Origin of the sequence: Facklamia sp. P9177 (genome assembly GCF_050409585.1) — a bacterium.
Lineage (GTDB): Bacteria > Bacillota > Bacilli > Lactobacillales > Aerococcaceae > Facklamia.
On the sequence record NZ_JBNUPE010000004.1, the window covers coordinates 57672 to 114034 of the forward strand.

64 protein-coding genes and 3 pseudogenes (1 of these 67 only partly in view) are annotated in these 56363 nt (G+C 35.2%); 48 read left to right on the forward strand and 19 right to left on the reverse strand.

The features are described 5' to 3' along the window. The 4 genes from ACQV18_RS03055 to ACQV18_RS03070 all read left to right on the forward strand — a co-directional run. Positions 1 to 151 carry the end of a tRNA threonylcarbamoyladenosine dehydratase gene (locus tag ACQV18_RS03055; protein WP_428892549.1) on the forward strand. 590 nt of this gene lie to the left of the window's left edge, so the window shows 151 of its 741 coding nt (coding positions 591-741); the start codon falls outside the window, past its left edge; its stop codon occupies positions 149 to 151. 27 nt (positions 152 to 178) lie between these two features. Continuing rightward, positions 179 to 979 carry a TatD family hydrolase gene (locus tag ACQV18_RS03060; protein ID WP_428892550.1) on the forward strand — a complete coding sequence of 267 codons (801 nt, stop codon included), beginning with the start codon at positions 179 to 181 and terminating at the stop codon, positions 977 to 979. Between the two features lie 27 nt (positions 980 to 1006). Then, positions 1007 to 1543 (forward strand): GNAT family N-acetyltransferase, encoded by a 537-nt coding sequence (locus ACQV18_RS03065; protein WP_428874914.1) that lies wholly within the window; start codon positions 1007 to 1009, stop codon positions 1541 to 1543. 168 nt (positions 1544 to 1711) lie between these two features. Then, a complete protein-coding gene (locus ACQV18_RS03070) occupies positions 1712 to 2155 on the forward strand; it encodes a hypothetical protein (protein ID WP_428892551.1) in 444 nt (147 codons plus the stop codon). 61 nt (positions 2156 to 2216) lie between these two features. On the opposite strand, the gene ACQV18_RS03075 is transcribed toward ACQV18_RS03070, so the two are convergent. From ACQV18_RS03075 to ACQV18_RS03085, 3 genes are all read right to left on the reverse strand, one after another. Further along, positions 2217 to 3293 carry a YeiH family protein gene (locus ACQV18_RS03075; RefSeq protein WP_428892552.1) on the reverse strand — a complete coding sequence of 359 codons (1077 nt, stop codon included), beginning with the start codon at positions 3291 to 3293 and terminating at the stop codon, positions 2217 to 2219. A gap of 105 nt (positions 3294 to 3398) precedes the next feature. Continuing rightward, positions 3399 to 3740: a hypothetical protein gene (locus ACQV18_RS03080; RefSeq protein WP_428881657.1), complete on the reverse strand. Its 342-nt coding sequence runs from the start codon at positions 3738 to 3740 to the stop codon at positions 3399 to 3401. Between the two features lie 11 nt (positions 3741 to 3751). Next, positions 3752 to 4159 carry a helix-turn-helix domain-containing protein gene (locus tag ACQV18_RS03085; protein ID WP_428892553.1) on the reverse strand — a complete coding sequence of 136 codons (408 nt, stop codon included), beginning with the start codon at positions 4157 to 4159 and terminating at the stop codon, positions 3752 to 3754. A gap of 242 nt (positions 4160 to 4401) precedes the next feature. Between ACQV18_RS03085 and ACQV18_RS03090 the strand changes: the two genes are divergently transcribed. Then, a complete protein-coding gene (locus tag ACQV18_RS03090; protein ID WP_428892554.1) occupies positions 4402 to 5295 on the forward strand; it encodes a class I SAM-dependent methyltransferase in 894 nt (297 codons plus the stop codon). 105 nt (positions 5296 to 5400) lie between these two features. After that, entirely contained in the window at positions 5401 to 6753 is a 1353-nt protein-coding gene (locus ACQV18_RS03095; protein ID WP_428872711.1) for an MATE family efflux transporter, read from the forward strand. A 26-nt stretch (positions 6754 to 6779) separates the two neighbouring features. Here the strand turns inward: ACQV18_RS03095 and ACQV18_RS03100 are convergent, their stop codons facing one another. From ACQV18_RS03100 to ACQV18_RS03115, 4 genes are read right to left on the reverse strand one after another with little or no spacing between them, the layout of a single operon-like run. Next, entirely contained in the window at positions 6780 to 7388 is a 609-nt protein-coding gene (locus ACQV18_RS03100; protein WP_428872712.1) for an alpha/beta hydrolase, read from the reverse strand. Between the two features lie 9 nt (positions 7389 to 7397). Next, entirely contained in the window at positions 7398 to 8009 is a 612-nt protein-coding gene (locus ACQV18_RS03105; RefSeq protein WP_428872713.1) for a flavin reductase family protein, read from the reverse strand. Between the two features lie 13 nt (positions 8010 to 8022). Further along, on the reverse strand, positions 8023 to 8922 hold the full coding sequence (locus ACQV18_RS03110) for a VOC family protein (RefSeq protein ID WP_428872714.1): 900 nt from the start codon (positions 8920 to 8922) through the stop codon (positions 8023 to 8025). 3 nt (positions 8923 to 8925) lie between these two features. Beyond that, complete coding sequence (locus tag ACQV18_RS03115; protein ID WP_428892555.1) at positions 8926 to 9885, reverse strand: VOC family protein; 960 nt, start codon at positions 9883 to 9885, stop codon at positions 8926 to 8928. A 355-nt stretch (positions 9886 to 10240) separates the two neighbouring features. Here ACQV18_RS03115 and ACQV18_RS03120 point away from each other — a divergent pair. The 6 genes and pseudogenes from ACQV18_RS03120 to ACQV18_RS03145 form a co-directional block, all read left to right on the forward strand. Next, a pseudogene (locus ACQV18_RS03120) lies at positions 10241 to 10360 on the forward strand (FeoA family protein); the annotation flags it as partial. 28 nt (positions 10361 to 10388) lie between these two features. Further along, the gene (locus tag ACQV18_RS03125; RefSeq protein ID WP_428881659.1) at positions 10389 to 10577 is read left to right on the forward strand and encodes a FeoB small GTPase domain-containing protein; all 189 of its coding nucleotides are present in this window, start codon (positions 10389 to 10391) and stop codon (positions 10575 to 10577) included. Positions 10578 to 10638: 61 nt separating this feature from the next. After that, a pseudogene (locus ACQV18_RS03130) lies at positions 10639 to 10731 on the forward strand (hypothetical protein); the annotation flags it as partial. A gap of 468 nt (positions 10732 to 11199) precedes the next feature. Continuing rightward, a complete protein-coding gene (locus tag ACQV18_RS03135) occupies positions 11200 to 12066 on the forward strand; it encodes a D-alanyl-D-alanine carboxypeptidase family protein (RefSeq protein WP_428892556.1) in 867 nt (288 codons plus the stop codon). A 95-nt stretch (positions 12067 to 12161) separates the two neighbouring features. Next, entirely contained in the window at positions 12162 to 12308 is a 147-nt protein-coding gene (locus ACQV18_RS03140; RefSeq protein WP_428875785.1) for a hypothetical protein, read from the forward strand. A gap of 60 nt (positions 12309 to 12368) precedes the next feature. Continuing rightward, a pseudogene (locus tag ACQV18_RS03145) lies at positions 12369 to 12599 on the forward strand (hypothetical protein); the annotation flags it as partial. 1225 nt (positions 12600 to 13824) lie between these two features. On the opposite strand, the gene ACQV18_RS03150 reads toward ACQV18_RS03145, so the two are convergent. Then, positions 13825 to 14013, reverse strand: coding sequence for a hypothetical protein (locus tag ACQV18_RS03150; protein ID WP_428872720.1), 189 nt, complete (start codon positions 14011 to 14013; stop codon positions 13825 to 13827). A gap of 447 nt (positions 14014 to 14460) precedes the next feature. Between ACQV18_RS03150 and ACQV18_RS03155 the strand changes: the two genes are divergently transcribed. Then, the gene (locus ACQV18_RS03155) at positions 14461 to 15399 is read left to right on the forward strand and encodes a linear amide C-N hydrolase (RefSeq protein WP_428892557.1); all 939 of its coding nucleotides are present in this window, start codon (positions 14461 to 14463) and stop codon (positions 15397 to 15399) included. A 102-nt stretch (positions 15400 to 15501) separates the two neighbouring features. Here ACQV18_RS03155 and ACQV18_RS03160 read toward each other — a convergent pair whose 3' ends face one another. Next, complete coding sequence (locus ACQV18_RS03160) at positions 15502 to 16155, reverse strand: metal-dependent transcriptional regulator (protein ID WP_428885247.1); 654 nt, start codon at positions 16153 to 16155, stop codon at positions 15502 to 15504. Between the two features lie 229 nt (positions 16156 to 16384). On the opposite strand from ACQV18_RS03160, the gene ACQV18_RS03165 reads away from it, so the two are divergent. The 11 genes from ACQV18_RS03165 to ACQV18_RS03215 all read left to right on the forward strand — a co-directional run bounded on the left by ACQV18_RS03165 (position 16385) and on the right by ACQV18_RS03215 (position 24351). Further along, positions 16385 to 17116, forward strand: a complete 732-nt coding sequence (locus ACQV18_RS03165) for a metal ABC transporter ATP-binding protein (protein ID WP_428874908.1) — start codon at positions 16385 to 16387, stop codon at positions 17114 to 17116. A gap of 1 nt (position 17117) precedes the next feature. Then, positions 17118 to 17957, forward strand: coding sequence for an iron chelate uptake ABC transporter family permease subunit (locus ACQV18_RS03170; RefSeq protein ID WP_428892558.1), 840 nt, complete (start codon positions 17118 to 17120; stop codon positions 17955 to 17957). Continuing rightward, positions 17954 to 18886 (forward strand): metal ABC transporter solute-binding protein, Zn/Mn family, encoded by a 933-nt coding sequence (locus ACQV18_RS03175; protein ID WP_428892559.1) that lies wholly within the window; start codon positions 17954 to 17956, stop codon positions 18884 to 18886. Before ACQV18_RS03170 ends, ACQV18_RS03175 begins: the two co-directional genes overlap by 4 nt. Positions 18887 to 19248: 362 nt before the next feature. Further along, complete coding sequence (locus ACQV18_RS03180; RefSeq protein WP_428872726.1) at positions 19249 to 19791, forward strand: ribonuclease domain-containing protein; 543 nt, start codon at positions 19249 to 19251, stop codon at positions 19789 to 19791. 13 nt (positions 19792 to 19804) lie between these two features. Continuing rightward, complete coding sequence (locus ACQV18_RS03185; RefSeq protein ID WP_428872727.1) at positions 19805 to 20068, forward strand: barstar family protein; 264 nt, start codon at positions 19805 to 19807, stop codon at positions 20066 to 20068. A 104-nt stretch (positions 20069 to 20172) separates the two neighbouring features. After that, positions 20173 to 21300 carry a radical SAM family heme chaperone HemW gene (hemW, locus tag ACQV18_RS03190; RefSeq protein WP_428892560.1) on the forward strand — a complete coding sequence of 376 codons (1128 nt, stop codon included), beginning with the start codon at positions 20173 to 20175 and terminating at the stop codon, positions 21298 to 21300. A 321-nt stretch (positions 21301 to 21621) separates the two neighbouring features. Next, positions 21622 to 21918, forward strand: coding sequence for a hypothetical protein (locus ACQV18_RS03195; protein WP_428892561.1), 297 nt, complete (start codon positions 21622 to 21624; stop codon positions 21916 to 21918). 39 nt (positions 21919 to 21957) lie between these two features. Beyond that, positions 21958 to 22368, forward strand: coding sequence for a GNAT family N-acetyltransferase (locus ACQV18_RS03200; protein WP_428892562.1), 411 nt, complete (start codon positions 21958 to 21960; stop codon positions 22366 to 22368). 117 nt (positions 22369 to 22485) lie between these two features. Beyond that, positions 22486 to 22860, forward strand: a complete 375-nt coding sequence (locus ACQV18_RS03205) for a GntR family transcriptional regulator (protein WP_428892563.1) — start codon at positions 22486 to 22488, stop codon at positions 22858 to 22860. A 2-nt stretch (positions 22861 to 22862) separates the two neighbouring features. Next, entirely contained in the window at positions 22863 to 23726 is an 864-nt protein-coding gene (locus ACQV18_RS03210; protein WP_428892564.1) for an ABC transporter ATP-binding protein, read from the forward strand. 1 nt (position 23727) lies between these two features. After that, positions 23728 to 24351: an ABC-2 transporter permease gene (locus ACQV18_RS03215; RefSeq protein WP_428892565.1), complete on the forward strand. Its 624-nt coding sequence runs from the start codon at positions 23728 to 23730 to the stop codon at positions 24349 to 24351. 138 nt (positions 24352 to 24489) lie between these two features. Here ACQV18_RS03215 and ACQV18_RS03220 read toward each other — a convergent pair whose 3' ends face one another. Next, positions 24490 to 24813: a helix-turn-helix domain-containing protein gene (locus ACQV18_RS03220; protein ID WP_428892566.1), complete on the reverse strand. Its 324-nt coding sequence runs from the start codon at positions 24811 to 24813 to the stop codon at positions 24490 to 24492. Positions 24814 to 25006: 193 nt separating this feature from the next. Here ACQV18_RS03220 and ACQV18_RS03225 point away from each other — a divergent pair, with 193 nt between their 5' ends. Then, a complete protein-coding gene (locus ACQV18_RS03225) occupies positions 25007 to 25333 on the forward strand; it encodes a hypothetical protein (protein ID WP_428872741.1) in 327 nt (108 codons plus the stop codon). Positions 25334 to 25422: 89 nt separating this feature from the next. On the opposite strand, the gene ACQV18_RS03230 is transcribed toward ACQV18_RS03225, so the two are convergent. Next, positions 25423 to 26730: a ClC family H(+)/Cl(-) exchange transporter gene (locus ACQV18_RS03230; protein WP_428874901.1), complete on the reverse strand. Its 1308-nt coding sequence runs from the start codon at positions 26728 to 26730 to the stop codon at positions 25423 to 25425. 223 nt (positions 26731 to 26953) lie between these two features. On the opposite strand from ACQV18_RS03230, the gene ACQV18_RS03235 reads away from it, so the two are divergent. Continuing rightward, the gene (locus ACQV18_RS03235) at positions 26954 to 27853 is read left to right on the forward strand and encodes a magnesium transporter CorA family protein (RefSeq protein ID WP_428892567.1); all 900 of its coding nucleotides are present in this window, start codon (positions 26954 to 26956) and stop codon (positions 27851 to 27853) included. 42 nt (positions 27854 to 27895) lie between these two features. Here ACQV18_RS03235 and ACQV18_RS03240 read toward each other — a convergent pair whose 3' ends face one another. Beyond that, positions 27896 to 28378, reverse strand: coding sequence for a hypothetical protein (locus ACQV18_RS03240; protein ID WP_428872744.1), 483 nt, complete (start codon positions 28376 to 28378; stop codon positions 27896 to 27898). A 92-nt stretch (positions 28379 to 28470) separates the two neighbouring features. Here ACQV18_RS03240 and ACQV18_RS03245 point away from each other — a divergent pair, with 92 nt between their 5' ends. The 7 genes from ACQV18_RS03245 to ACQV18_RS03275 all read left to right on the forward strand — a co-directional run bounded on the left by ACQV18_RS03245 (position 28471) and on the right by ACQV18_RS03275 (position 34754). After that, a complete protein-coding gene (locus tag ACQV18_RS03245) occupies positions 28471 to 28989 on the forward strand; it encodes a GNAT family N-acetyltransferase (RefSeq protein WP_428872745.1) in 519 nt (172 codons plus the stop codon). 109 nt (positions 28990 to 29098) lie between these two features. Next, entirely contained in the window at positions 29099 to 29596 is a 498-nt protein-coding gene (locus tag ACQV18_RS03250; RefSeq protein ID WP_428892568.1) for a methylated-DNA--[protein]-cysteine S-methyltransferase, read from the forward strand. Between the two features lie 14 nt (positions 29597 to 29610). Then, entirely contained in the window at positions 29611 to 30315 is a 705-nt protein-coding gene (gloB, locus tag ACQV18_RS03255; protein WP_428892569.1) for a hydroxyacylglutathione hydrolase, read from the forward strand. A 14-nt stretch (positions 30316 to 30329) separates the two neighbouring features. Then, positions 30330 to 31031 (forward strand): response regulator transcription factor, encoded by a 702-nt coding sequence (locus ACQV18_RS03260; protein ID WP_428892570.1) that lies wholly within the window; start codon positions 30330 to 30332, stop codon positions 31029 to 31031. Then, complete coding sequence (locus ACQV18_RS03265) at positions 31015 to 31911, forward strand: sensor histidine kinase (protein WP_428872749.1); 897 nt, start codon at positions 31015 to 31017, stop codon at positions 31909 to 31911. The genes ACQV18_RS03260 and ACQV18_RS03265 overlap by 17 nt, the downstream gene beginning before the upstream one ends. A 105-nt stretch (positions 31912 to 32016) precedes the next feature. Beyond that, complete coding sequence (locus ACQV18_RS03270) at positions 32017 to 32775, forward strand: ABC transporter ATP-binding protein (RefSeq protein WP_428872750.1); 759 nt, start codon at positions 32017 to 32019, stop codon at positions 32773 to 32775. Further along, complete coding sequence (locus tag ACQV18_RS03275; protein ID WP_428892571.1) at positions 32769 to 34754, forward strand: FtsX-like permease family protein; 1986 nt, start codon at positions 32769 to 32771, stop codon at positions 34752 to 34754. The genes ACQV18_RS03270 and ACQV18_RS03275 overlap by 7 nt, the downstream gene beginning before the upstream one ends. A 52-nt stretch (positions 34755 to 34806) precedes the next feature. Here the strand turns inward: ACQV18_RS03275 and ACQV18_RS03280 are convergent, their stop codons facing one another. Continuing rightward, the gene (locus tag ACQV18_RS03280; RefSeq protein ID WP_428872752.1) at positions 34807 to 36273 is read right to left on the reverse strand and encodes an NCS2 family permease; all 1467 of its coding nucleotides are present in this window, start codon (positions 36271 to 36273) and stop codon (positions 34807 to 34809) included. 191 nt (positions 36274 to 36464) lie between these two features. On the opposite strand from ACQV18_RS03280, the gene ACQV18_RS03285 reads away from it, so the two are divergent. The 8 genes from ACQV18_RS03285 to ACQV18_RS03320 all read left to right on the forward strand — a co-directional run bounded on the left by ACQV18_RS03285 (position 36465) and on the right by ACQV18_RS03320 (position 41852). Beyond that, positions 36465 to 36794, forward strand: a complete 330-nt coding sequence (locus ACQV18_RS03285; RefSeq protein ID WP_428892572.1) for a hypothetical protein — start codon at positions 36465 to 36467, stop codon at positions 36792 to 36794. Between the two features lie 65 nt (positions 36795 to 36859). Further along, positions 36860 to 37687: an exodeoxyribonuclease III gene (locus ACQV18_RS03290; protein WP_428872754.1), complete on the forward strand. Its 828-nt coding sequence runs from the start codon at positions 36860 to 36862 to the stop codon at positions 37685 to 37687. 21 nt (positions 37688 to 37708) lie between these two features. Then, on the forward strand, positions 37709 to 38440 hold the full coding sequence (locus ACQV18_RS03295) for a YebC/PmpR family DNA-binding transcriptional regulator (RefSeq protein ID WP_428872755.1): 732 nt from the start codon (positions 37709 to 37711) through the stop codon (positions 38438 to 38440). A gap of 106 nt (positions 38441 to 38546) precedes the next feature. Next, positions 38547 to 39080 (forward strand): DUF1836 domain-containing protein, encoded by a 534-nt coding sequence (locus ACQV18_RS03300; protein ID WP_428872756.1) that lies wholly within the window; start codon positions 38547 to 38549, stop codon positions 39078 to 39080. After that, positions 39073 to 39924 carry a DegV family protein gene (locus ACQV18_RS03305; protein WP_428872757.1) on the forward strand — a complete coding sequence of 284 codons (852 nt, stop codon included), beginning with the start codon at positions 39073 to 39075 and terminating at the stop codon, positions 39922 to 39924. Before ACQV18_RS03300 ends, ACQV18_RS03305 begins: the two co-directional genes overlap by 8 nt. A gap of 125 nt (positions 39925 to 40049) precedes the next feature. Beyond that, complete coding sequence (locus ACQV18_RS03310; protein WP_428872758.1) at positions 40050 to 40895, forward strand: NAD(P)H-hydrate dehydratase; 846 nt, start codon at positions 40050 to 40052, stop codon at positions 40893 to 40895. After that, the gene (locus tag ACQV18_RS03315) at positions 40879 to 41400 is read left to right on the forward strand and encodes a hypothetical protein (RefSeq protein ID WP_428872760.1); all 522 of its coding nucleotides are present in this window, start codon (positions 40879 to 40881) and stop codon (positions 41398 to 41400) included. Before ACQV18_RS03310 ends, ACQV18_RS03315 begins: the two co-directional genes overlap by 17 nt. Positions 41401 to 41435: 35 nt before the next feature. Further along, entirely contained in the window at positions 41436 to 41852 is a 417-nt protein-coding gene (locus tag ACQV18_RS03320; RefSeq protein WP_428872761.1) for a hypothetical protein, read from the forward strand. Positions 41853 to 41900: 48 nt separating this feature from the next. On the opposite strand, the gene sdaAA is transcribed toward ACQV18_RS03320, so the two are convergent. The 4 genes from sdaAA to ACQV18_RS03340 form a co-directional block, all read right to left on the reverse strand. After that, the gene (sdaAA, locus tag ACQV18_RS03325) at positions 41901 to 43517 is read right to left on the reverse strand and encodes an L-serine ammonia-lyase, iron-sulfur-dependent, subunit alpha (RefSeq protein ID WP_428885234.1); all 1617 of its coding nucleotides are present in this window, start codon (positions 43515 to 43517) and stop codon (positions 41901 to 41903) included. A 113-nt stretch (positions 43518 to 43630) separates the two neighbouring features. Continuing rightward, positions 43631 to 44587, reverse strand: a complete 957-nt coding sequence (locus tag ACQV18_RS03330; RefSeq protein ID WP_428872762.1) for a DUF697 domain-containing protein — start codon at positions 44585 to 44587, stop codon at positions 43631 to 43633. Positions 44588 to 44670: 83 nt separating this feature from the next. Then, positions 44671 to 45126 carry a threonine/serine exporter family protein gene (locus tag ACQV18_RS03335; RefSeq protein WP_428872763.1) on the reverse strand — a complete coding sequence of 152 codons (456 nt, stop codon included), beginning with the start codon at positions 45124 to 45126 and terminating at the stop codon, positions 44671 to 44673. Continuing rightward, entirely contained in the window at positions 45117 to 45908 is a 792-nt protein-coding gene (locus ACQV18_RS03340; RefSeq protein ID WP_428872764.1) for a threonine/serine ThrE exporter family protein, read from the reverse strand. Before ACQV18_RS03340 ends, ACQV18_RS03335 begins: the two co-directional genes overlap by 10 nt. A 113-nt stretch (positions 45909 to 46021) precedes the next feature. Between ACQV18_RS03340 and ACQV18_RS03345 the strand changes: the two genes are divergently transcribed. Then, positions 46022 to 46972 (forward strand): RecX family transcriptional regulator, encoded by a 951-nt coding sequence (locus ACQV18_RS03345; protein ID WP_428874895.1) that lies wholly within the window; start codon positions 46022 to 46024, stop codon positions 46970 to 46972. A 4-nt stretch (positions 46973 to 46976) separates the two neighbouring features. Next, entirely contained in the window at positions 46977 to 48176 is a 1200-nt protein-coding gene (mutY, locus tag ACQV18_RS03350) for an A/G-specific adenine glycosylase (RefSeq protein ID WP_428872766.1), read from the forward strand. Between the two features lie 91 nt (positions 48177 to 48267). On the opposite strand, the gene ACQV18_RS03355 is transcribed toward mutY, so the two are convergent. Both ACQV18_RS03355 and ACQV18_RS03360 read right to left on the reverse strand, forming a co-directional pair. After that, complete coding sequence (locus tag ACQV18_RS03355; RefSeq protein WP_428892573.1) at positions 48268 to 48834, reverse strand: NADPH-dependent FMN reductase; 567 nt, start codon at positions 48832 to 48834, stop codon at positions 48268 to 48270. Continuing rightward, complete coding sequence (locus tag ACQV18_RS03360; protein ID WP_428874894.1) at positions 48834 to 49973, reverse strand: LLM class flavin-dependent oxidoreductase; 1140 nt, start codon at positions 49971 to 49973, stop codon at positions 48834 to 48836. Before ACQV18_RS03360 ends, ACQV18_RS03355 begins: the two co-directional genes overlap by 1 nt. A 204-nt stretch (positions 49974 to 50177) precedes the next feature. On the opposite strand from ACQV18_RS03360, the gene ntdP reads away from it, so the two are divergent. From ntdP to ACQV18_RS03385, 5 genes are all read left to right on the forward strand, one after another. Beyond that, positions 50178 to 50723, forward strand: coding sequence for a nucleoside tri-diphosphate phosphatase (ntdP, locus tag ACQV18_RS03365; RefSeq protein ID WP_090289229.1), 546 nt, complete (start codon positions 50178 to 50180; stop codon positions 50721 to 50723). 108 nt (positions 50724 to 50831) lie between these two features. Continuing rightward, positions 50832 to 52718: a type I pullulanase gene (pulA, locus tag ACQV18_RS03370; RefSeq protein ID WP_428872769.1), complete on the forward strand. Its 1887-nt coding sequence runs from the start codon at positions 50832 to 50834 to the stop codon at positions 52716 to 52718. A gap of 301 nt (positions 52719 to 53019) precedes the next feature. Next, positions 53020 to 54810 carry a glutamine--fructose-6-phosphate transaminase (isomerizing) gene (gene glmS, locus ACQV18_RS03375; RefSeq protein WP_428892574.1) on the forward strand — a complete coding sequence of 597 codons (1791 nt, stop codon included), beginning with the start codon at positions 53020 to 53022 and terminating at the stop codon, positions 54808 to 54810. 132 nt (positions 54811 to 54942) lie between these two features. Further along, complete coding sequence (locus ACQV18_RS03380; protein ID WP_428872773.1) at positions 54943 to 55848, forward strand: YitT family protein; 906 nt, start codon at positions 54943 to 54945, stop codon at positions 55846 to 55848. A 123-nt stretch (positions 55849 to 55971) separates the two neighbouring features. Then, positions 55972 to 56340: a Spx/MgsR family RNA polymerase-binding regulatory protein gene (locus ACQV18_RS03385; protein ID WP_428874892.1), complete on the forward strand. Its 369-nt coding sequence runs from the start codon at positions 55972 to 55974 to the stop codon at positions 56338 to 56340. Positions 56341 to 56363 lie beyond the last annotated feature (23 nt).

Genomic DNA, 56363 nt, shown 5'->3' on the forward strand with positions numbered 1-56363 from the left:
TGAACAACCCTTCAAAGTTGAAAATCCTACTGGCAATACAAAATCACAAACCTTAGGTTCGATGAGTTATATGCCACCAATTATGGGAATGATGCTAGCAGGAAAAGTGATCCGACGTTTGGCAGGGAAGGAAGAATATAAAGTTTGGTAAATTGAAGTAAGAAGGAGAGGAGAGACTATGAATTTATTAGATAGTCACTATCACTTTGATTTTATAAAAGACCAACAGGCTCGTCAGTTATTTTTAGAAACAATTGCTAAAGAAAAGCTTAAAATTGTGGCTCAAACTGTCACACCCTCAGGTTTTATTGAGTTAAAGGATAGCCTCAAAAAAATGGATTGTGATCAAAAGTTTCTGCCTTATTTATCTTTAGGTTTTCATCCTTGGTGGATTAAGTCTAAGGAACAAGCGAATAAGGAGTTAGCTATCTTTCAAGGGGAATTAGACCAATCTCTTTTAATAGGAGAAGTCGGTTTAGATTTTTCGACCAATGGATTGGAAAAAGCGGATGAGGACTTACAGATTTATGTTTTCTCAAACATTCTATCACTATTAGCTGAGCGTTTAGATAATCATTATGTGTTATCAATCCACGCAGTACAATCAGCTTCAAAAGTATTGGACTTAATAGAAAGTCATTCTGCTAAGAATATTACGGCAATTTTACACCGCTTTAATGGAACCAGTGATCAATTAACCAGACATCGAGATCAAGGAGGTTATCTATCTGTTCATCCGACGATGTTAAATACAAAAAAAGGACGCGCCTATGTTCAACAAATAGCTGGAGATCACATTTTACTTGAGAGTGATTGGCCAACGGAGGATAAGATTATTTGTGATAGAAAAGAAGTTCAGCATATGGCTACATCTTTAAAAGAACTTCTTAGGCAAACCGTCATAGATTTATCAGCCATCCGACAAGAAGAGATGGGACCAGTTATCGCTAGGACGCAAGCCAAAATTTATAAAGTATAAAATCACTCTGAAAGGGATAAGCCTAATATGAATATCGAACTTGTTAAGTTAGAGAAAAAACATCAGCTACTATTAATTGAGATGATCGAAGAATGGAAAGAAGATATAGAAAAAAATCAAACAGATGGTTCGCCATCGGCCATCTTTCGTCATGATCCACATGATTTTGGAGGATATATTAAGAGTATAGAAGATAAAGAAGCTGTACACTCAGACCGTGTACCGGATTCGACCTTTTTTTGTCTCGACCGCAATCGGAATGTTTTGGTAGGGGCAGTGAATATTCGCCATTATTTAAATGATGGCCTTTTACTAAAGGGTGGACATATAGGAGACGGTATTCGACCGAGTGAGCGACGCAAAGGTTATGCCACAGCAATGATAGGATTAGCACTAAAAGAGTGTAAACGAATCGGTATAAAAAGGGTTTTAATGATTTGTAATAAAGAAAATATTGGGTCCGCGAAATCCATTCAAAAAAATGGTGGCGTTTTAGAAAATGAAGTAGTTTATCCTGATGGCACTGTCGATCAAAGGTATTGGATAGAGCTAAGGGATGAATAATGAAGTATTATCTTTTCAAAAATTGTTCTATTTTTTGAGGATACTTAACTAGAAAATGATGTGTTAAAGACAAAGTATGTGGTGAATCGTTAAAAACAACTTGCAAAGGGCTTAAGGTATTTGTTAGAGTAAAAAAGTTAAAAACACAATTAGAAAGGTGACATTATTTTGCATTCGATAAACTTTGAAACATTTAAACGCTTTGCTTTTCCCGTTCATCTTGGAATTATCATGCCCTTAATTATGACTGCCATGCAGGGGCAAGTCGTATTCCCTGAAATGTTAGTTAAATTATCTGTTCTTTTACCCGTTTCAGTAATTCTTGGGGCGTATCTTCTTGATATACCAAAAATGTCTGAGCAATTCAATGAATTACTAGGTATCCAGCATCCAGAATGGTTAAAATTCGTAGTGGGACAATTCCCACCCGCCTTGATCTTTTCTTTTGTCATGGGCTTTCTTGGAGTATGGATGGAAGCGGGCATAAACGGCCAAGCTTTTTTGGATGTTTTAAAGGGGCTTCCCTTAACAGTTTTTATCTCTATGATTATTCAAATGCTCGTGAGCCTATTGATTGATAAGGGCTATCAAAAATGGTTCTTTTCAAATTAAGCAGTTAATTAAATAGAAAAGAACGGTTAACTAGATAATTCTACTAGTTAACCGTTTTTGATTAAGGAAGATTACTATAAAAAGTAGCGGTTAGAGCTTGAACGGTTAGTGAAACGAGACTGATAGCTATCCAACAAGAGAGGCCAAGTAAAATGGGTTTCTTTCCTTCTCTAATTAGTTCACTTAATTGAGAGTTTAACCCGATAGCCGCCATAGCCATACTGATAAAAAATTTAGCGAGAGTTTTTATCAGGGGAACAAACTTTTCGACGTAACTATAGGTAAATGCATTTGTTGGAAGAAGGTCCACTATGGAAGTGACTAAGGCAGCTAAAATAAAATAGAGAATAAATGTAGGAAGTAAGTGAAAAATAGTGGCTTTTGCGTGTTCATTTTCCTTACGAGCTTGCATCAAAGATAGACCTATCGTAATGGGAATAATGGCTAGTGTTCGTGTTAATTTGACCGTTACTGCAGCAGATAGGATGCCTTCCACTTGATAGAAGCTTTCTGCTGTCGCTGCTGCGGCAGTCACTGAAGAAGTGTCATTAACTGCAGAACCTGCGAAGATAGCAAAACCTTCTGTTCCTAATCCTAAGTTATAACCTAAAGTAGGGAAAATCAAAGCAGCCAGTACATTAAAAATAAAAATAATTGAAATAGCCTGAGCAACTTGCTTATCATCTGCTTCAATAACTGGAGCAGTGGCTGCAATTGCAGAACCTCCACAAATAGCTGATCCGACCCCAATTAAAGTCGCTAATTTCGTTTCCATCTTAAATTGCTTATGAAAGAACCAAGCAACCAGTAGCGCAATCGAGATAGTAGCAACTATTACAGGTAAGCTTTTGCTGCCAACTTTAATAATCATTGAGAGGTTCAAGGAGAAACCTAATAAAACAACTGCCCATTGTAGGATATTTTTCGCTGAAAAGCGAATACCGAGATGAAAAATGGCATGATTAGCTAATTGGGGCTGAATGAGACTGATGATCATGCCTATTAAGATAGCAAAGACGGGTGCTCCAATAATCGCCAGTGAAAAGTTTCCAATCGATACACTAGCTAAAAGGCTAGCAAAAACAGCAATCAAGAAACATAAAAGAAGTCCTGGAAGTTTATTTTTTACTGAGTTCATGTAAAGAGATCTCCTTTAATTTTATATCACATCTATCCTACCAAACTTTATTAATTAATAAAATAACAAAAACCCTACTTTTTCTAATAAAGATAGGCGAACTAGTTAGGCATAGAAATAAACAATGCAGATAAGTAGGATAATCGTCCCACAAAGGTGGCAAATAAGAGATATACTAGCTTCTCTTTTATATTGCTTCATTAAGAGTTGATCATAGGAAGTGAGTTTATCTTTAGGAAATTTCCTTCTGCCGATAAGATAGAGTAAGATATTTGAAGAGTTGTTTCCAGCGATATTAAAAATACCCCAAAATTTGGGATGTTTTAACCCTCGCGCCTTAGCATCAATAATAGTCATTTTATAGATGAAGTAAGCTAATAAGCTGCCAGAAGCCAGCGCAATGGTAGCGACAATTACAATTATAAATATTTTGATAGTTTCATTCATTTTTACGCCTCCTATATTGTTTGAATGATTTCATGAATAATGATTCCTGCCGTTATGGCCATTATAATAAAAATAGCAAGTAGCCATTCGACATGGTTAGGCATCAGGTGATGGAGTATGAATAGTGCTAAGATGATAGTTAAACTAATTAAAATAATCTTAAATAAATGTTTGTTACTACGAACTACATTTGAACTTTCTTGATAATGATTAATCAATTTTTCGTCTCCTTTCATCAATTGATCCAGACTGATTTGATAAAGATTGCTAAGGTCTATGACACTCCGAATATCAGGGTAATTTTTCTCGTTTTCCCAATTTGAAACGGATTGACGAGTAACCCCAATTTTTTCTGCAACTTCTTCTTGAGTTAAATTTGCATGCAAGCGTGCTGTTTTGAGTTGTTGGCCAAGACTCATAATGTCGCCTCCTTCTGTTTTAAATTTAGCATTTTCACATGATATGTCTAGCGAAAGTCTTTTACATTCGTAAAATAATAGTGGAAAAGATGTTTTACATGACCCTATCATCCATTTTAAGACCTTGATGGGCAAATTTAATCAAAAATTACTAATAAATGATATAATAAGCTCTGTTAAAAAATCTGAAAACACAAAATATCATGTTTGAAGTTAGGTTGGAACGAAAAGAGGGGGATACAATGAACAGGTTAAATTTTTGGTCTAACCAAGTACAGGGAATTCAAACGCTCTATTCTAGTCGTAAACTACGTTTTAGTAAGGAAAATGCCAATGCTTATCAAACCATTTTTAATATCGATCAAAAACTTCCTCTTAGAATTTTAGAAATAGGTTGTGGGCCGGGTGCTTTATGTCAGGTATTAAAAGATTGGTACCCGAATGCCAATGTAATTGGATTAGACCGCGATCACAACTTCATAGAATTTGCTAAAGAAAATATTCCTGAAGTTGAATTTTTAGAGGGTGATATTTATAAGCTTCCTTTTGAGGAAAATAGTTTTGATGTTATTCTTTCGAATACAGTGGTTGAGCACATTGAAACAAACACTTTCTTTAAAACACAGTATCATTTATTAAAATCCGGAGGAGTCTGTCTTTGTCTCAGTCAAGCTCAAGGGGTCATTCACCAAGCACCGGCTTTGCTTTCTTTTAATGAAGATGAAAATACCTTTTGGCAGCAGATTGAAGTCTTAACAAACGGCCAAGATGATAGTATCCAAACTTTTCAACTAGGTAAGTATAAATTAAACGAGCAAGAATTGCCTCAAACAATGGAAAAGTTTGGTTTCCAAGACGTCTCAATGTCCTATGTTACGACTCATTTGACCCCGGATAATCCACAAGTAAGTGATCGCTTGGCTCATGCGATGATTGAGAGCGACCGTCTCGGTGATCTTGAAATATTGAACAGATTATTCAAGAATCCCCTTTTAAAAGAATTACAAAAAGACATTGAACAAATGATTGCAAAGACCAATCAAAAGTATGATAAAAGATGGGTGCTTTATCAAAAGGGCCAAAAACAGTGGGATACGAAGATTTCTACTACCAACGTCCTTAGAGGAATAAAATGAAGCCATTAAAACTTATTGAAAGATCTTTTTTCTTTCACTAAGTTTTTGGTGATTGTAATTAGTGCTTCAACTTGTTACTATTTATTGAGATATGGAGGAGTAGCAATGAGAAATTTAGATTTATTAAACGGTAAGATATTTAAAACAATGTTGAAATTATCGACGCCTTTAATGTTAACTGCTTTTATTCAAATGACTTACACTTTAACCGATATTGCCTGGATTGGAAGACTCTCTACTGAGGCTGTAGCTGCAGCAGGACAAGTTGGCTTTGCTTTGTGGATTGCTTCGAGTTTGATGTTGATCCCTCGAATTGGAATGAGTGTCCTGACGGCACAAGCCTATGGGGCACGAGATGAAAAGACAGCACGCTCTTATATTAACAATGGTTTTTGGTTAGCCCTTATAATGGGCCTTGCTTTTGGAGGCCTCTTAATTTTATTTAAAGATCCCTTTATTAATTTCTTCCAATTAGAAGATGACGTCAATCAACTGACTGAAGAATATTTGATTGTGATTGCTTCGGGTGTTTTTTTATTTTTTATTAACCCTGTTATATCTGGAGCCTATAATAGTTTAGGTAATAGTAAAACACCTTTTGCCGTCAATACTCTCGGACTGGTTATTAATATTATCTTAGATCCCATCTTAATTTTTGGCTTAGGGCCTCTTCCAGCCCTAGGGATTAAAGGGGCTGCTATGGCAACTATTTTTGCTCAGTTTATGGTATTTATTTTGTATCTTTATGCTATTTATCGCCAAGGAGATTTACTTTACCGCAGTCGCATCCACTTGTGGTCATTTAACAGTAAGAATCTAGGGCAAATCATTAAAGTAGGACTACCACCTTCTATTCAGTCGAATGCACACGCTTTAGTCAGTGTGTTACTAAATCGTTATGTTGCTTCCTATGGCGCTATGCCTTTAGCTGTTACCAGTGTGGGGTCAAACATTGAATCCATTTCATGGATGACCACTGAAGGTTTTGCAGTAGCGATTACGGCTATGGTAGGGCAGAATTATGGAGCTAAACTTTATGAACGAGTAGAAGGGATTTATCAAACGACCATTCGCTCCTTATTAGCCATTGGTTCATTTGCGACCTTAGTTCTTATCGTATTTAGAATGCAGTTCTTCAAGCTATTTATACCAGATGACCAGCAAGCTATCGCTTTAGGAGCTGTTTATTTACTTGTCTTTGGTTTAAGCCAATTATTTATGAGTTTTGAAATTGGTGGAAGTGGCTTCCTTAACGGTTTAGGAAATACTCAAGCCCCTGCAACTGTGAATACTGTTTGTAATTTGTTGAGAATCCCATTTGCTTGGCTGTTTATGCCTAATTATGGTGTGGTTGGAGTTTGGATTGCTATGTCTCTTTCCACTGCTTTAAAAGGAATAATTATTTACTTATTAGCCCGTAAGAATTGGAAAAAGCTCTACCTGTCTCATGCTAATTAGACATAAGAAAGTAGAGCTTAAATTAATTAATTATTCTCTTTTAAATTTGACACCCAATCTTTAGCATCTTGCACAATTTGAGGCGTAATTTGATGGGTATGTACCCATTCAATGGATAGGTCTGCTTGAACGTTTGTTAATTTTTTAATTAAGTCATTGTTTGCTTGCATACTACAGATTGGATCTGCCTCACCCATGGATAAGAAGAGTTGATGATTTGATAAATCTTTCTGCTGATCAATGGCCATAGGGTAGAGTGGGGCAAATAAAATTCCTTTATTAAAGCTTTCTGGATAGTGAATTAAGATATTTAAAGCAATATTAGATCCGTTTGAGAAGCCAATAAATATTACTTTACTTAAATCAAATCCTTTTTCACTACTCATCTTTTTGATGAATTCAACAAGCTCATCACTTCTTTCCGCTAGATCTTCTAAATCATAGAGACCTTCGGCCTTCCGTTTAAAATAACGGAGGGCTCCATTTTCGTTAACAGTTCCTCTTATAGAGAGAATATTAGCTGAAGATGAGATTTCTTTGGCTAAAGGAATAAGGTTAGTTTCGTCTCCTCCTGTACCGTGTAACAGGACAAAAGTGTATTCAGCATTATCAGCTGCGTGATAGATATATTCCATAATTACCTCCTACTTTGGTCTTTCAAGTTGAATGGTCTGTCCTAAAGTTGCATAATCATTACCCGCTAAACGACTGATCGGTTTTAACTGATCAGCAAGCACATAAGAATTCTGGTAAACTTCCTCAGAAAGATGGAAATGTACTACTCGCATCAAGAATAAGTCAGCTGAAACTTCTTTACCATTTGATGATGGGATCTCGATGTGTTGGTGTAATACTGTTTCATACCTTACTTTCATCTCAGCTATACCAGGCGTTTGAATTGTTTGACTGCTAGCAAGAGTGAATTGGGTTAAATCCAATTCACTCTTATTTTTTGGCAAATTGCTAGCTGTCAAATTGACTTCTTGTAAATTTTCTTGGTCTACGATGTGGAAAACGGCTTCTTTATTAGCTAGGATGTTTCGAGCGGTATCCTTCATCTTACCTTTTCTTTGAATGGACACCATGAGGATGGGTGGATTGTAAGCTACCATATTAAAGTAGGAAAAGGGTGCTAAATTTAAGCTTTGATCGTCATTTTGTGTGGCTATCATTGTAACAGGTCTAGGGATGACTGAACCAATTAAAACCTTATACTGATCTTTAGGTGATAAGTCTGTAACTTTATAAGATAACATATTATCTACTCGCCTAATCTACTATAAATTTAGGTAAAGATGACTCGATTTCTGAACGCTTAGACTCAAACTGTTCAGGTAGTTTTAATTGACTACCTAAATGATCGAAATCTTCATCTACTTGGAAGCCAGGTTCTTTAGTAGCAAATTCGAAAATGATGCCACCTTTTTCTCTTAAATAAATCGATTTAAAGTATTTACGATCTTTGACAGGAGTCAGATGATAATTCGCTTCTTTTAAATGGTCATGCCAAGCTTGAAGGTCAGTCAATCGATCAACTGACCAGGCTACATGATGAACAGTGCTTATGCCAAAACGTCCTAGTGGTTGTGCCTTTTTTAAAAGTAACACACGGTGTTTTTCAGGTCCACTTAATTCGATGTGTAGGTATTCGTCAGCTTCTTCAACCAATTTGGCCCCCATTTCACGTGTTAACAAGTCAAGAGTCCCTTGAGGGTTGGTAGATAGGAGTACCAAGCCATAGAAACCGATAATTTCATTATTGTCTGAGCTTGTCTCAGCTTCGACTAAAGCAATATCTAGATCATGAGGATCTGAAAATTCTAAAGTGGCTGCAGAGAACATATTACTCTTATGATAAGTAATCTCATGTTTTTCTAATTGATTTTGCCAAGCTGTGAGGCTGCCCTTAGGGATAGAAAAAGCAATTCTTCCGACTTGCCCCCCGCCTTTTGTCCCTTTATGGTCATTATCCCATGGGAAGAAGGTCATAATTGTTCCATTATCAACCTTCGAATTCGCAAAATAGGTATGATAAACAGAAGGGTCATCAAAATTGACAGTTTGCTTAACAAGTTTTAAACCGAGGACTTTTGTATAAAAATCGTAGTTTTCTTGCACATTACCCACTATGGCACTAATATGATGAATACTTTGAATTTTATCAACCATGATTTATTCCCCTTTCCAAACAGTATCAAATGGGCGAACTTGACTTTCGATTGATTCTCTTTGACCTTCTAAGAATGGTGGTAAAGATAAGATTTCACCCAGATTCTCATAAGATTCGTCTCCCATAAAGCCAGGTCCATCAGTAGAGATTTCAATTAAAATGTGACCGATGCGAGCGTATAAAGCCTTAAAGTAATAGCGATCAACCAAACCAGAATTTCCAATTTCTAATTTTTGGTAACGATCTGCCCAAGCTTGAATCGCTTCGTCATCAGCTACTCGGAAGGATACGTGGTGAACAAGTCCATAACCTTGCTGCACTTGTGGAGTTTCAACGTCTTTGCGTAGAATAACTTGACCACCGTGTCCGCCTTCACCAACTTCTAAGAGTGCAACATCGTCATGTTCTTCGACAATACGCATTTCATAGATAGTTGTTAAGGCAGCTTTGAATTCTTCAAAGTAACCGACAGTAATTTCAACAGGCCCAAGGCCGTAAATAGCAAATTCTTCAGGAATAGGACCGTTTTTCCAAGGAATTCCTCCAGGGATACCCTCATTATTTTCATCTGAGAAGATTTGATAGGCTTGGCCATCTTCTTCTTCAAAAGCTAATACTTTGCTACCAAATAATTCTTTAATACCTTCATGTTTAACATTTTTTTCTTCAAAACGTTTTAAGTAATATTCTAAAGCCTCATCAGATTTTACACGCAAACCAATACGGGAAATTGAGTTTGTTCCTTTAACGCCTTCTGGTAAGTTAGGAAAATCAAAGAAAGTTACATCCGTACCAGCATTTCCACGGTCATCAGCAAAAAAAGTGTGATAAGTATGGATATCATCTTGGTTAACTGTTTTCTTAACCAAACGTAAGCCTAAAGTTTTTGTCATAAAGTCATAGTTTCTTTCTGCGCTATTTGTCATAGCTGTCACGTGGTGGATTCCTAATAAGTTGTTCATAAAATTTCCTCCTTTAAATTTAGAGAGTCAAAGCATTTAATAAGATTCGATTTTGTTATCTCGAATTCGAATTAAATTTAACATGAATGAACAGAAAATGCAAGCATTTTGTCTCGAATTTTACATTTCGCATTGTTTTATTATTTATTGAATGGTTTTAGTATAAATTAAGAGTGTGAAGTTGATAAGGAATGTGTCTTGCAGTCAGTCTGTAATTTGCTAAAAGTGTGACGATCGAAATGTTATCTTATGATAATGAAGATTTTGTAGCTTTTAGTCAGCTGAAAGTCAAATCGAGAGCGAAGCTTATAAAAGTAGAAAGTGAAACTTAATTTAGAAAGTGCATTAGGGATATGGGAATTGCAAAAATGCAATCATTGAGCTTGTTAAATTGGCACCTTTAGGAGATCCACTCGAAATTCGAGTGAGAGGTTATCAACTTTCGATTCGTAAGAGTGAAGCTGAATTAATTTAAACAACCCTTTTATCGGGAGGAGCGAAGCATGCGTAAAATTACCTTATTAGCTAATCTTAACTGTGGGAAGACCACACTTTTTAATCTGCTCACCGGATCTAATCAAAAGGTCGGAAATTGGCCGGGCGTGACGATTGATAAAAAGAGGGCTAATTTTAAACGAATCCTACCACGGTCATTGTTGATTTACCAGGCATTTTTTTACCTTCCTATATAAAGGAAACTTTGTCACACGATTATCTATTAGATGAGCAGGCTGATATGATTTAAATGTAGTAGATGGGAATAGATTTGAAAGAAGTTTTTATTTAACTATCCAATTATTAGAGTTAGGAATCCCACTGGTTATTGTAGTGAATAGGGCATTATAAGTTAAAAAAAGCATTGAATTAGATTCAATAGTTTTATCAGAATTCTTTCATTGAGTTGTTCTTTTCATTTCTGTTAATGAATTTTAAAACCTTTATGATTCTTTTCATAATTGTAGGAGGTTTAATTTATCTCCTAAAAAAGAATGGTAATCTTTTAAAGCCGGAAAGAACAAGTGGACATCTTGCACTGTAACGGATTGTCCTTTGGCCGGATTGAATGTTAAAACATCCACCAATATAGTAGGATGTTCCTGTGATAAAGTATCTGATGAAGAGCGACTAGTTATTCAAAGAGAAATTGCTCAGGCCAAAGTTAAATTTCAAAAAAATTAATAACTAACAGCTCTACTCTTTATATTGGTTTAGGCTGTTTTTGAATTAAAATAGAAATTTCCGTTCTTGACTTGACCGACTTTGAAAAGTATGAGACTCTAAAAAAGAAATAATAAAATAGAGAGGGCGTTTTGGATGCGAGATTTATCTTTTTTTAAAAAATCGATAATAATACTTACACTGATCAGTCTTGTAAATCTTTTGTATCCATATCAAGTCCTGGCTTTGGAGACTTACTATTCTAAAAGTATTTATGTTTATAATTTAACAGAAGACAAAACCGAGTTGTCTTTAAAAGCCAACGTCTCTCGTAAACCTGCTTCCTTAGTAAAAATTATGACAACACTTGTTGCACTAGAACATATCGATAATCTATCAGCCTATGCTCCAGTGGATGAAGCCAGTTACTATCAGGCCATAGAAGAAGGCGCAGCTATGGCGGGTTATTATCCTTATGAGTCAACCACTTTTCGTGATTTGCTCTATGGCACCATGCTTCCTTCAGGAGCTGAAAGTGCAAATTCATTAGCACTTAATGTAGCCGGATCCAAAAAGACTTTTATTAAGTGGATGAATGAAAAAGCTGAAGAATTAAAATTAAAAAAAACTAAGTTTAAAAGCGTGGATGGCATGGATCAAGTAGGTCAAGTAACTACTGCTAAGGAAATCGCTATGTTATTGAAAGAAGCTTTAAAAAATGGTCATTTTGAAGCAATCTTTAAACGTAAAGACTATTTATCGACGGCAACTAATGCCCATCCCTCAGGTGTTTATATGGAAAGTACTGTTTTCAAAAAATTGCGGGAATTTTATCAAGACGGTTTTGAGATTACTGGTGGCAAATCTGGTACTACCTATGGAGCCGGTTTATGCTGGGCCACTTTAGCTGAAAAAGATGGTAAAGAATATATAGTGGTTGTCATGGGTTCAGAATTAAATGATCTTAATAACCGAGTAGAAGGACAAGTGCTGGATACACTTAAAATTCTTTCAGAACTATAGTAAAAAACGGAAGAAAACTTATAAATAATATTAAAAAGGACTCTCAAAGTGTACTGACCTCCTAAATCCGGATACGGAATTAGGAGGTCATATGTATGTCTAAAGATAATTTTGACTGGCGATTAAAGGTAGTAATAGAAAAGGAAAAGGGTGACAAGCGATGGAAGAAAAGAGCCATCGCGAAGATATGGATTGAGTTTTGCAAGCTTCAGGAATTAATTGTTTATCAGAAACTGCTTTAGAATCTTTTCTAAAGTGTGGGATAGCTTCAATGTTAATGAGGGTAAAATGTTCAAACTTATAACGCTATTCCATCGTTTTCAAGAGGTGAATTTATAGTAGATAATCCCGAAGACATAAAGAAAGTTCATGAGCTAGACTTAGAAACGGGGCAAAGGCTGTTCCCTGGTCGACAAGTTTTAGTAGTTACACAAGCAGACAACGAAAATGCATTCCTATATAATCACATTGTTATAAACAACCCGAATCCAATTGGTGTATCAAACTATCAAGATCTAATAATCGTTGGGTAAATATACAGCCTAAGCACGACGAAATACTAGGAGAATTTGGTGCGAATGTAATTACTTATCAAAAGATAAAGCGATTAATTGTAGAATGATTAGCGAAATTAAAACAGCTGACAAGGGTAAATGTGTTTGGAAAGACGATTTAAGAGAGAATCCTAGAATCCCTAGCCAATTCTGAAGTTGTGACCATGAAGAAGTTTAAAGAGGATATATTATTAAATTATAAAGTAGATGCGAGGGAACGAAAGCATGGTAATTTATCCTATTAATTATAGACGAAGATTTTATAGAGCAAAAAATAAGAGCTGATAAATTGGGAACTCTTTATGCTAAAGAAAAACTTCACTTAGCTATTGAATGAAATACGCAAGGTCAACCAAAGCCCGCAGGAAAGAAAACTGCACAAAAGAAATCGTCAGCAATAAAACGCTCACCAATCACACAAACGTCTCTAATAAACGTACAAGTGGTAGAAAACGACGGAAACAAAGATTATAGCGATCTGTTCAAAGAAGAACCTACACAAACAACAAAAAAGTTAAGAAGAAGGTTAAACCTAAAAAAGAAGATACACCAGCTTTTAAACCAGCAAATAATGAAGATTTTTACGATGTAAAGAGAAAGTCTGCTAAATCGATAGAAGACGTACAAAAAATAGTAAAAGAAAGATACGAGGAAGCTTTGATAGATAGCAAGTACAAAGAAACACTAGAATATAAGATAACTAAAGCCAAGGAGGAAGAAGCAAAAAAACAAGAACTACGTGATAGATAATTATTTACTTAATATCAAAAAATAAAAGTAGCTCTCAAAAGCTGAAAACTACTTTAAACAAATATTAACTTTACAACTTAAGACAGCTAACTAGCTTGAATACTCTGAGGACAGACACCAAATAAAGGTAAATAAGTGAGTAAACTTATAACAGCCGTAAGAATACCAGCTATTTTATAAAACTTCTTTTTTCATTCATCACTTTCCTTATACCAAAGAAAGACAAAAATACCTAATAATATAGAAGCTAATACTAAAATACTTTAAAATTAGAAAAAAAGAATTCATTAAAAGTTAGTTTTTAACTCTAACTTTTTGGAATCACCTTATAGCCACTTTGATGTGGCTGTTTTTATCTAGTTTAAAGCTTTTTTATAGATTGCTCTGGATACTTTCAACGTATGATTTTTGTGTTCACCAATTTTAGTAAATTTATTGGCCTCAAGTTAATTGACTAGATAGTTGATATATTATGCTTTAAGATCAATTTCTGTAAGCTAGCAGGCAATCCAATTGGCTGGAAGAAATTGCGTGTGGTTTCAATAGCTGTTTTTTCTTCTCGTCTGATCTTTTTAACCGTTAAAACTTTACTAATGATGATTGAGAAGGTATCGATAGGATCACCATTAAAAGCAGCAGTCATAAATTACTCCCACCAATGACTGCCCCCCTCCTGTGGTTAAAATAAAGTTCAAGCTTTCAGATTTTATTTTATCTACTGTTTTCAGAAGTTTTTCATAATATGAGATTGCACACAATCTCATAGACTTCACTCCAGTGACTTTGCCTCAGAATGATTACTATTTTATCGAAGCTAGCAACTTTTAGACAGTTTCTCAGCCAAAAATGATTAATACTCTGCTATTATTGGGAATTGACTGGACAATAATGTGTCCTAATTAAATGAGAAATGTGATGGATTATAATATATGAAGTTTCTAATCGTCATAGCTAAGCCTTCTGTTATTTAATTTTTAAAGTAACAATCTTTTAAAAGCACTTTTAACGCTTATCGGATCTAATAATGCTATACTGAGAATTCGAGCTGATCATTTAGTCGGTTGATACTAAAGATAGAAAGGAAATATCTATGTGTACAGGAATTAAAATTAATTACCCCGGCGGACATGTTGCAGGACGAACAATGGATCTGGAAGCACCCGTTGACTACAATATACTTTACTTGCCTAAGGGGTATCCGGTAGCTGAAAATTTGCTAGGCGGCTTTCACCATTCTCAATATAAGATGCTTGGAGTTGGTTTTCGAAATATGGACCCTTTAAAGGATGGGGTCAATGAGCATGGTCTGATTGGAATCACCAATGATTTTGGAGGATTTGGCTTATATGATAATCAAGTAGATAAAAAGAAGAACAATGTTTCTGCTTTTTATTTTATGAATTATATCTTAGGTAATTGTCGCAATGTTGATGAAGTCTTAGCGATTTTACCGACCGTTCACATCTCAAGTCATGATATGAATGGAAATAAAGTCATCACACCAATTTTCCACTTTATGTTTTCAGACAGTCAGCAAAACTGCATTGTGGTTGAGCCTGAAAAGAAAAAACTAAAAGTCTACCAAAATCCTTATGGCGTCATGACCAATGCACCAAAATTTCCTTCTCATCAAAAACTCTTGCAAACTACTTTTAATCAAGAAAATTTGAACCAATTTAATGCTGCTAAAGACCTACCTGGTGGATATGATCCAAAATCACGTTTTTTAAAAGCTTATTATCTAGCATATCAAACACTTGATAATCATGACAGTCAGTCTGCCTTTGGCAATCTTTACCGCGTCTTATCTTCTGTTGCTTTACCTAAAGGCTTTATTCCTAACAAAAAATATCATTCTTACACACATACTGTTTATTTATCTGCTTATGATAGTCCATCAAGAAGGTTGACCATTCAATCCGCTCAAAATCAAATGGTTTATTCAATAGTTTTTGATGACATCGAAGATTTAAATCAAAGACAGGCTATATTCTTGCCGGCTGGATTTACTTATCAAACACTTAAATAAATTAAAAACGCTGGAAGTTATCCAGCGTTTTTTTATGGTGATAGGATGCGAAAGTGGGTATATTTTATTTGCCAATAGACTCATCTTTAATAGTCTTAGAAATTAAATTTTTTCGCAGAAAATCAATTCTGCCATATCGAAACTAAAATAGGCTGTTTGATCATCGTTATATGAAAAAATAAAAATACGATTTGTGTCATCAATCTTATCTAGGTGAATTCTTTGATTTAATTCAAGATTAATTTGTTGTAAGTATTCTAGTAGTTCATGTTTATCGATACAGCGACGAAACACTAGGTGGTCACCTTCACTAAATGATGATAGAGGTGTCCGATAAACTTCTTGATAATTATCAATTGTGGGAATAATACTTCCATGAGGACAAAATTTTGGATAATCTAGCAGTTTTTCTAATTTATCAAAAAAATAGTCACTTTCTAAATGTTCAATGGTTTCAGCATCGTTGTGAACTTGCGTGATGTCATATTTTAAGATTTTCATTAAAAAAAGTTCGGCAATGCGATGTTTACGCACAACCTTAATCGCACTTTCTAATCCTTGTCTGGTTAAACGCACTCCTTTATAGGCGATGGATTCAACAAGATTGTCTTCAACTAATCGGCTAATCATATCGGTTACAGACGGAGCTGAAATATTTAAGCTGTCCGCAATTAATTTATTTGAAACATATTCTTCACTACCGTTCAAACTGAAAATCGCTTTAAGATAGTTTTCTTTGACATTGGATCGTTTCATTATCTCTCCCTCTTTCATAAGCTTTTAATACCTTAGTCTTTCTTAGTGAATTTTCTTAGTAAATTTAGTATAACACAACTACAATTAACTAGACTAAAATAGTTTTTCACCAAACAAAATTATGATATAGCAATCACAAAACAAAAATATTAGACCCTCCTAAATAATTTATTGCTTAAAGTTAAAAAATAGTGTACACTCTTACTAGTGAAGAAAGGAGTATATATATATGATTCAAATTAAACATTTGAATGTTGATTATTTTGGGCACAAAGCACTAGTCGATGTGAACCTTGATATCCCATTTGGATACAGTGAGGGTATTATAGGGCCGAATGGCGCTGGAAAATCAACCTTAATGAAAGCAATGTTAGGAATTATTCCTAGCAGTGGAAAAGTGACTTATAATGGCGAGGACATTAAAAATAAATTAAGAAAAATTGCCTATGTTCCTCAAAAAAGTGACTTAGACTTAACTTTTCCCATTACAGTTGAAGATACTGTTTTAACAGGAACTTACCCTAATTTACCATTGTTTAAAAGACCAGGTAAGAAGGAAAGAGAAATTGTGGATTACTGTTTGGAGCAAGTAGTGATTGAGGATATTCGAAAAAAACAAATTAGTAATCTATCTGGTGGTCAGCTACAAAGGGTGTTTATTGCTCGAGCACTGGCTCAACAAGCAGAAGTTTTCTTTTTAGATGAGCCTTTTGTTGGGATTGATCTCAAAAGTGAGAATATTATTGTGGACATTTTGAGGCAATTGCGCAGTGATGGGAAATCGGTATTAGTGGTCCATCACGATCTTCATGAGGTGCAGTCATACTTTGATCGACTTTTAATTTTAAATAAATCAGTCATCGCTGAGGGAGCAGTTAAAGAAGTGTTTACTAATGCGAATATTCAAGCAGCCTACGGAGGCTCATTAGGAAATGTTCAAATAAAAGGGTTAGGTGATTAAAATGACAGAAGTGTTTTCTCAACTCTTTGACCTACCTTCCTATGTTATTAATGCAGGTTTATCCGCAATTTTTTTAGGGGTAGTGTCTGGAATTATAGGTAGCTTTATTGTTTTAAGAAAGATGGCCTTGATGGGAGACGCATTATCGCATGCGGTATTACCTGGGGTAGCTCTTTCCTATATGTTTGGTATTAATATGTTGTTTGGAGCATCGCTTTTTGGGATTTTTGCTGCTGTTCTAATTCAATATATTTCAAAAAAATCTAACATTAAAAGTGATACTGCGATTGGCATCATTTTAAGTTCATTTTTTGCTTTAGGAATTATCTTAATTAGTCAAGCACGAAGTGGAATCGATTTAAATCACGTCTTGTTCGGTAATATTTTAGCGGTTCCGAATTCTGAGTTAGAACAATCTTTTTGGGTACTCGTTGCTGTGATTATTATTGTAAGTCTCTTTTATAAAGAGTTATTAATTTCATCCTTCGATCCTGTTGTTTCGAAAGCATATGGACTCAATACGGATTTCTATCATTATTTATTAATGCTTATGTTGTCCGTTGTAACTGTCTCCTCACTCTCCCAAGTAGGAATTGTGTTGGTTATTGCTATGTTAGTTATACCAGCTGCGACTTCCTATTTATGGACAAATAAACTAATCCATATGATTCTATTAGCCTCAATAATTGGAGCTTCAATGGGACTAATCGGAACATATATAAGTTTCCAAAATAATCTGCCTACGAGTTCAGCAATTGTCTTGTTGGGTTCACTAGTTTTCTTAATTTCATTTTTTGTTTCACCAAAAAACAATTTTTTTAGAAAGGAAAAAGTATCATGAAAATATTTAAAAAATTTATTGCATTGACTCTATTATTATCTACTATCTTATCAGGAATTGGAGGGGGGGTAAAAGCCCAAGCCGCTGAAGAAAAAAGCCTAAAAATCGTAGCAAGTTATTCAATCATCGCTGATATGGTTAAGAATATCGTTGGAGAACATGGAGAAGTCTATAGTTTAGTGCCAATTGGAACAGACCCTCATAGCTATGAGCCGTTACCAGGAGATGCTCAAGAAGTATCTGAAGCTGATCTCGTTTTTTATAACGGATTTAACCTCGAAACAGGGAAAGGTTGGTTTGATGATTTACTTGATGTAACTGATAAAAAAGATGTAGCTTTTGCGGTGACTGAAGAAGTAGAACCTATGCATTTAACAGCTGAAGGTAAAGAAAATGAGCAAGATCCTCATGCTTGGCTAGACGTACAAAATGGCATTAAATATGTTGATCTTATTGCTGAAAAAATAATTGAAGCTGATCCAGAGCATAAAGAAGAGTATCTAAAAAATAAAGAAGCTTATACCAAAGAATTAGAAGATCTAGACCAATATGCAAAAGATGAAATTGCTAAAATTCCAGAAGATCAACGAATCTTAGTTACTTCAGAAGGAGCTTTTAAATACTTTTCTAAGGCCTATGGCTTTGAAGCAGCTTATATTTGGGAAATCAATACAGATAATCAAGGAACACCTGACCAAATGAAGCGTATCTTAGATATTATTAATGAGCGTGATGTGAAAGCCTTATTTGTTGAAACATCAATCAATCCTAAAACAATGGAGACAGTTTCTCAAGAAACAGGAATTCCTGTTAAATCGAAAATCTTTACAGATTCATTAGCAAATGAAGGCGAAGAAGGAGATACATACATCACAATGATCAAATGGAATGTTGACCATATTGTGAGTGGTATTCTTGAAACGGAATAATTATAAGATTTGCTAAAAGAACTAACTACATTTTTCTTAGGGAGAGCTTAGGATATATTAGAAATTAAGAAACATTCTACTTATACACGTTCATCGGATGCATGAGGTGTTCGGTAGATTATATTATAGGGAGAATAAAATGCGGTTGAGTATTTATACTCGACCGTTTTTTATATGGTAATTGGATATGAGTAGCAAATATATCCTGTCTTGCAAAAATCAAGATCTATGTGGTGGTGTTTGCTGAAAGTAATCCAGAATCTACCGATAATTAAAAAACTTTAACTCTTAAATAAAAAGAATAAATATGCGAAAAGTATGCTAGTATCTATATGTTGCTGAAATATTTTTTGGAGGAATGCATGAAAACGAAATGTAACTATTTATTAAGCTTATTAATACTTTTTCTAGCCATCTCTTTAAGTGGTTGCTTACAAGTTGAAGAGTTTTTGCAAGAATTCACTGAAGAACCAGTCAGTGAACAGTTAGCAAGTGATTCCAGTAAAACAAGCCGAGAGGGTTTTACAGAATTAAAAGTTGAAACAGATCCATGGCTTAACCAAGAAAATACGAGCGAGGTCGTTCAAGAAGAAGCGTTTTATTATAATCTAGAACAAGTCGCTGCCTATATTCATCAATATAATCGATTGCCAGCTAATTATATAACTAAGGAAGAGGCAACTAAGCAAAACTGGTCAACTGCTGATCCGATTTATGTGATTGGTGGCAATCGATTTGGCAATCGAGAGGGTAAATTACCTAAAAAAAAAGGAAGGCAATACTATGAAGCTGATATTCAAGCAGGGTACAGTCACCATCGTGGATCTGAACGAATCGTGTATTCTAATGATGGGCTGATTTATTACACTGACGATCATTATGATAGTTTTAAGCAGCTTTATTGAAAGGATGAAGAGTATGAAAATTATATTAGATGGCCAAGCCTTTACAGACAAGGAGACGACTTATTGCTATTTGATTGATCGATTAAATTTGCCCCACTACACGGGTCATAATTTAGATGCTTTATGGGATGTCCTAGGAGATAGCCGTCCTTTAGAGATTGAAATATACCGTGCGCGTTTAATTTTGGACCAACTCAATGATTATGGCCGTTGGTTGCTCGATTTGTTTGGGGATGCTTCAATTGAAATGGAACATCAAGTGACTCTTCATTGGTAGAGTATTTGGGAAGGCAATCGTCTTCTCTTTTTTAAGAATAAGTACTATTAAATTTAAATCAAACTCGTTATAGTAGAATGAGAGAATTAAAGGTGGGAGAAGCTATGCAAGAAACAATTGGACTCTATATACATATCCCTTTCTGTCAAAAGAAATGCCATTATTGCGACTTTTTAACCTTTGTGGATATGGAAGAGAGAATGGATGAATACGTTACCTACTTAATTAAAGAAATGGCTCTTTATAGTGGAAACTATCAATTAGACACAATTTATTTTGGTGGCGGAACACCTTCTTATTTAGAAGCTGAACAGATGGTTAAGATTATGGAAGGGATCCAGAGTCATTTTGTGATTCTTTCAGATTGTGAGATTTCGATTGAAATGAATCCCGAATCTGTCACGGAAGAAAAAGTAAAAACCTATTTAAAATATGGGTTTAATCGCTTTTCTATGGGAGTCCAGTCCTTTGATGATGCAACCTTAAGAATGATGGGGCGTTTACATGATCGTGAAACAGTCTATCAAAAGATTGCTTTATTAAAAGACTTAGGTGTTAAGAAATTGGGAATTGATTTGATGTTTGCTAACCCTAAACAGGACATGGATGTTTTAAAAAGGGACATAGAATTAGCTATGGAATTACCGCTTAATCATATTTCTTATTATTCCCTAATGATTAAAGAGAACACTCCTTTTCAACGTTGGGTATTAACCGGACAGATGCGCGTTTTAGATGATGAAATTGAAAGAGAAATGTACCATTATATCCAATCAGAACTATCTAAGCATGGCTTCCACCAATATGAAATTTCGAATTTTGCTAAGGGAGAGGTTGAAAGTCGTCATAATAAGAAGTATTGGCAATTAGAAAATTACCTGGGACTTGGATTAGGCGCTTCTTCAAATATGGACTTAGTACGATATGTTAATCATCGACGTTTTGATGATTACTACGGCATGATTGATCAAGGAAAATATCCTATCCAAATGAGTGAAGAACTTTCTTTAGAAGATCGCGAAAAAGAGTTCATCATGTTGAATATGCGCCTGTTGGAAGGTTTTGAATTCACAGCGATTAACCAGCGATTTAATATTGACTTTATTGACAAGTACCAGGAAATCTTGGCCAAACATAAAAAGTTAGGCTTGATTGATTATGACCATGAGCGTATTTGGTTTACTGAAAAAGGCTTAGATATTGGGAATCAATTTTATTTAGATATTTTATAGGAGGGGTGCAATGGAAATAAGACGGTTAAATCATTATCAAGATAATCGCTTTAAGAAGAAATCTTAAAGCAGCAGGGTGCCTTTTTAATCGATAATCAACCATATAGTGTTCAGATTATTAATCGTCATACTGCTCGATTTACAGGAAAAGATGATAATAACTTTTCAGCCTTAATTGAAGCTTTTCGTTTTTATGCTGAGCCTATTGATACATTTATTGACCTGAATGATAAGATTATCAAACAATATCCTTCGCAGAAATTGTTTCAACTTGAACTTCGTTAAATTCAGCCTTCACAGTTCTACGTAGATAAAGAAAAATTGCAGGCTATCTCGACTTTTATAAAAGATCAGGCAGATGTCATAATACCTGTAACAAAAATTAACAAAAGATGGGTTTCTTTAGACGGTCATACACGTTTGGTTTATGCTGTGATGAAGGGTTATAAAGATATTCAAGTTTATGAAACAGCTACAGATAAGTGGGTGGAGTATTTTGTTAAAGAGGCATTAGCCCGTAATATATTGTCACCTTATGATTTAAAAGTTTTGGCACATGATGAATATGAAGCTAAATGGAATCAGTTTTGTGAGGACTATTTTTCGTTGTTAAATTAAATTACTTTCTCAAGTTTAATAATTTAAAGGAGGGTTTTAATGAATAAAATAGAAATTAAAGAAGATGTTCAGCTTCCATTTGAGCAAGTGTTGCTCTTATATGAAAACGTCCATTGGACAGCCTATACTAGAGAACCAGACCTCTTAGAAGAAGCCATTCAAAATAGTTTAAAAGTGTGGACTGCTTGGGAGGGTGATCAACTCGTTGGCTTAGCTCGCGTCGTAGGAGATGGACTAACTATTATCTATATTCAAGATATTTTAGTACTTGAAAATTATCAACGACAGGGTGTTGGAAGTCTATTATTGCAAAAAATTTTAAAAGAATATCAAGCGGTACGGCAAATCATTTTGTTAACCGATGATACGGATAAAACACAAAAATTTTATAAAAAAAATGGACTTGTTCAAACGGCAGATTTTCAATTAATGACCTATATGAAAAAGTAATAAAAAATCCCAATTCTTATCCACTTAAGAATTGGGATTATTTTGTAAATAACTTGAAAGATTAAAAGTGAGTGTGCATACTGTATATATACACATTCAACAAGGCGAGGTGAATCGATGAATATCTTGATATCAAAACTAAATCCTAAGCCTATTTACGAACAAATTAAGCAACAGATTATCCAATCTATCTTGAATGGCGATGTGAATGAGGGGGATTTACTTCCTTCGGTAAGGGCCTTAGCTAAAGAGTTAAAAGTCAGTGTAATTACTACTAAGAGGGCCTATGAAGACCTCGAAAGGGAAGGGTATGTTACTTCAGTCGTCGGTAAAGGAACTTATATTGCTCAACAAGACCACGACTTTATTCGTAGGAAATACTTAAAACGAATGGAAGAATTAACTAGAAAGTTATTAGAAGAAAGTGAAATGATCGGACTGAGTTTAGAAGAGATAAAGGAAATGGTCGAAAGGATTTTTAAGGAGGTTTAATAATGGAAGAGTTCGTGATAGAAATGGATCAAGTTTCAAAAACATATACTGATTTCTCAATTAACAACTTGGATTTAAGAATACGTAAGGGGTACGTCACGGGTTTTGTTGGACCCAATGGTTCCGGAAAAACAACCATTATCAAGATGATTATGGGGCTTATTAAACCAGAATCCGGTTCGATTAGAATTTTCGGTAAGGATCTAAAAAAAGATTCGGTAACGATAAAAGAACAGATAGGCTTTGTTTACGCGGAAAATTATTTCTATGATCACTTAACAGTCGAAGAAACGGGTAAAATGATCGCTCCTTTCTATAAGAATTGGGATTGGGAGACTTATTGGGCACATATTAAATCATTTGGGTTGTCAAAAAATAAAATCATTGAAGAACTTTCAACCGGTATGAAAGTTGAGCTATCTTTAGCGATAGCCTTGTCACATGATCCACTCTTAATCGTTCTTGACGAACCAATTTCTGGATTAGATCCAATTGTGAGGAGTAAGGTTCTAGATATCTTATTTGATTTTATTCAAGATGCCAATAAGTCAGTCTTTTTCTCAAGCCATATCATGGCGGATATAGAAAAAATATCTGATAATATTGCAATGATTCATTATGGAGAACTGATTATTAATGAAGAAAAAGATTATCTCCTCAACCAATATAGGATAGTGAAGGGACCTAAAGAAATTTTAGATGGTGAGCTCAGAAGACAATTAATTAATTGCCGAGAAACAGCCGTTGGTTTTGAGGGTCTTTCAGCAAACTATGAGGTATTTAAAGAATTATTTGGAGAAAAAGTGATTATCGATCCGGCTAATCTTGAAGAGATAATGGTTAATTTATTTGATGAAAGGAGATAGTATGAAGGCTTTAATCCATAAAGAATTTATTTTAAATTCTAAAAAAAATTTACTGATTTTTATGGCTATATTTTTTGTGGGATGTGTTCTATCCGATTCATTTCAAATTCCAATCATTTGTCCCGTTGTTTTGACAGTTTGGTACCCACTAATTATGAATGAAAAGGAAAATTTTAAGAAATCGGGAGTGCTTTTAAATAGTTTACCTATTGAGGCTGAAAAAATCGTTTTAGCTAAATATGTTTACACTATTTTGATGGGGACGCTATTTTTTATTGGTTTTATGTTACTAAATTATCTTTTACCCGAATTCAAAGCCTATTTTCCTATTGAAGTTTTTATTGCCTTTACTTATTCAGTAGGTTCGATTTCATTTTCATACTTTTTATACTATGTTATTGGTAAATTTTTTTACGAAACATTTAGTGTAATGTCTTTCTATTTTTTCTTTATTTTAGCTAAAAGTGAAGGAGCTCTAAATGAACCATTATTCACTCCATTTATCAATTTTTCCAATCAATTTTCTTTTCAAGAACTACTCATGCCATTGTCTGTTTATATCATTCTATCACTCAGTCTTTCTTACATATTAGCTACTCGATCTTATAGCAAAAAAGATTTTTAAAGCGAGTTTCATTAAGAAAGATAACATTAAAGATTTTTCTTAAATGTTGTCTTTCTATTGATTTTTACGATTCTTGTGTAAAATGACTTGTATAATATACCCTAAACTTCCCCCAGCTATTGCAGACAAGAAAGCCATCTAAAAGATCTCATCCTCACGAAAACGGTTCGCTGAATAAGCCCAAACGCCAACTAAAATGAAAAAAGTTAAGGCAAAGGCTAGAATAAAGAGTGGATTGTTACTTTGAAAAGTTTGAAAATCGCCTAGACTATCTTTTAGGATGGAGTCTGTTGAAGTTTTAAAAACTTCACTCAAAGCTACAATGTTTTTGAGATCTGGATTACTTTGATTACTTTCCCATTTAGAAATAGCTTGTCGCGAGACATCAATTTTATTTGCCAGTTCTTCTTGAGACAAGCCTTGCTTCTTCCTTAAAGTTTGAATACGCTCACCAATAGTCATAATAAATTCCTACTATTTAAACTTTCCTTAATTTTATCAAAAGACTTAGCTGCTTATCTAGCAACTATAGTTGGCAAAGTCGCAAGGAGTGGTTGAATTAAAAAAATAATGGCTTCTTTTTCTTTTAGGTCCTAAGTCTGATTAGCTTGAAAACTTAAAATAGTATAATTAAACCATAGAAAGGAAGATGAATATGATCCCACTAAATATATATGTGCAAAGTGTTGAAAAGAATTTTTGGATTTATAATTTTGTTGCTTCTTTTATTTATTTTGCTATTAATGGCTTTGATGCTTTAAGTAATTTCATTCTATTTCCACTAGCTATTATGTTAATTATTTATATTTTAAAAGAACGTTTGAGGTCAACCGCAGATACCCAATTTTTAGGATTTTACCCTCTAGGTAAAGATTTTGGTAAATTAGTTATTGCTTCAATTATGAACTATGTTATATGGCAGGTATCAGGCTTACTCTTCTTTGTTGCCTTAGTTTATTTATTGTGGAAAGAGTATCACTAATCCATTAAAACGAATAGTTCGTTTAAACTGAGCAAACATAGTGGGGTCCCCTTAAATGTACCATGTAATATAAAAAGTCTGTTTTCTCTTTATTGAGGAACAGACTTTTTTGTATGATTGAAGTGAGTTTGATTAAGTAATATCAGATCAAGTAGGCTTTCACAAATGGGAGGACTTGCTAGTAACTCAGCGACTAAGTAGCTAAGATAAGTAACCAAGGTGATAGGAAATAACCATGGGAGAGAAACACCTGTCATTTCAAGAATTAAAAAAATACCAGAAAGGGGTGCTCTGACAATTGCAGCAAAATGTCCACTCATTGCAAATAAAGAAAGATAGATGATAAGGTCAGAGGGAATCAATCCTAAATTGTATAATAAACTGCCATAGAGATTACCTAATATAGCTCCAATAGATAATAATGGAAAAAAGATACCACCGGGCATGCCTGAACAAAAAGCGAATGCTAATAATAATATCTTCATTGAATATAAATAAGATAGGTAGTTAGGATTAGGGTTCGCGCCGATTGGGAAACTTATTAAATTAGCTCCAGAACCAAATAAATTACGGTCAAAATAGAGTATAATAGCGGTTAATATAAAAGGTAGGATTGATTTTAGCCATTGAGGAATTGCTAAAACCTGTGAAAGACCTTTTCCCTGGATTATTATCCAATTAAACAATACACCAGAAAGACCCGTAATAAGCCCTAAACCAAGACAAGTTATCAATAAATTATCTGGAAGTTCTGCTTGTCTAAGCAGAATAATAGAAGGTTGATTTCCTAAAATACTATTAGCTGTTTGATTAGCAAGCAGCACGATTATACCGGCATAAATAAATAATTGCCTACTTGTTTTATAGAATAAACCTTCTAAGATAAAAGATAGCCCTGATAAAGGTGCATTGAAAGTAGCCGCCATTCCTCCTCCTGCTGCACCAGCTATTAGGTAACGACTGATAGAAGAATCGCTATGAAAAAACTTACTCACAACTTGCCCGATAGTAGAGCCGATTTGAATAGATGGGCCTCCTCTTCCTAGAGTTAAGCCGGAGCCAATAGCAGCAATTCCACCAAAAAATTTGTAAATTAAAACGGTGAGCCCATTTTGATTTAAATGCTTGTGAAGAAGGCCATTTATTCGTGGGACACCTGACCCTCCGATAGCTGGTTCCATTTTTAAGCTAAAGGCGGTAAAAAATCCCAGACCTAGCATAAACAAAGCATAAATAATAAGATTTGTTATATTTTGATGCGAGAGTGATAATAAGGAGTATGAAAAATTTGCAAGATGATTGATAAGAAGATTAAAAGCTGCTATTACACAGCCAGTTATTAATCCGGTAAGGGCGCAGAGCAAGAGCGTTTTGATTGAAGTATAAGTGTTTTTCATAAAAAACCTCCTTTTTTATTCTAGGGCATCTTATTTTTTTTGACAAGTGCTTGTTAATTGAAGGTTATACATTTAGCGAGTGATATAATAGTATTTGAAGTGAAAATTCACTTATAATAAAGTGGGGTCAACGATTAAATAGTTTGAATATAAAAAAGAGCATTCTTGAGCAATTTAAACCAAGTAAATGAAATTTCTAAACAATTTAAAGGAGACTGAATAGATGGTGAAAGATGTTCATTGGCAATTATTTCAAGGGTTAGCCGAGCAAGAGTTGGAGAATATCTGTGGAAAGTTAAACATTCCTAACGACTACCTTACAAGCGTCAACGATCCTTTTGAAATAGCGCGTATAGAAGATGGGGTTAATATCAAAGGGCATTCGACTTACCTAGTCGTTTTACAATACCTACTACCACAATCTAATAATTTGGAAGAATGCGAATACAAGACACGAGCTATTTCGCTAGTAAAAGTGGAAGACCAGTTGTTTGTGAGTCTCAATGAAGATCCTCAGTATTTTTCAGATCTTTTTAAACAATTTGATCGAAATATTCAATTAAGCTATGAAGAGATGATAATGAAAGTTTTTTGGAAAATTCAAAACGAAACCATTAAAGTTTTAGCTTGGGTGCATGATGAAATTGAAGACATGCAAAAAGATATTGAGTATTCTTCTCAAAATAAAGAACTTTACCGTCTTATGAGACTTGATAAAAGCTTGGCATATATAAAAACAGCTGTGCATAATAATCGAATAGTTCTGGAAAAAATTAGTCAGGATGAAAGTTTTCAGTCTGTGCCTGCTTTGAAGTCTTTAATGCATGATGTCTTGATTGAGTCGTATCAGGCCGAATCAATGGTTAATGAAGGGATGCGAATCACCGGTCAATTAAGTGATCTATTCTCGAATGTAATTTCCAATAATTTGAATAATGTAATGAAAGTTTTGACCTCGATTACGATTATTCTTACGATTCCGACAATTATTGGAGGACTGTGGGGAATGAATGTACCACTTCCGTTTGCAAATAGCGAAGCGGGATTTTTTATGACAATTCTATTAAGCTTAATAATCAGTATCGTTGTTGTGTTTTGGTTAAAATCTAAAGATTATTTATAATTAAGCTTCCAAAAAGCCAGACAATGATTGTCTGACTTTACTTTAAGGACGTGTAACATCTTGAACATCTACTTCAATATTTGCTTCTTTTAAATGGGCGATTAGTTTGCCTTCATCATTTAAAGGAAAAGATTGGGCAAAATACTGCTTATTGGCTTTTCCTAATAGATTGATACGGTTTTTTTTAAGATCTCTAGTTAAAACAACACGATCGACCTTTGCAAAAGAAATTGGAATCATTACGGATAAAGTTCCTCTGAAAATAGAAAAATCATTTTTTGAGATACCTCTAGCTAATGGGCCCGAGATAAAATAAAGAATGGCTGAAGCAATCAATAAATAATGCCACCTACTAGTTGCAAATTGAAAACCAATCCAAACTAACAAACCGATGGTTATTAATTGAGTCCAAATCCAGTAGCTTTGAGTTACTTCTACAAAAAGATTGCGACTTCTTTTATAAAAATGATAACTACTACCAGCGATTAAAGCGATAGTCAAGAGTATGGATACAATGTCTTTCAAAAGATCACTCCTTAAATTTTGCCTTAAAATAACTATACCATTCTTGAAAGCAATAAGCTATTAACATTTATAAGAAAAGGAACGATAATCAAATGTTTTTAAAACAACCTGATTTAAAAGATATAGATAGAATTGAAGCATTTTTAGACAGTTATCCTGAATCTGATCAATGGATTGCTGGGACTTCTAGTCTTCACCGATATCATGGAAAATTAGACCAGTGGATTAATTTAATGAAGAATTGGTCTCAAGGGAAGGAACTACCTGTCGGTAGAGTACCCGTGATTCAATGGCTATGTCTTGATGAAAAAGGAACAATGATCGGTGCCATTAATTTACGTCCTCATCTGAATGACTATTTACTTCATTCTGGGGGTCAGATTGGTTATGTGGTTCATCCAGACTATCGGTTTAAAGGTGTAGCAAGTTGGATGCTAGGTGAGGCCTTGAAGAAAGCCCATGAACTAGGAAATGAACGCATTCTAATTACTTGTAGAGCCAGTAATAAAGCCTCTCAAGCGACCATTAAAAAGTGGAAGGGTGTATTGGAAGACCAAAGAATAGAAAAGGGTGTAAGGGTAAATCGTTATTGGATTGACTTACCGAGTTAACTTAGAAGGTTTAAAAGATGTCAGTATCTTCAATTAAGATTCGGTTTTTATTCATTTGTAGATGCTAATTTGTTAGGATAAATTGAATGAAAGATCAGGGGGAGTTTTGTTGATCCCTACGATTTATGATAGTCCGATTGGACGATTACAACTTTTAGTAGACCAAGAAGCGCTCATTAGCCGATGGTTCAAGAACAAAGGAAAGGTGGAAGAAAATTTACCGGACAATGTGTACTTTATTTCCTGGTCGAGACCTGAATTTAAACCCTATATCAATTGGTTAGAAAGCTATTTCCGCGGACAAACTAACCCTGCCATTATTTTTTCCTCTCAATCCAATGAACCAGACTGTTTTTGGCAAAACGTTTGGCGAATATTAAAGAAAATTTCTTACGGAAAGACAATGACTTATAAAGAGATAGCGAAAACTATTGAAGCCGAAACTAAGCAAAAGGTATCTGCTCAAGCAGTAGGTGGGGCAGTGGGAGCCAATCCTATTTTGTTGCTCATTTTTTGTCATCGAGTGATCTCAGCAACAAATGCTTTGACTGCTTATAGTGCAGGGACTGATAGGAAGATTTGGTTATTAAATCACGAAAAAGTTTAGAAAGGATGAGACTGATGCAAATAAAAGCAATTCCTGCTTTAGAAGATAATTATATTTGGGTAATTGAAAAAGAAGATGAAGTTATTGTCGTGGACCCAGGAGAAAGTGAACCTTTAATAAATTACTTAAAAACATTAGGCTTAAAAGTCAAAGCGATTCTCTTAACGCATTTTCACGAGGACCACGTCGGTGGATTGAGCGAATTGTTAGCCAGTCAAAAGCATGTGGTGACCGTTTACGGACCGATTGAAGTTGAAGAAAGAGTTAATCAAGTGGTCAAAGGGAGTGACCGGTTGGAGATAAGTGGTTTAGAGTTTGAGGTGCTTAAAACACCAGGGCACAGTGCTGAGCATGTGTCATATTTACTGGGGAAGCATCTTTTCTGTGGTGATGTTTTATTCTCAGCGGGTTGTGGGCGTGTATTTACTAATGATTATCAAGCGCAATATGACAGTCTTCAAAAAATAAAAGACTTGCCTGATGAAACGCAACTTTATGCTGGACACGAATACACTTTAACCAACTTGGCCTTTGCTTTAACCATCGAACCTGACAACCAAAACTTAATGAACCAGCAACAAGCTGTCAAAGTTTTAAGGTCCAAAGGCTTACCGAGCCTCCCGACTAGTTTAGCTGTTGAAAAGGAAATTAATCTGTTCCTACAAGCTGAAAGCTTGAAAGATTTCATCCAATTAAGAAAAGCGCGTGATCAATTTTAGAAAGGAAGAAGGGTATGCGAGTATTTATCGTTGAAGATGACCCGATTATTGCTGAGGGTTTAGCGAATACACTAATTAAGCATCGGTTTGAAGTTAGAAAGTGTCTAGACTTTGAAAATGTTGTCGAAGAATGCCTCTCTTGGCAAGCCCATCTGGTCCTCTTAGATATTAATTTACCTTATCAAAATGGCTATTATTGGTGTAGTCAGTTGCGGGCTCAATCACAAATTCCAATTATTTTTATTTCTTCTTTATCTGAAAGTATGGACCAGCTAGTAGCCTTACAGATGGGGGGAGATGATTATCTAGTCAAGCCAATTGATCGTCAGCTGACTGTTGCAAAAATCCAGGCTCTTTTAAGAAGAAGTTATAACTATCAACCAGATAACAGTCTTAATCTTAGTTTTGATGGGATGACTTTAAATACACAAGCTTTAAGCCTTGGATACCAAGAAGAAATTATTGACTTAACCGCCACGGAATATCAAATATTAGCAGTCTTATTTAAGAAAAAGGGGAATTATGCAAGAAGGGATGAAATACTTGATACCTGCTGGCAAGAAAACCAATTTATTGATGATAATACATTAGCGGTCAATATTTCACGCTTAAGAAAAAAATTGATAGCATTTAATCGTGGGCCGGTAATTGGTACTAAAAAAGGAGTCGGTTATTGTCTTTTAAAGAAAGAGGCAAAAAATGAAAGCTTTCATTAATGAATATCGCGGTCTGATATTATTTGTTCTCTTTATCTTAGCTCTTTTTGCTCTTGTTTTTTACTTATTTCATCTAAACTGGATGCATTACCTCATCCCTTCTTTACTGATTGTGCTTATTTTAGTCTTATATTTAGGTAGGCAATGGTTTTATTTTCAAATGGAAGTAAGTTACCAAGTAAAATTTCAAACTTTATTGGAGAGTTCACTTGTAGAGAAGAATATTCAATTAAATAGGGAGAAAGATTTGGAAGACTATTTCTTATTATGGGTCCATCAAATTAAAACACCGATTGCGGCAAGTAAAATGCTCTTAGAAGAAAGCGATGATCCGTCGAAAGGGCTACTTAATCAAGAGTTAGTCAAAATTGAATCTTATTCTAATTTAGCTTTAAATTATCTTAAAGTAACTAACCCTAAAAGAGACATGGTCTTTAGTCGGGTTCAATTGAATGAGATTATCCAACCGCTCTTAAAACGTTACCGCCATCAGTTCATCAATCAGGAGATTACTTTACACTATCAACCGATCGATCAAGCAATTTTAACGGAGGCTAATCTGTGTCAGATTATGATCGAACAAATCTTATCCAATGCTTTAAAATACAGCCCCAAAGGGAATATATGGATTAAATGGAGACAAGCTAGTTATGACTTGGTCATTGAAGATGATGGAAGAGGTATTCATTCTCAAGACTTACCTAAGATTTTTGATAAGGGCTATTCGGGCCATAATGGTTTACTGAACGAGCAATCTTCTGGTATTGGTTTATACATGGTGCAGTTAATTAGTAAGCGTCTCAACCAAGCCGTAAGTGTTCAGTCAAAAAAGGGTGAAGGAAGCCGTTTTATCATACAATTTAATCAAGAGATGAGTTAACCTTACAAAAATGTAAGGTTCTTTTACAATTTGTAAGTTTTGATAAAGGCTGATAATTAAATATTCCTATAGACTTGATTTAAGAAATAGAGGGGGGACTAGTTTATGTTATTAAGTGTAGAACATGTTGAAAAAATATACAGTGGGAGAGGCAATAAGACTATCGCCTTAAGAGATGTTAATTTTGCTATTAATGAAGGGGAATATGTAGCTATTATGGGAGAGTCAGGGTCGGGGAAATCAACTTTACTGAATATTTTAGCGACTTTTGATCAACCGACTGCCGGTCGTGTCTTGATAAATGATTTTGATTTGTCGGGGCTTAAAGAAGAGCAAATTGCCAGTTTTCGCCGTGAGAAGCTAGGGTTTGTTTTTCAAGATTTTAATTTATTAGATGGATTTACCAACCGGGACAATATCCTCTTACCAATGGTTTTATCACAGAAATCAGTGGTTGAAATGGAAGAACAACTTAAAAGGGTAGCTAGTTTGGTGGGGGTAGAGGCACTATTAGATAAATATCCCTATGAAATATCAGGAGGCCAAGCGCAACGGATTGCAATTTCTCGTGCTCTAATCAATCAACCGGATATTATTCTAGCTGATGAACCCACTGGGGCCTTAGATTCAAAGACTTCTGAACAGATTATGCAAATTTTTGTAAAATTAAATCAAGCAAGTAATACGATTTTGATGGTCACTCACTCGATAAAGGCAGCGTCTTCTGCTAACCGAGTTTTGTTTATCAAAGATGGCGTCATTTATCATGAAATATATCGAGGCCAACAATCATCACTTGATTTTCAAGATGCGATTGCTGACGCCTTAGCGATGTTGAATGGACGGAGGGAAGCAAAATGCTAAGTATGTCGACTGTTATCCGTAAGTCAGCTATAAAATCAATGAAGTCGAACAAAGAACTTTTTTTACCTTTCAGTCTTGCTTCCATTATTCTATTTGCTTTAGAATATATTATTTTATCGCTCACTGGCAATCAATATATTATCGAACGGTCAGCCAGTTTAAATTCTATATTGATGATTGGTGTTTTCTTTGCGACTCTTTTGAATATTATTATTGTTTTGTACGCTTCTAGCTTTATACGAAAAAAGTTAACGCAAGAATTTGGTCTCTATTCCATTCTAGGATTAGCCAAAAAGCATGTAGGTCGTATTTCGTTCATTCAATTTACGATTGTCCTCTTAGTTAATGCTTTATTTAGTGTTTTAATAGGTTATTTAAGTGGTAATTTTTTGTTTGTCTTATTTAATCGTTTAATGAAGGATACCGGAGCCGGATTTATGGATTATCCTTTTGATCCTAAAGCGGCCCTAGAAACCTTAGTATTGATGGTGGGAACTTACGCTATTATCTATCTCTTATCCACCTTAAAAATTCATCGTTTACAGTCGCTGGATTTGATGAAGGATAGCCGTAAGGGACAAGGGCGAGTTAAGAACCGTTGGATTATTTTGGCGATATGTTTAATCACCTTAGCGGCTGGCTATTATATTGCTCTTACTACTCAAGGTGTTTTAGATTCACTGTCTATGATTTTTATCTCTATTTTCTTAGTGATGATCGGAACATATTCTTTTTTCATGGCTTTTATGGTGTTTGTGTTGAAATTGATGCAAAAAAATAAGCGCTATTATTATCAACCCACTCATTTCTTAAGTACTTCAGGCATGTTGCAGAGAATAAGTAAAAATGCCACATCATTAGCCTCGATAACCATTTTAGCCACTGGTATTATGATGGTCTTGGCAATGACCTTAACCACCTATCGCAATATGGAAGCAGCTGCTGAAGGTTCCATGCCAAGAGAGTATGAAATAACTTTTGCTCCTTCTCAAGCTTATGAAAAAACAACAGAGGAACAATTAGAATTGTTACGAAATTTTCAAGCAGAACTTCAATCAACTGATTTGATTTCGAACAATTTAATTGAGACAAATGCGATGGAGGCTGTCTTGATTAAAGAAGATCATATTTATCCTTTGTTAGAGCCTGGTCAAAAGCAAAAAGTGGAAGAAGGAGAGCATAGCTTTGTTATTCTCGGGTTAAAGGCAGATTATCTAGCTAGATATCCCGATGAATCTGTTCCAGAAGATCAGTGGGTTCTTGCTTCTAATTTAAAGGATGTATCACATTGGGAAAAAATTTATTGGAAAGATGGAAAAGAACGCGCGGTCTATATTGGTAAAGGTGAAATTATTCCTTATACCATTGGTGTTGATGCACTGTATTTTGGTGTCAATTCTTTAGCAGAGTTACAAGCGATGCAAAGGTATTTATTAGATAAGTCCGATATAGAATTATCCACTGTAAGCTCTTTATATTTTGATTTGAAAGAGCCTCAGTTTGAAAAAACAGTTCAAAAATTGGTTGATGAGCAAGGCTTTTTCATGGAGAGTAAGGCCTATAAAAAGGAGTTGCTCTATCAGCTTAATGGTGGCTTATTATTTATCGGTCTTATCGTTTCAAGTGTACTGATAATAGGAATGATCTTGATGCTTTACTTCAAGCAAATATCAGAAGGTTATGCAGATAAAAAGAATTATCAAATTATGAAACAAGTGGGCTTACCTTTACAATTAATTAAGAAAACCATCCGCTCTCAAGTACTTTGGTTTTTCTTCTTACCTTTAATCATTGCAGTTGTTCATAATCTGTTTGCGAGTCAAATTATATTCAAACTGTTAGGTTTATTAGGTGTTAATAATTTTAATGATTATTTGTTTAGCTTCAGTATGGTCCTATCGGGATTTATTCTATTCTATCTGATTTTCTACCATCTAACTTCTCGGTCATACTACCGCATTATCAATCAAGAAGATTAAATAAAAACACCTGCTTTTTTTAAAAAGAAAGCAGGTGTTTTAAGTATTATTCTTAAATAATAGCTAGCACGATGAAGTTGATGATAAAGAGAACAATCGATACCCAAATAATTGGATGAACTTCTTTAGTTTGTCCTTTAGCTGTTTTAATGATTCCATAGAGAATGAATCCTGCTGCAATTCCGTTGGAAATGGAGTAGGTTAAACCCATAAAAACAGATGCGAAGAATGCCGGCACAGCATCTTCAAAATTCGACCAGTCAATATCGGATAGAGAGCTAACCATCAAAATCCCGACAATAATCAAGGCTGGTGCTGTTGCTTGTGCAGGAATTAAAGAGATGATTGGCGATAAGAAAGCAGAAAGAACAAAGCAAAGCGCTGTTACCACTGAAGTAAAGCCTGTACGACCTCCAGCTCCAATCCCAGCAGATGACTCGACAAAGGTTGTAGTATTGGAAGTACCTAGAATTGCTCCAAAAATTGTCCCTACTGAGTCACCGAACAAGGCTTTATCCATCTTAGAAGTGAATCCTGAACCGGATTCTAAAGCTAATTGATCGGCTTTTGAAAAGATACCTGAGCGTAAACCAGTACCAATAAAGGTACCAATTGTATCAAAAACATCAGAAAGTGAAAAAGCAAAGATTGTCATTAAAACAATTGGTAAGCGAGTAAGATCGCCAAATAGAGAAGGGATTCCTGCACTGGTGAAAATTACGCCAAAAATTTGCCCAAGGTCAGCAAAAGCAGAAGAGAGAGAATTATCGGCGAATGAAACTTGTCCTAAGTCAACCACATTGGTTAGGAAAGCTAATACAGTTGTAACAGCGATACCAATTAAAATGGCTCCTTTAGACTTTCTCATCATTAGGATAATGGTGACAATTATACCAACAACTGCAATTAAGGCACCTGGTTGGGTGAAATTAACCAATTCTGGGACAATACCACCATCAGTTACAACGCTGAATACTCCACCAGAGATTGTTTCCGCCATAGGATCTCCATTATTGACAGAGATAATATTCCCGGCACCTGAGGTGAATTGTAAAAGACCAGCATTTTTTAAACCGATATAGCCGATGAAAATACCGATACCAGCAGAAATAGCATGTTGTAAAAATGCAGGAATTGAAACGATTAATAATTTACGAATTTTAGTGATAGTGATTAAAACGTTCAAGATTCCACAAATGAATACCATGGATAGTGCCTCTTGCCAAGTGAATCCTAAGGCAAAAACAACCGTATAGGTAAAGAATGCATTTAATCCCATCCCGGGAGCTAAGGCGTAAGGAACATTAGCAAATATTCCAATGAATAAAGTTGAAATAGCAGCAGCAAAAATAGTAGCTAGAAATACTCCTTGTGCCGGCATACCTGCTTGTGACAAAATGGCTGGATTGACGAACATGATATAAGACATAGCAAGAAAGGTAGTGATTCCTGCTTGTATCTCTGTTCCTAGGTCCGTATTGTTCTCAGAAAACTTAAAATAATTGCGAATGGCTTCCATTGAATTCCTCCTCAAATTGATGAAATGATTGTAACAAAGATAGTTGTCTTTCGGAAGAGCATAAAAATATATAATCTTTTGTTAAATTTAAATGTTCGGCTTTTTTTACCAAAGAATGTGTTTTCATTTCATTGAAGCATTCTTTAGTTTTTCCTATACTGAGTAGGTATTTAAACTTAGGAGGTAGGCCATTGAATGATATGACAACCGGATCCCCCATTAAAAAGATTATTCGTTTTTCGATTCCTTTAATAATGGGGAACTTATTCCAATTATTTTACAATATGGTAGACACTTTTATAGTGGGGCGAAGTATTGGTTTAAATGCTTTAGCAGGAGTTGGATTAGCTGGTATTGCGGAATTAGTCATGAGGGTTATTGCCGCTTTTGTATTAACTCCTATGATTGGATTTTCTGGAACGGTCTTATCTAATCCGATGCCTTGGTTAGGTTCATTAATTATTTTAATACCAGCATTCTATCGTAAACACTATGAGTTGAAACAGTTGAGAGATTTATAGACCATTCGAGAAGCAAGGCTAAATATGATAAAATAAAGAAGCTAATATTTAAAAAGGAGAATGAAATGAAAATTATATCTTGGAATATTGATTCACTAAACGCTGCATTGACCAGTGATTCTAATCGAGCCATCCTGTCTCGAGAAGTTTTGATTAAACTCAACGCTTTGCAAGCAGATGTAATAGCTATTCAAGAGACTAAGTTATCTGCTAAGGGACCAACCAAAAAACATAAAAAGGTTATAGAGGAACTATTTCCTAATTATCAAATAGCTTGGCGTTCTTCTCAAGAACCAGCTCGTAAGGGATATGCTGGAACGATGTTTATGTATAAGAAAGACTTAAAAGCTGAAGTTTCTTATCCAGAGATTTCTTGTCCTCATCCAATGGATTATGAAGGTAGAATAATGACATTGGAATTTGCTGATTTTTACCTTACTAATGTATATACTCCAAATGCTGGAAGCGAGTTAAAGAGACTAGAGGATCGTCAGATTTGGGATGAAAAGTATGCTGATTATTTAGTATGTTTAGACCAAGTAAAGCCTGTGATTGCGACAGGTGATTTTAATGTAGCTCATAAAGAAATTGACTTGGCTCATCCAGACAGAAATCACTTTTCTGCAGGCTTTACAGATGAAGAGCGTCAAGGATTTACTAATCTTTTAAACAAAGGTTTCACGGATACTTTTCGTCATTTACATGGTCCAGTAGAAGGCGTTTATACTTGGTGGGCCCAAAGGGTTCGAACAAGTAAACAGAATAATTCAGGCTGGAGAATTGATTATTTCTTAGTGAGTGATCGAATCGCTGATAAAGTTCAAAGATCTGAAATGATCGATTCAGGCGAGCGTCAAGATCATACCCCCATCTTATTAGAAATAGATTTATAAAAGTGAAAGGAGTCGATAACATTGGCAGGACATTCTAAGTGGAATAATATAAAAAATCGTAAGGGTGCCCAGGATGCTAAAAGAGGGAAACTTTTCCAAAAATTATCACGGGAAATTTATATGGCAGCTAAACAGAGCGGAGGGGATCCGGACACTAATCCCGCTTTGCGTTTAGCTATGGACAAGGCTAAAGCCAATAACATGCCAAATGATAATGTCGATCGAGCTATTAAAAAGGCGACGACCTCCTCTGAAGGAGAGAATTATGATGAAGTGATATATGAGGGCTTTGGCCCTCAAGGGGTAGCTATTTTGACCGAAGCATTGACTGATAATCGTAACCGAACCATGACCAATGTCAGGATTGCTTATAATAAAAATGGTGGTAATATTGGAGAATCCGGAACGGTTAATTACCTGTTTGATCGCAAAGGCTATATTGTTTTAGAAAGAGAAAAGAACAATCTAGATGAAGATGAAATGTTGATGCTTGTTCTAGAAGTGGGCGGCGAAGACTTAGAAAGTTCTGAAGAAGTTTTTGAGATTTATACGGATCCCAGTGAATTAGCCAAGGTAAGAGATAAATTGTTGCAAGAAGGGCTAGTGATTTATACAGCTGAATTAACCTTAATACCCAAAACTTTTGTCAATCTATCAAAAAAAGATTATGAGGTACTGACAACCATTGTTGATGCTCTAGAAGATGATGACGATGTGTCTGAAGTGTTTCATAATGGTCAACTTGATGAATAAAAAACTCGAGATATTTTCTCGAGTTTTTTTAATGTGTTTTTTTGCTTGACAGAATGTATTTAGATGGTAACATATAGTGGTGATAACTAGATAAAAGGGGTGCTAAGTGACGATAAAAATTGAGAAGATATTAGCTTTCCATTGTCCTTCATGGGATGAATTACCTAAACAGTCCATGTTCAACCAAGAAGTGGTTGAATATATTCAAGATTGTTTGGGCCCAATCATGAATGACGAAGTAGCAATGACTTCCACGATGATTCAAAATTATTCTAAATGGGGTGTCATCCCTAAAATCAAGGGTAGGAAGTATGGACGTCAACAGATAGCCTTTCTTTTAATTATTGCTATCTATAAACGTATTTTGCCTATTGAAACCGTTCGAAGGGGCATTGAACTCCAAACGAAGAGGGTAACGATCGAAGAAGGGTTTGATTTGTTTTCAGAGTCAATTAACAATGCTGTTCAACGTGTTTTTAAAACGGTAGGTCAAAATCGTCCCTTTGTTGTTGAAGGAATTGAAATAAGTAAAAAAACCGAAGGTATTAATGCAGTATCACATGCATTTGCTACTAAATTACTAGCCGAATTGATTATTGAATCAGGTGGTTATGACCAGATAGGAGATTATAATGAATAAATTAGCTATTATTGCAGATACTTCACAAGACTTAAAGGCAGATCTTGCTGAACATTACGGTATTGAAATCATTCACTATATGTTGCAAATGGGAGATAAACACTATCGTGACTTGATTGATATTGATTCTAGGGAATTCTACGAACAGATGCAACATCATGACGTCTTATCGACTGGTATTCCGCCTATCCAAGAAATTATAGATCTTTTGGATCGTTTAGTAGAGAAGGGTTATACTCAAGCAGTAGTAATTACAGCATCTTTAAAATTAACCGGTATGCGTCAATTATATGAAGTAGTTAAAGAACAGTATAAAAACTTAGAAATTTTCATTTATGAATCCAATTATATTGCTTCAATCACTGGTTTACTTTCAATCTATGCTGCTGAACTCAGAGAAGATGGTAAGTCAGCTGAGGAAATTTTAGCTGAATTAGAAAGAGTGGAAAATAAAGCTGGTATTTACGCCCTGTTTAGAACGTTGAAATATGTTATTAAGGGTGGGAGGTTTAATAAGTATGCTGGTATGATTGGTACTTTCTTTAATATTAATCCATTATTAACTATTCATAACGGTGAAATTGAAATCATTAATAAGGCAAGAGGGAAGAAAAGATCTTATGCAACTCTTTTAGCAGCAGCTAAAGAAAAATTGCAAGGAGCTAAACGCTACAAAATCGCTCTTTTTGCCGGCAATAATAACGAAGAAATCTCTCAATTACAAAAAGATTTGGCTGAAGAAATTGCTAATGCTGAAACATCCATTGTGACTGAATTAACTCCCGTTTTAGGAGTACATGCCGGACCTCAGTCAGTAGGTATTTCAATTCTTGTTATTGATTAAAAAAATAAAAAATGATGAGAAATTCCTAGCCTCATCGTTTTTACTTTGTAAGCGTATTATTTTGACTTGCTTGTTATTAGATTTCAGCTTAATATAATACTATATTCAAGGAAATGAGGAAAACGATGATTGAATTAAGCTTGACTAAAATAAGATCACTTATAGATCCTCGTCCATTTGATAGTTACAAAGGGAACTACGGACATAGTTTGATTATAGCAGGTAATGAACAGATGGCGGGGGCTGCAATATTAGCTGCTAGCGCCTGTGTTCATGTTGGTTCGGGCTTAACGAGTTTGCTAACTGCAAAGACTAATATAAATGTTTGTCATTTGCATACTCCAGAGATGATGGTTGGGAATTGGGCAGATCAAAATTTGAGGAAACAGTGGATTTCTAAAGCAAATCACGTGTTAATTGGCCCGGGCCTTGGTAGGAGTCAAGAAAGTATTGAGATATTAAGTGAAACGCTATCAAGTATCCAACCTAATCAAGTGTTAATTCTTGATGGAGATGCCATTAGCCTGTGGGCGAAAGAAGGTCCATTTTCTTGTAAAGGCCAATTAATCTTTACCCCTCACTTGGGTGAATGGCTAAAAATGCAAGAAGCGAACAATATCAATGATCCTCAGGAATTTTCAGATTCATATCAAGCTATCCTCGTATTAAAATCGCATCAAACTGAGATTTATCAGCCTTCCGGCTTATCTTATAGCAATATCCCGGGCAATGCAGGCATGGCAATAGGGGGAATGGGCGATACCTTAGCTGGTATGATATCTGGATTGATGGGACAGTCTTCATCCCCTTTGGGTGCTGTATTGATAGCTGCTTATATGCACACAGCGATTGCTAATCAAATTAATCAAAAAGAATTTATTGTGTTACCATCCAGATTAATAAAGCAAATTCCTGAATTTATGAAAGATTTATTTGAATTGAAAGGTAATCGATTTGAACGAAGAATTTAAAGCCCAAAAACTAACTTTAAGCCCAAATAGTGATGAAAAAATGTGGATAGCTGAGATTGTGGGAGAAGATCCAGTCTATCGACTGAAAAGAGTATTTCTTCCTGAGTTTAAAAAGGGAACTTATCATTTATACGATGGTATTTATCAAATTCATGGAATCTATCCTGGAATCAGTCCTTTTAGTAAAGAATATTGTATCGTCAAGCACGGACATATGCAAAGAAAAATTCCACTCGAGACAATTTATCAACTCCTACCTCAAATAGAATCACAAGAGAGTAGACGGAAAAAACGGCTCAAGCATCAAATTATTGAGAAGTTAAACGTAATAGGGAAAAAGTTGGAACATGAATTAGTCTGGCGAGACATTGATTATCAGAAGGATCAATTAGATAGTTTAGAGAACTCTCAACAATTAACTTTAACTTTAGGACAGTTAATTAAACAAGAAGAGAAGATTGTTGATTCATATAAAAAAGCAATTGAACGTGGTATTGATGGCTAAGCGTTCAGATTAAAGATTATATAGGGAGCGAAAAAATGAAATTTAATATTGATAGATTAAAACAGACTCTCGAAGAATATTCTCGTTTACTTGAAATGGTAATAGTTATAGCTATTACTTTAAGTGTCGCTGTAGGAATGATTGACTTATTTAAATACGGTTATTTAGTTTTACAAGCAGATGTTATAGAAACCTATTCTGTTTTTCAAAATTTTTTAGGTTATGCTTTGTTGCTTTTAGTGGGAATTGAGTTAATTTTTATGTTGCTTTTTCACTCTCCTAAAGCAGTTTTAGAACTGATCTTATTTGTAATTGCTAGAAAAATGCTGATTTATGCGCAAACAATGGAAGATTTGGTATTAGGATCCATAGCTATCTTTATTGTCTTTGCTACTGTTCACTTTTTGGTCAAGAACGAAGATGGCCATTTATTACGAAATGACGAGGAGTAAAAATACTATGAGAAAAGCCTATCCCCATGACTGGGAATAGGTTTTAATTTATTTTACATAGATAGCCTTTAAATCATCAATAAAGCTAAAGCGAAGAAGAAGCTCATCTGTATCTTCTTGGTTAAGCTCTTGGTCCATTTCAAAGATAGTAATAGCGGGGCCATTAATTTTAGCTCTTTGGTGTGTCATGTATGAGATGTTTATATCATGATCTTGTAGGAAGGTTGAAAGGCGACCGATTGTTCCAATTTTATCTTTATGACGTATAATTAAAGTAGGGCGTTCGCCAGAAAAGCGAACATCATATTCATCATATTTGTTGATTTCGATTTTTCCACCACCTACTGATGAGCCAATGATGGTGACGTGGTTATTTGGACCGAAGATATGAATACGAGCAGTATTAGGGTGATAGTTTCCTAGATTACGCTCGAGGAAATTAATCTTTAATCCACGTTCTTCAGCAATATCACGTATATCAGCTATTTCTGAATCACGAGTCGTATAGCCTAAAACGCCGGCTATTAATGCTAGGTCAGTGCCATGACCTTGATAAGTTTTAGCAAAAGAATCCATTAGGGTGAATACGACTTCCTCAGGTTCTTCTCCTAGAAGTTGACGAGCAACATTACCGAGGCGAACGGCACCGGCAGTATGAGAAGATGAAGGACCGACCATTACTGGACCAATAATTTCGAAACCAGATTGGTAAGACGCGCTAACTCCATCCTCTAAAATCTTTTCACCTGTTCCAGATAACTCAACCTCAACATCAGCTACTAATTCATCTGAATTACCAAAGACCTGTTCTTTGATACGACGGGCAGTAGGAGTGCCCGCTACACCACCAATGCCTGTTTCTCTTAATGATTCAGGGAGTTCATTACCAATAGCATCCATAGCGTCAATAACTTCATCCGAAGGAATAATGGATACCACATCAGCTAATGCCATATCAGCAGCAGCCATTGCAGTCAGTGCATGAAGTCCATTCCGAATGATACAAGGGATTTCTACTAAACCTGCAACAGGATCGCAAACAAGTCCGAGTGAGTTTTTAAGTGCTAATCCCACTGCATTACCAACTTGCTCAGGTGTTCCACCTTTCAATTCAACTAGGGCCCCAGCTGCCATAGAAGTGGCAGAACCCACTTCGGCTTGGCAACCTCCTTGGGCGCCGGAAATAGAAGCACGGTTAGCAATAACTAAGCCTAAAGCAGAAGCGGTAAACATCGCACGGACTAATTGTTCCTTTTCAAAATTTCCAGTATCAAGCATATGAACTAAACAAGCAGGTAAAATACCGGCAGAACCTGCCGTAGGGGTCGCAACAATTCTTCCCATTGAAGCATTCACTTCATTGACTGCCATCGCATTTGCGACAACTCTTAATGTGAAGGAATCGATTAAAGAGTCATCCTTTTGGGTATATTCAAAGACACGATGACCATCTCCACCAGTCACACCTGTATGACTCATAACAGACTCCAAAGTACCTTTTCTTACTGAATTGACCATGACATCAAACTGTTCTTCCATAGCAACTAACATTTCTTCCTCAGTAATTCCTCGTAATTCCATTTCATTTTGAATCATTACTTGAGAAATGGTTAGTTCTCTTTCATTAGCTTCATCAATTAAACCTTTTAAACTTGTAAATGACATAAAATCAACCCCAATCCAGATACTTATTTTTACTTAGTGCATTATAGCACAGCCTTACTTGTAATTTAACCTTTTTCAGAAAAATATGCTAGCGTAAATCGCTAGCATTGCTATTATATCTTTGTAAACGGATTCCATTTCTTACTATTTTCGATACCTGTTTTTTTAACAGATTTAACGATGGTTTGGATAACTTTTAAACTGCCATCTTTAATAATTTGACCGAGCAATTTAGTGCTTTCAATGGTTGCAGACCGTTTGATAACTTGATTATCAGCATCTTTCAAGCTGCCCAAATAATCCATAGTAACAATTCCCACTCTTAAGGTTAGTAGGGCATTAATGGATCCTTCTAAAATCGAGTTGGCTATTAAATTAGTAATCGAAACAGAGCCTGGAATCATGGATAATAGACTGCCTCCAAGGATGGAAGAGATGAAAGGTTCCATTTGAGCTTCAATAAGATCTAAGTCTTCAATCCCTCTAGCCATTAAAATTGTGGTTGCAACATTAGTGTATATGGAAAGAACTTTTCCGAAACTCGGACGCGTATCATACACTTTGATCAAATGCCAAACCATTTTCATTAAAACAACTAGAACTGTAAGGGCATCTAAGGAACCATTTTGTGAGATAGCAGTTGTTAAGAAAACCATTTGAGCTTGTTTTTTGATTTCAATTAAGCCATGTTCTCTTAAAGAATGATGGGCCAAGTGAATTTGTTCTTCTGCGGATAAGTTTTCGTGAGCAAGCCAATCGTAATTCAGCTCTTTTAAAGTAGGGTTCTTAATTAGTTTGACTAAACTATCTTTTACATACTGATCGTATTCTTCTGGACCTGCTCCATCTGCTAAATCTATTTCTTTAGGCAACTTCATTAGTTCTCTCACAGTTAGGAATGTAAAATAAATTAACATAACAGCTAGAATAAAAATGACTGTGAGTGCTAAGAGAGGATGGATATAAGCTAAATTACGGTATAATTGCATAAATTGATTGAAAATAAAAATAATGGTTATAATTAAAAAAGTTGAGGCTACTACTTTCAGCCATTGGCGCCAATTATTCAAAAAATCACCCCTCGATTTTATAAGTTTAACATTTTAAATAGAAAGATTACTCCGACCATAGACTGACCGATTGAGCATAAAATTTAATCGGCTTGTGACCTTTTATTAAGGTGATATTTATAAGTATCCATAGCTGAATCCACGACAAAGACCGCTAAACCAATGGCAAGAGCAGTCACCAAGGCTTGATAAAAGGACTGACTAGCTGCAATCAAATTGTTTTGCATAAAGTATTCTGCAGTCTCGTAAATGGCAATTCCCGGTACATAAAGAAAGAAAGCAGGAATGTAAAAAACATTAACGACGGTTTTAAACTTACGTGACATCCACTGGCCCATAATACTTACAATAAGACTACCAATAAAAGTAGCGATAAAGGTATTGGTGTGACTTAGAACAAATAAATAAACAGCATATGAAATGATTCCCGGTATACCTGACCAATAAATGAATTTACGTGGAGCATTGACATTGATAGCTGCTGCTACAGTTGCTAGATAACTAGCAACGAGTCTTAATATTAAATGATTTAATTCCATAAGTTAATCACTCCATATGAGATAGCTAAGCCAATTCCGACACCCAAAGCAAGGCTCAATCCTTCCTTAAAAGCATCTATTAAACGAGTTATACCAGTAGAGTAATCCCCGTGAAGCAAATCACGGATTCCATTGGTAAAAGCCGTTCCGGGATAAAGTGGCATTAAAGTGGCACCAATAACAATATTTAGGTTAAAGCGGGTGGTTACATACCAATGGATAATGGGTAAAACAAAGGCTAGTGAACTTGTCATTAAGACATTGACAGCAAAACGGTTGAGACCAAAGTTATCTTCTGATAGTTTAAAAAATAGAATCATGATGGTTGGAATTAGAGCAATCACCAAATCGCCTAAACCACCTTCTAATAAGATAACATAGGACATGATCAAAAGAATTGTCCAAACAAATTGGTTATGGGTGGTATATTCTTGGTCTTGAATGCTGTTTAGTTTCAAATAGGCTTCTTGTGGACTAATACTTTTGTCTAATAATTGACCAATGATTTCATTGACTTGATGGATGATGCGCATGTGATTTTTGCGGTTTTTCACCCTTACAATAATTGTGCTTCCCACCGGGCTTTCTTCTTTAAACTGACTATTTTGTAAAGCTAAAAATAGGCCAGAAGCAGATGAAAAGACAGCGGGTTGGTCAAAGTTACTTAATGAGAGAATTTGGTTAACTGTTCGCTCAACTCGATAACCTTCAGCTTCTGATTGAATCAAGAGGGTCCCAGCAAGAGTGGCTAGTTGAAGAATTGACTGTTCTCTTTTATCCATGAGCAAGCCCCTTTAGTTTTTTGTCTATTATAGCATATTCTCGATAACAGAATAGAAGTCTGAATCAGAGAAGTTGGATAAATCGTGTTACAATAATAAATAGAGGTGATGATTTGAAAATATCAAAAATTCAGGTTCAAAAAAAGAATAAGCAACGCTATTCTATTTTTATAGATAATCAGTTTGCTTTTGGAATCGATGAGGCAATTTTAATTAAGTTTGCTATCAGAAAAGGTTTAGCAGTCGATCAAGAGTTAATTAGAAAAATTTTAGAAGCTGAATTTCATTATCGTTTTTATCAAAAAACGCTAAACTATCTGTCTTATGGTTTGAAATCTGAACAAGAAGTACGTGATTATCTTGATAAAATGATAAAAGAGTCACAAAGTGAGAAGATGGAAGAAAGGCAGGATTTTTCTAAGGAAATGGAATCTAGTAACTGCAAAACGCCACTAGCTAATCCCAGTAAACAACAAAGGAATGTTGACTATGCATCTTTTGACATTTCAGAAAGTTTGATTGATCAAATTATTGACAAACTAAAAGAACAAAACTTAATTAATGATCTTATTTATGGCCAAGCCTATGTACGCACTCAAGCCAATATCAACCGTAAAGGGCCAAGAAACATTTCTTATGAGCTGAAAATGAAAGGTTTAAATGATCTATTAATTGAAGAAGCTTTAATGGAGTATCCAGAAAATTTGCAACGAGAAAACTTAAAAATGTTAGCGGATAAGTTTATTAAAAGTAAAAAACGATTGTCTTTAGCCATGCAAAAAACAAAGTTATACCAACACCTTAACCAAAAGGGCTATGATCGAACAATCATTCAAACCTTTCTAGATAATTATAAAATGGAAGTCGATCCTGAACTTCAGGAGGATCTGCTGGATAAAGAGGGGCAAAAAATTTTCCGCAAAAGATCCAAAAAACATGAAGGCTACGAACTTAAGCAGCGTCTAATTGTCGACTTGCGACAAAAGGGATTTGAATATCAAGACATTCAAAATTGGCTAGAGGATAATGAAAGTGTGATGAATATGAAAGGGGAGAATGAGTAGTTAAATGAGTAAATTTATAAGTAGTTATCTTGATTGGTCTCCTCAAAAAATTCAGAAGTTTCGCAAAACAGTATTAACTTGGTACGATGAAGAAGGGCGAGACTTACCATGGCGCCACAGCAAAGATCCCTATCAAATTTGGGTCAGTGAGATTATGCTGCAACAAACGCAAGTGAATACGGTTATCCCTTACTATGAGCGTTTTATAGACGAGTTACCAACTATTCAAGCTTTAGCTCAAAGTTCTGAAGAACAACTGCATCAGCTATGGCAAGGCTTAGGCTATTATTCAAGGGTAAGAAATATGCAATTTGCTGCTAAACAAATTATGAATGATTATGATGGCATCATGCCAAAAACCATGAAGGAGCTATTAAGTTTAAAAGGTATTGGACCTTATACAGCAGCAGCTATCGGATCGATTGCCTTTGGTTTAGTTGAGCCTGCCATTGATGGCAATTTAATGCGTATTATCGCTCGCTTATTTGAAGTAGAGGAAGATATTGGTCAAGCAAAAAACCGTAAAGTTTTTAAAGCCATATTAGACCCTCTGATTGACCCCAAACGACCGGGTGACTTTAATCAAGCTTTGATGGATATTGGAGCTACCGTTATGACACCAAGCAATTACCGGCCTGAAAACCATATCTTAGAAGAATTTGATCAATCTTATCAAAATGGAACGAGTCATCTTTATCCAGTTAAACATAAGAAGACTAAGCAGATAAGACAAGAATGGCTTGCTTATAAAATTATAAATAAAGAAGGGAAAGTTTTAATGCGTCAGCATCAAACCGGAGAATTATTGTTCGGCTTATGGCACTATCCTTTAGTAGAAGTCGATTTGCTAGCTTTAAAAGATGCAAATGAAGTTAAAGAGGCATTCTTTTATACTTATCTCAAGCCAGATGAAATGGTAATGGAATCTGTTGTAGAAGAAATTCAGCAATACTTTAAAGTCAAGATAGAAAAGCTTACTCCAGCAATAAAACATGTTTTTAGCCATCGAATTTGGCAAGTTGGCATTTTAGCGGTCAATTTTGAAAGTAGTGGACAGCAATTACTTGATCAGCTTCATCTAAATGATAGTAGCTTTCGGTGGGTAGCAGAGAGTGATATAAGTCAATTGGCCTTGTCCTCACTGCAGATAAAATTATTAGATAGTAATAAAGCATCTTCTAATGATGACTTACGACTTTTTTAAATGATGCATCAAACAAATAAGTTTTAAAAAATTTAGACCCCTAGCAAAAAGAGCTAGAGGTCTTTTGATTACAAACGATATATTTTAATTATTAAAAGTCATAGGCTTCTTCTTCTTTTTGTCGTTTTAATTCCATAGCTTGGCTAAATAATAAAGTATCTTTAATTAAACCATCTAAACGGTAATGGATGTTTTGATTAATTATTTCACCTTGATGATAGTCAGCTTCTTCAATAAAGACATAAGAAGGAATAACCATAGCTTTCATATATGAAAGTATAGGCTTCAATTGATATTCGGCAATTAAGTAGTGTTTAGGACTACCTGCTGTAATCACCATTCCAACTGTCTTGTCTCTTAAAGCATTTTGTGGAAAAAGATCGAAAATATTTTTAAGTGTGGCTGGGATGGAGGCTTGGAAGATTGGACTACCAATTATGATAGCATCAGCTTCCATGATTGCTTTTGTAACATAAGCACTATCGCCAGTAAGTTCAACATAGTGATGACCATCCGCGAATTCAATATCTTTTTCAGCTAGATCAATCAACTCCACATCAAAGTCTGAATAGTTTGTTTGAATAATCTCTTTAGTGAGGTTCATAGCAATGCGAGTTTTACTACCCATCTTCGAACCAGAAAGTAAAATTAATCTCATTATTCCACTTCCTTTTCCTTGGTCAATTCTTGGACCGTCTCTCTAAATTTAGCGTGATCGGTTGGCTCAGCTTGATCGGCAGCTTTTTGACCAGTATAGCGGCGAACAGCGGGTAAAACTTTAGCCTCTAAAAGTTCTAAGTTCTTCATTAGATGTTCGAAAGGAATTCCACCAAAATCAATTTGAGCCACATAACGGCTGATACCGAAAGTTTCATATTGATAGAGAATTTTCTCAACGATTTCTTGCGGACTTCCAACGTTAAGAATATCATTAAGGTTTTCTGATTGGGCAAAAGCTCGCTTAGGAAATTCTTGACCATTTGAGAAGGTAAAGCCTTTAGAAATGAAAGTATAGGCTTCTTGTCTGGCTTTTTGTGAAGTTTCAGCTACGTATAGCATTCCAGCAGTTGCCACAGGGAAATCTTGGCTTTGATAGCCACTTTCTTCTAAGGCTTCCCGATAAGACTGAATATTAGCTAAATGAATATCGACTGGTCCAGTTAAATGTGCTAAGAAGATAGGGGCTCCTTGACGTCCGGCTTGAATAGCAGATGTGCGATGGCCACCAACTGCGCGCCAAATTGTCAGTTTACGATTTTGATAAGGTCGAGGTAGAATGGAAGCATTCTTCAAAGGTGCTCTAAATTCTCCCTCCCAATTTATAATTAAATCTTCATTAATCTGACGTAAAAGTTCAAATTTTTCTTCGAATAAGGCTTCATAATCGCGCATATTATAGCCTAATAAATCAAAAAGACCTACACGTGAAGCGCGTCCTGCAATGATCTCCATTCTTCCTTTTGAAATAAGATCCAGGGTAGCAAAATCTTCAAAGATGCGAACGGGATCTGAAGTTGAAACGATGGTTGCAGCAGAAGAAAGTTTAATTTTAGAAGTTGCTTGAGCAATAGCTGCTAAGATAACTGTATGCGCTTGGCTAGTAAAATAAGGTTGGTGACTTTCACCGACACTAAAAAGATCTAAGCCAGCCGCTTCTGCTTCAATACCATAACGAATAATTTCATTGACTCTTTGTTCTTGTGAAATACGGTCGCCAGTAATTGGATGAGGTACATGATCACCTAAAGTATATATACCAATTTCTAGTGGTTTTTTGGGGGAAGTGCTTGAATTCATAATAAGCTTCCTTTCTTTTTTTTATTGAACAAATTATAGCATAAATCTCGAATTTTAGGAAATAATTTATTTTAAGGAGAGAATAAGCTTTCTCTTATAAAATGAAATTTGCTCCCATAAAGACAAGCGAGTATGATATAATATTCAAGGAAAAGTTGATAGCCGAATGGCTAATTATTTACACAATAGAAAGTAGGTTCAGTGATGAAGCAGCCCAGAGAAGGTGAATTCATTACTGTTAAAAGTTATAAACACGATGGTTCTTTGCATCGAACATGGCGCGATACGATGGTTTTAAAGACCAGTGAGCAGTCTATTATTGGGTGCAATGATCATACTTTAGTGATCGAATCAGATGGTCGTCGATGGGTGACACGAGAAGCTGCAATTGTATATTACCATCAACATTTTTGGTTTAATATTGTAGCGATGATTCGTAAAAGAGGTGTCACTTATTATTGTAATCTTGCCTCTCCATATGTTATGGACAAGGAAGCGTTAAAATATATTGATTATGATCTTGATATAAAAATGTTTCCAGATGGTGAGAAGCGATTGTTAGATTTAGATGAGTATGAAGTACATAGTCGACGTTATAATTATCCAGTCGAAATTGATCGCATTTTGAAATATAACATTCAAGAGCTGGTCCGTTGGATTGAGGAAAAAAAAGGTCCTTTTAATCCGGCCTTTATCGATATTTGGTATGAACGTTATTGTCAATTGTCACATCGCAAACGTTATAAATAGTTAATAGTAGAATTCACTGAGAGAGATTTTGTGTAAAACGCAATAGAAGCGATAGTAAATCGTTATTCTATTGCTTTTTTTTAAAATAAAGGATGAGAGAGTGAAGGTATGTATACAAAAGAGAGGATTAAAGAATTAGATCAAATGGCATATTTAGGTGCATTAGGAGCTATCTATTCACCTGATAAAACAGTATTTAAAGTATGGGCACCAACTGCTCGCTCCATCCAATTAATTGTTTTTGAAGGTTATTATGGTCAAGTTAAAGATGAACACCTCATGGTTAAGCAAGGCCCTGTATTCCAAATAGAATTAGCAGGGGACCATCATCAAACAACCTACCGCTTTCGTATTGATTTCAAAGACGGGAGCCAAAAGGAAACAATCGATCCATACGCTCGAGCATGTACAGTTAATGGTAGGAGATCAGTCGTAGTTGATTTGAAAAAAACCAATCCAGCAGGCTGGTCGAAAAGGATGCCGTCTTTTCCTCGAGACGAAGCTATGGTTATTTATGAAGTGAATGTACGCGACTTAACGATTCAAGGCGAATCTGGCATTACTGATAGAGGAAAGTATCTAGGATTGACTCAAACCGACACACGAAATCCTGAAGGGGATTCCACAGGGTTAGACTATCTAAGTGAGTTGGGAGTGACCCATTTAGAATTTTTACCTCTTTTCGATTTTGACTCTATCGATGAAACCTTTGAGCAACCAAATGAATATAATTGGGGTTACGATCCTTATAACTACAATATTCCAGAAGGCTCTTACGCAACAGATCCTTATGATCCTATTGTTAGAATTAAAGAATTAAAACAAATGATTCATGCTATTCATCAAAAAGGGATGCGTGTCATTATGGATGTTGTTTATAATCATGTCTACCAAGTTGAAAACCATCCTCTCCACTTAACAGTCCCGCACTATTATTTTCGCTATGACCAATCTGGACAGTTAACTAATGGCAGTGGCGTGGGAAATGATACAGCATCTGAACGTGTGATGATGCAAAAGTTCATCGTAGACTCTGTTCAATACTGGGCAAGTGAATTTCATATCGATGGATTTCGCTTTGATTTAATGGGTTTGCATGATATTGAGAGTTTAAAAGCTGTTCGAGAAGCTCTTGATGCAATTGACCCTAGTATAATTATTTTAGGTGAGGGTTGGGATATGGCTAGTCCCATTCCACCAGATCAAAAAGCTAATTTAAATAATGCTTATAAAATGCCTAGAATAGCTCAATTTAATGATGGGATCCGAGAGGCTATAAAAGGGAATGATTTTAATCCTGAGGCAAGGGGGTTTATTAATGGTGCTTGGTACATGGAAGAACCACTAGTTAATAATTTTCTAGCTCGCTATGATTCTGAAAAATTTAATAATCCCATGCAAGTGATTCAATATTGTGAAGCACACGATAATTATACACTCTATGATCGGTTAATGATGGCTGACCCTTATCATCTACCGGAAATTATTATAAAAAAACAGCAATTAGGATTGGCTTTAGTCTTGCTAGCCCAAGGGATTCCCTTTATTCATGCTGGTCAAGAATTTTTAAGAAGCAAGCAAGGAGTCAGAGATTCTTATAACCGACCAGATGCTATTAATCAAATCGATTGGTCTCTAATGACTCAACATTGTAAAACGGTGGAATTCGTAAAGGGTTTAATTCAATTAAGAAAAGAAGAGCCTCTTCTACGCCAAACTAGCTATGAGAGCTTACGTTGTTCGACAGAAGTAATTCAAGCTTCAGACCAAATCATGGCGGTTCGTTATGCCGGTAAAAGCTATGATCTCTTGTTAATGTTTAATGGTGGTGAAGAATATGCGCACTTTAATGTTCCTTTAGGCAATTATACGATGTTAGTTTACGATGATGTTGTTGATCTTGAAGAAAATGAATATCTTAATCAAATTAAATCGATTAATTTGCTTCCATATTCAACGACGGTTATTAAACGTTTAAAAAAGAGAACAAAATAAATATAATTCAAAAGAGCGTGAAGATTCCTTTTAATCCTTACGCTTTTTTGTGTGAAGTTTTTGACATTTAGTCGTGCTTAGTGTAAGTTTAATAGGCTTTCAGAAAATATAAAAGGAGACTAAAATTGGATAGCGCCAGACCTATTGAAATAGGTGACGAGGATGAGTTTATCGAATTTTCGGCGGATGACTCAAGGCTGTGCAGTCTTTAAGAATAGTTAAAACAAGATCGCGAGAACTTGGACAGAGTCTATTCTATGCACCGAAAGCATAAAATATTGAAAGAAATGAGGCGTATTTTATGTGCGGAATTGTTGGATTTATTGGTGAAGGAAATGTACAAAGAATTATACTTGATGGATTGGCAAAATTAGAATACCGTGGTTATGATTCGGCCGGACTTTATCTTTTAGATCAAGAAGGTAGGGGGCATCTTTTTAAAGAGAAAGGTAGAATTGCCGACCTTGAAAGGGCAATAAATCAAGAATTTAACTCTAGTATTGGTATTGGTCACACACGGTGGGCAACCCACGGTCCTGCTAATAGAGAAAATGCTCACCCCCATCAATCTAATTCTGATCGCTTTACTTTAGTCCATAATGGTGTGATTGAAAACTATTTAGACTTAAAGAAAACTTACTTAAGTGAAGTATCATTAAAGTCACAAACAGACACAGAAGTAATTGTTGCTTTAATTGCTTACTTCTCACAAGAAGGAATATCTACCAAAGAAGCATTAAAAAAGGTGCTTCAATTGATAGAAGGCTCTTATGCTATTGGATTAATTGATAAAGAAGACCCCACAACTCTTTATGCTGCTAAGAAAAAATCACCATTATTAGTGGGCATGGGAAACGATTTCAATGTAATTGCATCGGATGCAATGGCAACGATTGATTTGACCAGTGAATATATTGAAATTCACGACGGTGAATTATTGATGATTCAATCGGATGGCATTTTAATTGAGGACTTATCGGGTCAAGTCATTGACCGTTCTTCTTATATTGCAGACTTAGATGCTAGTGATCTTGATAAAGGAACTTATCCGCACTATATGCTTAAAGAAATGGATGAGCAAGCTGCTGTAGTTCGTAAAAATATTCTTTATTATCAGAATCAAGATAGTGAATTTACTATTGAAGCTGACCTTTTATCTGAAATTAAGCAAGCGGATCGTCTTTATATTTTAGCTTGTGGGACTTCTTATCATGCAGGTTTAGTAGGTAAAGTGATGATTGAAGACTTGGCGAAAATACCAGTGGAAGTTCATCTTTCATCAGAGTTTTCTTATCACTTGCCGCTATTAAGTCAAAGACCTTTCTTTATATTTATTTCTCAATCAGGCGAAACAGCTGATAGTCGACAAGCTTTAGTGAAAGTCAATGAATTAAACTATCCATCTTTAACTATAACTAATGTCAAGGGATCTACTCTCTCGAGAGAATCGGATTATACACTTTTATTGAATGCAGGACCGGAAATTGCTGTGGCTTCTACAAAGGCTTATACAGCTCAATTAACAGTCTTAGCGATTTTAGCAGATGTTCTTGCAAGCCAAAAGGATTTCTCAATGAAACATGAGTTATCATTAGTTTCTCAAGCCATTGAAAGGGTTCTTACTCAAAAAGAGGCTTTAAATTCTTGGGTAAAAAATGGACTTGCAGATAAAGTGCATGCTTTCTATTTAGGGCGTCATATGGATTATTTAGTAGCCATGGAAGCAGCTCTTAAACTAAAAGAAATCTCATACATTCACACCGAAGCTTTTGCTTCAGGAGAATTAAAACATGGAACAATTGCTTTAATAGAAGAGGGAACGCCTGTTACTGCATTAATAACTGACCCAGTAACAGCTTCCATTACGCGGTCTAGTTTAGAAGAAGTGAAAGCGCGCGGAGCCAAAACGTTTGTAATAGCAAGTGAACCATACGCAAGTGAAGGAGACTTTGTTCTTCCATCTGTGCATCCGCTCTTAACTCCAATTGTGAGTGTGGTTGCTTGCCAAATGATTGCCTATTTAGCAACAGTTGAACGGGGGCTTGATGTAGATAAACCACGTAATTTAGCTAAATCGGTAACGGTGGAGTAATTTATAAAAAAGATGAGAAATGACTGAGGTTTTATCCACAGAAATTTAATTAAAAAGTCATCTGAAGGTTCTGTTTTTTAAATCGAATAAACGCTATAATAGATAATGAAATATAAAATTAGGAGCGAATAAATGAAACCGTCAATTTCAAAACTTCAGCTACAGGTGAAACCATGGGCACTTGCCTATTCCATCTTTATGGTTACTTTAGGCTGTCTCGTCTATGCTGCTGGGGTAAACAGTTTTGTAATCCCCAATCATTTTGGTAATGGTGGAGTGGCAGGTATCGCGATTATCTTAAAATATATCAAGGATATTCCTACTGGGACCACAAACCTCATTATAAATTCTTTTATTCTATTGATTGGTTATCGATTTCTTGAAAAACGTACATTAATTTTTACAATTTATGCCATGATTGTAACCTCCTGGGCTTTAAACACTGTCTTTCCACCTGTTTTTATTTCAGAAAACCGGCTAATTTCGGCAATGGCAGGCGGAGTTGTAATGGGTATTGGTTTAGGATTAATTCTTAAAGGACATGGTTCTTCGGCTGGAACAGATATTATCGCCATGATTTTAAAGAAATACCTTGGGATTAATTTTGCCACAGCTACCTTTTTATTAAACATGTCAATTGTCTTAGCTTCTGGGTTTGTTATAGGTGCTGAAAACACTATTGTTACTATTTTTATGAAATTTTTAACCTCAGCTGCCTTAGAATTTGTTACGGATGGCTTTAGTCGTCGGAAGGCAATGTTAATTATTACTAAAGAACCAGAACAAGTTTGTCAGATGATTACCGAAGAAATTGCAAGAGGGATCACTGTTTTCAGAGCTTATGGTTATTACACCCATAAGGAAAAAGAAGTGTTATATATTGTTGTATCTAAACAGCAAGTGGTGAAAATAGAGCGACATATTGCTTCAATTGATCCAAATGCTTTTGTTACAGTTAGTGATGTTCAAGAAGTTATTGGACAAGGATTTACTTTTTATAATCCTAATAATAAAAATCGCCGTTTTTACGATGAATAATAAAAGAACTCGTCTTCAAAATTGGAAGGCGATTTTTTGGACGAGATAAAAATTAGAGTCAATTTTATAATACTGTGAGCTAATTATGCTATGTATTCTTTAATGAATGACGGAGGGAAAATGATGATTAAAGTATATGGTTTAAAGCAATGTTCAACTTGTCGCAAGATTATGAAGTATTTGCAGGAAAATGGTTTGGAATTGACTGAGATAGAAGATATTCGCGACAATCCCCCCTCTCTTTCGGAATTAAAAGTGGCTTATCAATCGACAGATGGCAATATTCGCAAAATGCTAAATACTTCTGGACAGGTCTACCGAGATATGAAATTAAAAGACCGTTTAGATAGTATGTCTTCTGAAGAAGTTTTAAAGCTAATGAGTAAAAACGGTATGCTAATTAAAAGACCATTTTTAATTGAAAAAGAAAAGGCAAGTAGTGGTTCTAATTTAAAAATAATTAACCGAGTGTGGGAAATTAACAAAGCTTAAAACATAAAAAGAGGTTATCAACT

Excerpts from the sequence above, each read along its gene's own strand:
- ACQV18_RS03265 (WP_428872749.1), top strand. The coding sequence starts at position 31,015 with ATGAAAGCTTTCATTAATGAATATCGCGGTCTGATATTATTTGTTCTC.
- ACQV18_RS03245 (WP_428872745.1), top strand. The coding sequence starts at position 28,471 with ATGTTTTTAAAACAACCTGATTTAAAAGATATAGATAGAATTGAAGCA.
- ACQV18_RS03085 (WP_428892553.1), bottom strand. The coding sequence starts at position 4,159 with ATGAGTCTTGGCCAACAACTCAAAACAGCACGCTTGCATGCAAATTTA.
- ACQV18_RS03155 (WP_428892557.1), top strand. The coding sequence starts at position 14,461 with ATGTGTACAGGAATTAAAATTAATTACCCCGGCGGACATGTTGCAGGA.
- ACQV18_RS03125 (WP_428881659.1), top strand. The coding sequence starts at position 10,389 with ATGCGTAAAATTACCTTATTAGCTAATCTTAACTGTGGGAAGACCACA.
- ACQV18_RS03355 (WP_428892573.1), bottom strand. The coding sequence starts at position 48,834 with ATGAGATTAATTTTACTTTCTGGTTCGAAGATGGGTAGTAAAACTCGC.
- glmS (WP_428892574.1), top strand. The coding sequence starts at position 53,020 with ATGTGCGGAATTGTTGGATTTATTGGTGAAGGAAATGTACAAAGAATT.
- ACQV18_RS03180 (WP_428872726.1), top strand. The coding sequence starts at position 19,249 with ATGAAAACGAAATGTAACTATTTATTAAGCTTATTAATACTTTTTCTA.
- ACQV18_RS03320 (WP_428872761.1), top strand. The coding sequence starts at position 41,436 with ATGAAATTTAATATTGATAGATTAAAACAGACTCTCGAAGAATATTCT.
- ACQV18_RS03100 (WP_428872712.1), bottom strand. The coding sequence starts at position 7,388 with ATGGAATATATCTATCACGCAGCTGATAATGCTGAATACACTTTTGTC.
- ACQV18_RS03150 (WP_428872720.1), bottom strand. The coding sequence starts at position 14,013 with ATGACTGCTGCTTTTAATGGTGATCCTATCGATACCTTCTCAATCATC.
- ACQV18_RS03385 (WP_428874892.1), top strand. The coding sequence starts at position 55,972 with ATGATTAAAGTATATGGTTTAAAGCAATGTTCAACTTGTCGCAAGATT.
- ACQV18_RS03205 (WP_428892563.1), top strand. The coding sequence starts at position 22,486 with ATGAATATCTTGATATCAAAACTAAATCCTAAGCCTATTTACGAACAA.
- ACQV18_RS03235 (WP_428892567.1), top strand. The coding sequence starts at position 26,954 with ATGGTGAAAGATGTTCATTGGCAATTATTTCAAGGGTTAGCCGAGCAA.
- ACQV18_RS03060 (WP_428892550.1), top strand. The coding sequence starts at position 179 with ATGAATTTATTAGATAGTCACTATCACTTTGATTTTATAAAAGACCAA.
- ACQV18_RS03105 (WP_428872713.1), bottom strand. The coding sequence starts at position 8,009 with ATGTTATCTTATAAAGTTACAGACTTATCACCTAAAGATCAGTATAAG.
- ACQV18_RS03135 (WP_428892556.1), top strand. The coding sequence starts at position 11,200 with ATGCGAGATTTATCTTTTTTTAAAAAATCGATAATAATACTTACACTG.
- ACQV18_RS03065 (WP_428874914.1), top strand. The coding sequence starts at position 1,007 with ATGAATATCGAACTTGTTAAGTTAGAGAAAAAACATCAGCTACTATTA.
- ACQV18_RS03220 (WP_428892566.1), bottom strand. The coding sequence starts at position 24,813 with ATGACTATTGGTGAGCGTATTCAAACTTTAAGGAAGAAGCAAGGCTTG.
- ACQV18_RS03310 (WP_428872758.1), top strand. The coding sequence starts at position 40,050 with ATGATTGAATTAAGCTTGACTAAAATAAGATCACTTATAGATCCTCGT.
- ACQV18_RS03335 (WP_428872763.1), bottom strand. The coding sequence starts at position 45,126 with ATGGAATTAAATCATTTAATATTAAGACTCGTTGCTAGTTATCTAGCA.
- ACQV18_RS03160 (WP_428885247.1), bottom strand. The coding sequence starts at position 16,155 with ATGAAACGATCCAATGTCAAAGAAAACTATCTTAAAGCGATTTTCAGT.
- ACQV18_RS03140 (WP_428875785.1), top strand. The coding sequence starts at position 12,162 with ATGTCTAAAGATAATTTTGACTGGCGATTAAAGGTAGTAATAGAAAAG.
- ACQV18_RS03305 (WP_428872757.1), top strand. The coding sequence starts at position 39,073 with ATGAATAAATTAGCTATTATTGCAGATACTTCACAAGACTTAAAGGCA.
- ACQV18_RS03095 (WP_428872711.1), top strand. The coding sequence starts at position 5,401 with ATGAGAAATTTAGATTTATTAAACGGTAAGATATTTAAAACAATGTTG.
- ACQV18_RS03230 (WP_428874901.1), bottom strand. The coding sequence starts at position 26,730 with ATGAAAAACACTTATACTTCAATCAAAACGCTCTTGCTCTGCGCCCTT.
- hemW (WP_428892560.1), top strand. The coding sequence starts at position 20,173 with ATGCAAGAAACAATTGGACTCTATATACATATCCCTTTCTGTCAAAAG.
- ACQV18_RS03170 (WP_428892558.1), top strand. The coding sequence starts at position 17,118 with ATGACAGAAGTGTTTTCTCAACTCTTTGACCTACCTTCCTATGTTATT.
- ACQV18_RS03225 (WP_428872741.1), top strand. The coding sequence starts at position 25,007 with ATGATCCCACTAAATATATATGTGCAAAGTGTTGAAAAGAATTTTTGG.
- ACQV18_RS03080 (WP_428881657.1), bottom strand. The coding sequence starts at position 3,740 with ATGAATGAAACTATCAAAATATTTATAATTGTAATTGTCGCTACCATT.
- ACQV18_RS03280 (WP_428872752.1), bottom strand. The coding sequence starts at position 36,273 with ATGGAAGCCATTCGCAATTATTTTAAGTTTTCTGAGAACAATACGGAC.
- ACQV18_RS03260 (WP_428892570.1), top strand. The coding sequence starts at position 30,330 with ATGCGAGTATTTATCGTTGAAGATGACCCGATTATTGCTGAGGGTTTA.
- pulA (WP_428872769.1), top strand. The coding sequence starts at position 50,832 with ATGTATACAAAAGAGAGGATTAAAGAATTAGATCAAATGGCATATTTA.
- gloB (WP_428892569.1), top strand. The coding sequence starts at position 29,611 with ATGCAAATAAAAGCAATTCCTGCTTTAGAAGATAATTATATTTGGGTA.
- sdaAA (WP_428885234.1), bottom strand. The coding sequence starts at position 43,517 with ATGTCATTTACAAGTTTAAAAGGTTTAATTGATGAAGCTAATGAAAGA.
- ACQV18_RS03210 (WP_428892564.1), top strand. The coding sequence starts at position 22,863 with ATGGAAGAGTTCGTGATAGAAATGGATCAAGTTTCAAAAACATATACT.
- ACQV18_RS03290 (WP_428872754.1), top strand. The coding sequence starts at position 36,860 with ATGAAAATTATATCTTGGAATATTGATTCACTAAACGCTGCATTGACC.
- ACQV18_RS03110 (WP_428872714.1), bottom strand. The coding sequence starts at position 8,922 with ATGGTTGATAAAATTCAAAGTATTCATCATATTAGTGCCATAGTGGGT.
- ACQV18_RS03275 (WP_428892571.1), top strand. The coding sequence starts at position 32,769 with ATGCTAAGTATGTCGACTGTTATCCGTAAGTCAGCTATAAAATCAATG.
- ACQV18_RS03185 (WP_428872727.1), top strand. The coding sequence starts at position 19,805 with ATGAAAATTATATTAGATGGCCAAGCCTTTACAGACAAGGAGACGACT.
- ACQV18_RS03165 (WP_428874908.1), top strand. The coding sequence starts at position 16,385 with ATGATTCAAATTAAACATTTGAATGTTGATTATTTTGGGCACAAAGCA.
- ACQV18_RS03215 (WP_428892565.1), top strand. The coding sequence starts at position 23,728 with ATGAAGGCTTTAATCCATAAAGAATTTATTTTAAATTCTAAAAAAAAT.
- ACQV18_RS03090 (WP_428892554.1), top strand. The coding sequence starts at position 4,402 with ATGAACAGGTTAAATTTTTGGTCTAACCAAGTACAGGGAATTCAAACG.
- ACQV18_RS03075 (WP_428892552.1), bottom strand. The coding sequence starts at position 3,293 with ATGAACTCAGTAAAAAATAAACTTCCAGGACTTCTTTTATGTTTCTTG.
- ACQV18_RS03340 (WP_428872764.1), bottom strand. The coding sequence starts at position 45,908 with ATGGATAAAAGAGAACAGTCAATTCTTCAACTAGCCACTCTTGCTGGG.
- ACQV18_RS03200 (WP_428892562.1), top strand. The coding sequence starts at position 21,958 with ATGAATAAAATAGAAATTAAAGAAGATGTTCAGCTTCCATTTGAGCAA.
- ACQV18_RS03380 (WP_428872773.1), top strand. The coding sequence starts at position 54,943 with ATGAAACCGTCAATTTCAAAACTTCAGCTACAGGTGAAACCATGGGCA.
- ACQV18_RS03115 (WP_428892555.1), bottom strand. The coding sequence starts at position 9,885 with ATGAACAACTTATTAGGAATCCACCACGTGACAGCTATGACAAATAGC.
- ntdP (WP_090289229.1), top strand. The coding sequence starts at position 50,178 with ATGAAGCAGCCCAGAGAAGGTGAATTCATTACTGTTAAAAGTTATAAA.
- ACQV18_RS03360 (WP_428874894.1), bottom strand. The coding sequence starts at position 49,973 with ATGAATTCAAGCACTTCCCCCAAAAAACCACTAGAAATTGGTATATAT.
- ACQV18_RS03270 (WP_428872750.1), top strand. The coding sequence starts at position 32,017 with ATGTTATTAAGTGTAGAACATGTTGAAAAAATATACAGTGGGAGAGGC.
- mutY (WP_428872766.1), top strand. The coding sequence starts at position 46,977 with ATGAGTAAATTTATAAGTAGTTATCTTGATTGGTCTCCTCAAAAAATT.
- ACQV18_RS03175 (WP_428892559.1), top strand. The coding sequence starts at position 17,954 with ATGAAAATATTTAAAAAATTTATTGCATTGACTCTATTATTATCTACT.